Here is a 57,671-nt window from a genome sequence, read left to right on the forward strand (position 1 = left end):
AGTTGCTATTTGGATATAAAAAGGCTCTCGTACGATTAATAAAAATTTTAGCATCTGATACCGCACTTTTATCTATTAAAATTAAAAAGAGAGCATAAGCTCTCTTTTGTCGTGTTAGTGTAGTTTTAATGATGGGCGGATAAAGCGATTTAAACGACCAATAAGAATAATAAGACCCGTTTTAAAACAACCATGTAGTTTTTGTTGATGTAGGCGATAGAGAGATATATAGGCTAATCTAGCAAGTCGCCCCTCAATTGTTAAAGAACTTTTTTTACCCGTAGTAATATTACCTAGTGCGGTGAATTTTGATAAAGATACTAGTGATCCCTTATCAAAGTATTGAAAATCTTTAAGTGGTTTATTATTAAATATAGCTACAATATTTTGTCCACAGATAGTTGCCATTTGGTTGGCAGCTTGTCCTCTAGGCGGAACAGGTTTTCCATCCTTTTGTAGTAGATATGCACAGTCACCAATGGCAAAAATGCTTTCATCCACTGTAGTTTGTAGAGAATTTTTTACACATATTTGATTAATACGATTAATTTCTAATCCATCAAATTGTTGGGTAATTTTTGAAACACGAATTCCGGCAGCCCATACCATAAGATCTGCTGAAATTTCTTTTCCCTCTTTTGTCAGTAAGGTATTTTTAGTTGCTTCAGTGATCATTGTCGATGTTTGTACTTTTACGCCAAGGTTTTCTAGTTCTTGCTGTACTGATGAAGATATGCGTTCTGGTAAAGCTGGCAAAATTCGGTCTCCAGCTTCAATTAAAGTGACTTGTAAGTGACCACTTTTTATTTTTCCATATCCATAAGATGATAAATGTTGTGCTGCATTGAAGAGCTCGGCAGAGAGCTCAACGCCTGTGGCTCCGCCACCAACAATTGCAATATTTACTTTGCCATCTTGAACAAGTTTTTGTTTACTTTCATCTTCACCAATTTCTTCTAATGCATTGTTCTCTGCGAATTTTAAGAACAGCTCTAGCATCTTATGTTGGAATCGTATTGCTTGATCAGGGCTATCAAGAAAAATACAATGTTCAGCTACACCTTTGGTGTTGAAATCATTAGATTGACTGCCAATAGCAAGGACTAAATAGTCATAAGGAATGCGGCGAGCAACGACTAATATATCACCTTCTTGACCTGTTATAGGTGCTAATTCAACATATTTATTAGTGCGATCAATACGGGTAATAGAGCCTTGTTCAAAATTAAAGTGATGATTATGTGCATGAGCACGATAACTTACTGCATCGGTTTCAGAATCTAATACACCAGTAGCTACTTCGTGTAATAAAGGTTTCCAAAGATGAGTTTGATTACGATCGACCAGAGTCACATTAGCTCTCTGTTTTTTACCTAGTTTATTGCCTAAATAAGTTGCTAATTCTAATCCGCCAGCGCCTCCACCAACGATTAAAATATTTTTCATAAATGCTCCTAAAATCAAAATATTAAATTTACAAAACTTTAACAATTATAATAAAAATTTAAAATTTTATCTATAAAGGTGATGGTTATAAGGAATAAAGCAGTTAAGAAAATGAGCAAGTTCGTTTATAATATTTTAAATTATATATATGTTCTCTATTCACAATATATGAGGTCCTCATATGAAAACGATTCAGCCGTCAGATAATGGTTTTTGGATGTTAACTCAAGATTCTACAGTCTACTTTCCGAATGACCAGCTTCTGTATGGAAATGCCAAGGATTTAGGTTTCACTGGATTAAAAGGTATGAGAATTGGCGATTGGGAACAACGGCCTTTATATTTATTAGAAGAGCAGCATGATGAATATAGATATATTAATTTGCGTGACTTATTAGTTTTACCTGAAGTTAAATTCAACTTACTTAGTCGTGGTGTTGAACTTAATCATTTTATTAAAACACACCAGTTTTGCGGTACATGTGGCTACCATAACCATATGGCAGAAGATGAATGGGTAATGCAATGTTCAAATGAGCACTGTAATTACCGCACTTATCCTGTGATTTGTCCTTCTATTATTGTAGCAGTACGACGTGGTGATGAAATTTTGTTGGCTAATCATAAACGTCACTCGTCACCTATAGATAAAAAAGATCGTATGTACACTACTTTAGCTGGCTTCGTAGAAGTGGGCGAAAGTTTTGAACAAACTGTACAACGTGAAGTATTTGAGGAAACAGGCATTAAGATTAAAAATATTCGCTATTTTGGTAGTCAACCTTGGGCATTTCCTAATTCACAAATGGTTGGTTTCTTAGCAGATTATGAGAGTGGTGATATAAAACTACAAGAAGCGGAAATTGTTGATGCAAAATGGTTCAAGTTTAATGAACAATTACCCAATTTGCCACCAGAAGGAACAATTGCATTAAAATTGATTAAAGCAACTTTAGATCTGTGTGCAAAAGAATAAGTGTTTATTATTTCTACTTTACTTAAATATACATTCTAAAAATATCTAGAATAACTTAGGAAATATCAATGACAATATTAAAGAACGATCGTTATTTGAAAGCATTATTACGTGAACCTGTAGATATGACTCCAGTATGGATGATGCGTCAAGCAGGTCGTTATTTGCCAGAATATAAAGCTACAAGAGCTGAAGCAGGTGATTTTATGTCATTATGCCGTAATGCAGATTTAGCCTGTGAAGTCACACTTCAGCCTTTGCGTCGTTATGATTTAGATGCTGCGATCTTATTCTCTGATATTTTAACTATTCCAGATGCAATGGGATTAGGTTTAAGCTTTGGACCAGGTGAAGGACCTAAATTTACACATTCTGTAGAAACTAAAAGTGCGGTAGAAAATTTACCAATTCCAGATCCTGAACAAGAATTACAATATGTGATGAATGCTGTGAGAACTATTCGCCGTGAACTTAAAGGTGAAGTACCTTTGATTGGTTTTTCAGGTAGCCCTTGGACGCTTTCAACTTATATGGTTGAAGGGGGAAGTAGTAAAGCATTTACTAAAATAAAAAAAATGATGTATAGAGAACCGCAGTTATTACATCAGTTATTAGATAAAGTGGCTGATTCTGTCATTTTATATTTGAATGCTCAAATTAAAGCAGGAGCTCAAGCGGTAATGATTTTTGATACTTGGGGAGGTGCTTTAGCACATCGTGAATATTTAGATTTTTCATTGCAATATATGCATAAAATTGTTGATGGATTAATTCGTGAAAATGATGGGCGAAAAGTACCCGTCACCTTATTTACCAAAGGAGGCGGGTTATGGTTAGAAGCTATGGCTAATACAGGTTGTGATGCAGTTGGTTTAGATTGGACTGTCAATCTTGCTCAAGCTAAGCAATTAATTGGGCATAAAGTTGCATTACAAGGTAATATGGATCCATCTGTACTTTATGCTTCACCAGAATATATTCAACAAGAAGTGAAATCTATTTTAGCTGACTTTGGTCATGGAACAGGGCATGTATTTAATTTAGGGCATGGTATTCATCAAGATGTGCCAGTTGAGAACCCGAGAGTATTTGTTGATGCGATTCACAATTTTTCAAAACCTTATCATAAATAATATTAAAGGAATAATTTATGCGTAATCCCATTCATAAACGTTTAGAACATTTTGAAACTTGGCAACACTTAACTTTTATGGTTTGTCTATGTGAACGTATGTATCCAAATTATCAGTTATTTTGCCAAGTTACAGAACAACCTGATAACGCTAAGATTTATCAAAATATCTTAAATTTAATATGGGAAAGTTTAACGATTAAAGGCGTAAAAATTAATTTTGAGAATCAGCTTGAAAAATTTGAGAATATTATTCCTGATGTTAATAATTATGATTTTTTTGGTGTGATTCCTGCGATAGATGCCTGTGAAGCACTTTCTGAGCTATTACATGCAATTATCGCTGGTTCTACATTAGAACAGTCTATTAAAATTAGTAGACTTTCTTTACAAACGGTTGCAACCCTATTAGAAACACAATTAGATTGTAATTTAAATGAAAAAGACTTAAAAGAAAGCGAAGAAATACAACAAGAGCTAGATGTTCAATGGGAATTGTATAGAGCTTTGAATAGTACCGAAGAACGTGACGTAGATCTCATTTTACAACTTAAAAGTGAGCTTAGAGCGTCTGGAATCTCAAATATTGGCATTGAATGTTCATAAAAGTGTAAATTTTTCACAAATTTTGCAGATAATACTTTGCTTTATGTTCAACTTAGATTAAGCTTTATCGTACTGTTTTAAACAGTTATCTAAAATATCGGTAAAACAATATTTAGCTTTATCCGAAGACATAACAAAGTGTAATAAAACAAACAAAGAAGGTACTAATTTATGAACAAAACGGATTTAATTGATGTGATTGCTGGTGCAGCGGATTTAAACAAAAAACAAGCTAAAGCAGCATTAGAAGCAACTTTAGATGCAATCACAAAAAGCTTAAAAGCGGGTGATCCAGTGCAATTAATCGGCTTTGGTACATTCAAAGTGAGCGCACGTAAAGCTCGTACTGGTCGTAATCCACAAACTGGTGCTGAAATTAAAATTGCTGCATCAAAAGTTCCAGCATTTGTATCTGGTAAAGCCTTAAAAGATGCTGTAAACAGTTAATTAAACCTTTCTAATTTTAAAACCCTGCTATTTTAGCAGGGTTTTTTATTTTTAGGATTAAATAAAACCTATTTACATTCCTTATAACATTTCATAAAATTACGAACCGAAACTTATAATGATTATTATGTTATGAAACGAAAACCTCAACAACGTAATACACAACAACGCCGCTATTCCATTATGCAGTTATTACAGCAGCATGGTGAAGTGAGTGTAGAACAATTAGTAAAACTATTTGATACATCTGAAGTGACTATTCGTAAAGATTTAGCTGCATTAGAATCAAATGGTTTTTTATTGCGTCGGTATGGTGGGGCAATTTTAATGCCTCAGGATTTAATAGATGACTCTCAAGAAGAGGCGTTGTCAAAGCAAAAATTGCAGATTGCTAAAGTAGCCTCTGAAAGAATTCGAGAGCATAACCGTATTATTGTAGATAGTGGGCGTACAACAACCGCACTTATTAAGCAGCTAAATGGTAAGCCTGGATTAGTGGTCATGACTAACTCGCTTTCAGTAGCAACAGAATTACGGGCATTAGAACAAGAACCAACCTTATTGATGACGGGAGGAATTTGGGATCCTATTTCAGAATCTTTTCAAGGAAAAATTGCTGAACAGGTTTTACGTTCCTATGATTTTGATCAGCTGTTTATTGGTGCAGATGGTATTGATTTAGAACGAGGAACAACGACTTTTAATGAATTAGTTGGGCTAAGTAGAGTGATGTCTGAAGTTTCTCGTGAAGTCATTGTGATGGTGGAGTCTCATAAGATTGGCAGAAAAATGCCTAATATAGAGCTGACTTGGGAACAGATTGATGTTTTAGTTACTGATGATTTGTTACCAAAGGATATTAAAAACATGATTGAAGCACATAATGTAGAAGTTATTTGCGTAAGTGCTTGATCATAGATTGTATAAATAACATAAATAAAGGAAAAATATTATGTGTGGTATTGTAGGTGCGGTAGCACAACGCGATGTGGCTGAGATTTTAATAGATGGGTTACATCGTCTAGAATATCGCGGTTACGATTCAGCAGGTATTGCGGTAATTAGTCCCGTTGATAAACAAATGCACATTTTGCGTAGAGTGGGAAAAGTAAAGGCCTTAGATGATGCTTTAGTTTCTGAACCATTATTAGGAGGTACTGGTATTGCTCATACTCGTTGGGCAACGCATGGTGAACCTTCAGAAAAGAATGCTCATCCTCACCGTTCAGGTAAAATTGCGGTGGTACATAATGGCATTATTGAAAATTATGCTGAATTAAAAGTAATTCTACAAGAACGAGGATTTGTTTTTCAATCGCAAACTGATACTGAGGTAATAGCTCATTTAGTTGCTTGGGAATTACGTACAGCCTCTTCATTATTGGAAGCTGTACAGAAAACAGTAGTGCAATTACGTGGTGCTTATGGCACAGTGGTAATGAATGAAGAAGAACCTGAACATTTAATTGTTGCACGTTCTGGTAGCCCACTGGTGATTGGTTATGGTATGGGAGAAAACTTCTTAGCCTCAGATCCTTTGGCATTATTAAGTGTGACACGCCGATTCTCATACTTAGAAGAAGGCGATGTTGCTGAAATTTCGCGTCGTGAAGTTCACATTTATAATCGTATGGGGGAGCTAGTTGAACGTGAAATTAAAGAGGGGCATTTTGAAGCAGATGCTGCAGATAAAGGGCAATATCGTCATTATATGCAGAAAGAAATTTTTGAACAGCCAGTTGCTATTATGAATACCCTAGATGGTCGCATTGTTAATGGCAAAGTTAATCTAGCTGCATTAGGTGAAAACGCACAAGATGTTCTAAAAAATGTTCAACATATTCAAATTGTTGCTTGTGGAACCTCTTATAATGCAGGTGTGGTAGCTCGTTATTGGTTTGAGTCTATTGCAGGAATCGCTTGTGATGTAGAAATTGCTTCTGAGTTCCGTTACCGTAAATTTGTTGCCCGACCAAATAGTTTATTAGTGACTATTTCTCAATCTGGAGAAACTGCGGATACATTAGCTGCATTACGTTTAGCTAAAGAATCTGGCTTTATGTCAGCGATGACAATTTGTAATGTAATTACTTCGTCCCTTGTAAGAGAATCCGATTTTGCTTTTATGACGAGAGCAGGCGTTGAAGTTGGTGTGGCTTCTACCAAAGCCTTTACTACCCAACTAACATGTTTATTGTTATTAACTGTAGCAATGGGACGTATCAAGGGGACAGTTAGTGAAGCAGTGGAATCGCAAATTGTTCATTCATTACAGCGTTTACCCGCTCAAATTGAAAGCGCATTAGTAATGGATAAAACGATTGAAAGTTTATCTGAAGATTTTGCAGATAAAAGCCACGCGTTATTTTTAGGTCGTGGAGAATTCTATCCTATCGCTATGGAATCTGCATTAAAACTAAAAGAGATCTCATATATTCATGCAGAGGCGTATGCTGCCGGCGAATTAAAACATGGTCCTCTCGCTTTAATTGATGGCGATATGCCTGTTATTGTGGTGGCACCAGAAAATGATTTATTAGAAAAAGTAAAATCTAATATTGAAGAAGTGCGTGCACGAGGTGGTCAATTATATGTATTTGCTGACCAAGATGCTGGTTTTGCAGATACAGATGGGTTTAAAACATTAATTTTCCCTAAAGTTGATGAAGTGACTGCACCAATTTTTTATGCTGTACCATTACAGTTGTTAGCTTATTATGTTGCCTTAATTAAAGGTACTGATGTTGACCAACCACGTAATTTAGCAAAATCAGTTACCGTAGAATAATTTTCTAAAAATTTTTTATAATTACACCGCACTTTGAATTAATCTCATTTAAAGTGCGGTTATTTTTTGATAAATTTCCTGAATAGCTTGCTAAAGAAAAATAGATAGCCTAAACTAGCCCACGATTTCCCTATGGGGAAATAATCTACATCTCCTTTCACTTTTAAAGGTTGCCTGTGAGCAACAAAAGGACTTTTCAATGAAAAATAAAGTAAACAGTTACGGCTGGAAAGCGTTAATTGGTTCTGCGGTCGGCTATGCAATGGATGGCTTCGATCTTCTGATTCTTGGTTTTATGTTATCGGCTATTTCAGCTGATCTCGCTCTTTCACCTGCACAGGCAGGTTCATTAGTCACTTGGACATTAATTGGTGCGGTTGCGGGTGGTATTATTTTTGGTGCATTAAGTGATAAATATGGGCGTGTACGAGTTTTAACTTGGACCATAGTGCTTTTTGCAGTCTTTACTGGCTTATGTGCTTTTGCACAAGGATATTGGGATTTGCTGATTTATCGAACTATTGCAGGAATTGGGCTTGGTGGTGAGTTTGGTATAGGTATGGCACTTGCGGCAGAAGCTTGGCCAGCCCATCACCGAGCTAAAGCCTCTTCTTACGTGGCATTAGGTTGGCAAGTTGGTGTGTTAGCCGCAGCATTATTAACCCCCTTATTATTACCTATCATTGGCTGGCGAGGTATGTTTTTAGTGGGAATTTTCCCAGCATTAGTGGCTTGGTATTTACGTGCAAAATTACATGAGCCAGAATTATTTGTAAAAAAACAAGAATCAACAATCCCTACTAAATCTCCATTTAAATTATTAGTAAAAGATGTACAAACTACGAAAGTTAGTATTGGCGTTGTGGTGTTAACCTCAGTACAAAATTTTGGTTACTATGGGATTATGATTTGGTTACCTAATTTTTTATCAAAACAATTAGGTTTCAGTTTAACAAAATCTGGTATTTGGACCGCAGTTACAGTATGTGGAATGATGATTGGAATTTGGGTATTCGGTCGTTTAGCCGATCGGATTGGTCGTAAACCAAGCTTCTTGTTATTCCAACTAGGCGCTGTCATCAGTATTTTTGCTTATTCACAATTAACCGATCCAACCGCCATGTTATTTGCAGGTGCAGCATTAGGTATGTTCGTGAATGGTATGATGGGGGGGTATGGTGCATTAATGTCGGAAGCTTATCCAACGGAAGCTCGAGCAACAGCTCAAAATCTATTGTTTAATTTAGGTAGAGCTGTAGGTGGGTTTGGTCCTGTGGTGGTTGGTGCGATTGTTTCGCTGTATTCCTTTAAAATTGCTATCGCCTTATTAGCCCTAATTTACATTATTGATATGTTAGCGACAATATTTTTAATCCCTGAATTAAAAGGTAAGGAACTTGAATAGACATAGCTTTTTATTCAAGTTATTTAAAAGCTTTTCTAGATAATTTATAGATAAACCGCACTTATTAAAGTGCGGTTTATTTTTTTTAAATTTACATTGTTTGATGTTTTTTCACCAATTTAGTCCAATTGTAATACCCATAAATTGAATTACATAGGTACATAATATACATCACTAATAAAGGTAAACTGGTTTCTCCGTTTTGGAGATACATACCTGTCCAAAGTGAAATAGTCAGAGCATTGACAATAATCCATAATGACCATTGTTCACGATAACGTAAAATCATGAGGATTTGTGCCACGATTGAAACGCCAACGGTGACTCCATCTAATGCAGGTAATGCACTACCTAAATGGCGTAACCACTCAATATATGCATAAGTTACCGCGGCAGCTGCAATGCCAACAATAATCCATTGGGTTAAGGTAAGTGATTTAGCAATTACTTCTTCTACGCCAGCATCATTAACTGTATTTTGGCTTGTCATATGTTTACGCCACATATAAAAACCAATAAATTGTACTGGAACATATACGAGGAGATTTAACATCATTTCACCATACAGTTCGAAAGTATAGGAAGTATATGCATAAAGTGAAACACTAATAAGGCCAAATAAATAGTTACTAATTTTTCCTTTACCGACAAAGACAACACAAAGTATACCTGTAATGGCGGCAATGGTAGCTATCCAACTATCAGGTTGATAAATAAAAATAGCAATTTGAATAACGAGAAAAAGAGTCAGCCAAAATGCTTCAAATTTTGTCCAGCCTCCGAAAAACTCATTTTTTAAATTTGTTGATAAACTCATAATGATTTCCTTTGAGTATAATAATGGTGTTGGGATTCTTGCATTGCCCTTGTTAATTGTCAATAAAGCTAATCTGAAATTAGAATGGTTTATTTTATACTTGATTAATAATAAGGCTAATAAGCGGTTATCTTCAAGAGAGGATTCCTTTTTTTGTTGAAGCCCGTTAGAATACGCCCCTTTACATATTTTATTGTTTTTGTGTAGGTTAAAGCATGATGTCCTTTGCAGTTGGTCAACGTTGGGTAAGTGAAAGTGAGAGTGATCTCGGTTTAGGAATAATAACTGCGGTAGATAATCGTACGATTTCGATTATGTTTCCCGCAGTTGATGAGCAACGTATTTACTCCGTGGCTAATGCCCCTCTTATAAGAGTGATATTTCAGAAAAATGATATTGTTAGCCATCACCAAGGCTGGCAAGGAAAAGTGTTAGAGGTGTTAGAAGAGGATGGACTATTAAGCTATTTAGTTATGCCAGAAGATAGTCAACAAGAAAGATTATTTAAAGAGATCGCCCTTGCTCATCAGATTACTTTTAGTAAACCTCAAGATCGTTTATTTACTGCACAAATTGATCGCAGTGATCGTTTTGCATTGCGTTATCAGGCATTGTTACAACAACAGGCTCAATTTCTATCTCCTTTACGTGGATTACGAGGGATTCGTGCGGGATTAATTCCTCATCAATTACATATTGCTAAAGAAGTGGGACAGCGTATTCATCCTCGCGTATTACTTGCTGATGAGGTTGGTTTAGGAAAAACTATTGAAGCAGGTATGATTCTGCAACAGCAACTTTTTTCAGGTAAAGTTGAACGTGTTTTAATTATTGTGCCTGAAAGCTTACAGCATCAATGGCTGGTAGAGATGTTACGTCGTTTTAACTTGCATTTCTCGTTATTTGATGAAGAACGAGCGAGTGATTTTAGCGCAAATGAATATGATGAAGAATCTAACCCTTTTGAAAGCGAAAATTTTATTATTTGTTCTTTAGATTGGCTTATTTCTCAACCTAAACGTGTTTCACAAATTTTAGCAAGCCATTTTGATATGCTGATTGTGGATGAAGCACACCATTTAGCATGTTCTGAACAACAAACCAGTTTACCTTATCAGTTGGTTGCACAACTGACCCATAAGATTCCCGCAGTGCTTTTATTAACTGCAACTCCTGAACAATTGGGTCCAGAAAGCCATTTTGCCCGTTTAGCATTGTTAGATCCAGCTCGCTTTCATGATTATCAGGCTTTTTTAGTTGAACAACAGCAATATCAACCTGTGGCAGATATTGTGCAAGCTTTATTGGCCAATGCAGAATTAACCGCCCCACAACAGAAGTATATTATCGATGTATTAGATAAGTCATGTGAATTATTAATGACTCGTATTCACTCGCAAAATAATCCACAACAATGTTTTACTGCGAGACAAGAGTTAATCAATCAGCTTATTGATCGCCATGGTACTAGTAGAGTGTTATTCCGTAATACTCGTCAAAGTATAAAAGGTTTTCCGCATCGTCAATATCATCAAGTCGCATTAGAGATGCCAGCGCAATATAGCAACGCTATTAAGGTTCTCAAAATGTTAGGTGAGAAAATGGATGATGGCTTGTTTTACCCAGAACAGTTATTCCAAAAAATGAATTCAGAGGCTAAATGGTGGGAATTTGATCCCTGCTTATCATGGTTAATTCATTTTTTGAAAAATCATCGTGAAGAAAAGGTATTAGTGATTTGTCAGCATGCACATACTGCTATGCAATTAGAACAAGCTTTACGTGAGAAAGAAGGCATTTATAGTGCGGTCTTCCACGAAAAAATGTCTATTGTTGAACGAGATCGTGCAGCAGCTTATTTTGCACAAGTTGACGGTGCTCAAGTATTATTAAGCTCGAGTATTGGATCTGAAGGGCGGAATTTTCAGTTCGCTTGTCATTTGGTGTTATTTAATTTGCCTGCTGATCCTGATTTGTTAGAACAATGCATCGGGCGCTTAGATCGAATTGGACAGCCTCGAGATATTCAAATTCATGTGCCATGTTTTATAGATTCTCCACAAATGGTCTTAGCTCGTTGGTATCATCAAGGTTTAAATGCTTTTGAAGAAACTTGCCCAATGGGAATGGCAATTTTTGAAAAGTGCGGTAAGAAATTATCAAATTTTTTAAATCATCCTACTGATTTGACTGGTTTTGATGAATTTCTTATGGAAACACGCCAGCAACAGCAAATCTTAAAACAAGCCTTAGAAAAAGGTCGGGATCGTTTATTAGAATTACATTCTCGAGGTGGAGAGCAAGCACAGCAATTGGCAGAAGAGATTGAGAAGGAAGATTATTCTACTGAACTGGTCAATTTTACCTTAAATTTATTTGATGTAATTGGTGTAGAACAAGAGGATCTAGGGGAAAAATCTATTGTGATTACGCCAACTAGCACAATGTTAGTTCCCGATTTTCCTGGCTTGAAAGAAGAAGGGGTAACGGTCACCTTTGATCGCCAGTTAGCTTTGGTTAGAGAAGAATTTGAATTTCTAACTTGGGATCACCCTATGATACAACATGGTATTGATTTGATTACTTCAGGTAATATTGGTAAAACCGCCGTATCATTATTGCCACATAAATCCCTTCCTGAAGGAACATTATTAGTAGAACTTATTTATGTAGTGGAAGCCCAAGCGCCTAAAGCACTACAGCTGAACCGTTTTTTACCACCAACACCAGTGCGTTTATTATTAGATCGTCAAGGTAATAATCTTGCACCACAGGTTGCCTGGTCAGCGCTAGAAAAACAATTACGTCAAATTAAGAAAACTATGGCTAACAATGTGGTAAAAATGGCTCGTACGAATATTGAATTGATGATTAAGATGGGGGATAAACATATTGCTGAACAGGCACAACATTTTATTCATCAAGCACAACAAACTGCACAGCATCAATTAACAAGCGAACTTGATCGCCTTCGTGCTTTAAAACGAGTTAATAAGAATATTCGCCAAGATGAAATTGATACACTTGAGTACATTCGTCAACAATCACTCATACAAATTCAACAAGCCACTTGGCGTTTGGATAGTTTGCGTGTAATAGTCAGTCATCGAATATAACTTAAAGTTTATCTTCAGATTTAATTAAAGCTATCTCTTGAAATTCAAGAGGTAGCTTTTTTGTATAAAACGATAGTTTAAATTCTTGATGATTTTCTAATTACTGTGGAAAAATATTTGTTGATTATATATTTTTTAAAAATAATAAGTTTTATTATATTTTATTTACTCATTTATAAAAAATGATAATTTTTTGATAAATTAATTGTGTTTCTATTAATTTTTATTGCATATTATTTATAACTTCATTTATTTATATAAAAAAAAGCAAACACAACAAGGAGTTTATCATGTCTCAAGTCGTATCATCATTAGAGGTATTTTTGGCTAATGTTGCTCAAAAAGATCCTAATCAACCTGAATTTTTACAAGCTGTACGGGAAGTATTTACATCCATTTGGCCGTTTTTGGAAGAGAACCCTAAATATCGTTCAGAAGCATTATTAGAACGATTAGTTGAGCCAGAACGTGCATTTCAATTCCGTGTAGCATGGACGGATGATAAAGGAAATGTCCAAGTTAATCGTGCATTTCGAGTGCAATATAACAGTGCTATTGGTCCTTATAAAGGTGGAATGCGTTTTCATCCTTCTGTTAATCTTTCAATTTTAAAATTTTTGGGTTTTGAACAAACCTTTAAAAACGCACTCACTACATTGCCTATTGGTGGTGGAAAAGGTGGTTCAGATTTCGATCCAAAAGGTAAATCAGATGCGGAAGTAATGCGTTTCTGCCAAGCATTAATTGCAGAATTATACCGTCATATTGGCGCTGATACTGATGTCCCCGCAGGTGATATTGGCGTAGGTGCTCGAGAAGTCGGTTATCTTGCAGGCTATATGAAAAAATTATCTAATCAAGCCGCCTGTGTGTTTACTGGTCGTGGTTTATCATTTGGTGGTAGCTTAATTCGTCCCGAAGCTACAGGTTATGGTTTAGTCTACTTTGCTCAAGCGATGTTGGCGGAAAAATCAGATAGCTTTAAAGATAAACTTGTTGCAATTTCAGGTTCAGGTAATGTCGCACAATATGCTATAGAGAAAGCCATGCAATTAGGTGCCAAAGTAGTAACTTGTTCCGATTCGCTCGGCTATGTATATGATGAAGCAGGTTTCACGCCTGAAAAATTGGCAACATTAATGGAAATCAAAAATGTAAAACGTGGTCGCGTTAAAGAATACGCAGAACAATTTGGTTTAAAATATGTTGAAGGTAAACGCCCTTGGGAAGTAAAAGTAGATATTGCACTTCCATGCGCTACTCAAAATGAATTAGAGATTGCTGATGCTAAATTATTAATTAGCAATGGTGTGAAATTGGTTGCAGAAGGGGCTAATATGCCGACTTCAATTGAAGCAACAGAGGCTTTGCAAGCAGCTGGAGTATTATTTGGACCAGGTAAAGCGGCAAATGCTGGTGGTGTGGCAACCTCTGGTTTAGAAATGGCGCAAAGTTCACAACGTTTATATTGGACAGCAGAAGAAGTTGATCAAAAACTTCATCGTATTATGTTAGATATTCATGAAAATTGTAAAAAATATGGCTCAGATGGTCAGGGTAATATTAACTATGTGGCAGGCGCTAATATTGCAGGGTTCGTGAAAGTGGCAGATGCGATGTTAGCACAAGGTGTATTTTAATGCCTAAACTTTAAATTTTTTTAAATTCAACCGCACTTTGAAAAGCATAAATCTGTCGAGAAGCCTTGAAAAAGTTAAACTTTTTACAGTTTTTAAAGTCAAAGTGCGGTATATTTAATAAATGATAAAAAGTTAAAAGGATTATTTATGAAAAAATGGCTCTTATCTGTTGCAATTATCACCGCTTTAACAGCATGCTCAAGTGATGAAACTCGTCAATATGCGAATGATAGCTATGAAAAACATGCAGAATCTCAGATTCATTTTTCCCCATTAGAAACAGGCGGTGTCACTATCGTTGGTCAAAATAATCAATATCAATTACCCACTACAAATATTAGCAAGGGTTCTGCAGTAGATATTCGCCCACCTTCAATGCCAATGTCAATTATTGGAAATTCTGTTGCACAATTTAATGGAGAACAAGCTTCCATTGTTTATCCTGCTAATAAAAATGCGGTATATAACTTAAAACAAATAGAGCGTTTGTTATCAGAAGAAAATATTACTTTTACCTCAAAAGAGAATCAAATTGTCACAGATTGGACGCCTTCTCAAGATAAGGATGTACAATTACGTTATCAAATTGAACAATTAGGAAATAAAGAGGCTAATGCATTAACGGTCGCAATTTTGGCGGCAAAACGTAAAGAGATTATTTTTACGCCATCAGTGCCTGAGAAACAACGTTATACATCTGATCGTTTAAATGCTTTTATTGGTAAATTGAATCAAGCCTATACTACGCAGATGGAACAAACTGCACCGCCTGTTACAGCTCTTTCTACAGGGCCTATTTCTGCGGATATCATAACCGATGTTAATAGACATACCGCATTAGGTTTAACTTCTAATTTTCAACAATCTTGGGATAAATTAGGTTCGGTTTTACCTGAATTAGGTTTTGAAATAAAACAAGAAATTGTTGGACGCGGTTATAGAGAACTAAAATATAAAGAAGTAGATGACCAAATTTGGGCACGTTTAGGCCTCTCTAAACCTTCACTTGAAAGTGGTAAATATTATATGCAATTGAGTGCATATGGTCATCAAAGTGCGGTTGTGTTATCTGATGAAGATAAGCAAGCTTTATCAGGTGATAAAGCCCAAGCAGTATATCAAGCTTTAAAACTACTAGTCACAAAATAATATTTTCATAAAATGCACATTCTTTGCCATTAAGCAAGGAATGTGCTTTATTAACTTGTTTTTGAAAAGTTAATCTATTTCCTTTCTAATTTTTATCCCTGTCTATCAAAGTCAATTATTAAATGAATTTTCATTTATGTTAGCTTGAAAAGCTTAAATTCAGCCCCATTTTAAAAGAAATCATCAAATAATAAAGGAAAGAATATGACTACAATTGTGTGCGTTCGTAAGAATGGTAAAGTCGCTATTGGTGGTGACGGTCAAGCAACCTTAGGTAATTGTGTCGAAAAAGGTACGGTTCGTAAAGTTCGCCGTTTATATAAAGATAAAGTCGTTACGGGTTTTGCTGGCTCAACTGCTGATGCTTTTATTTTACGTGACTTATTTGAAAAAAAATTAGAATTACACCAGGGGCATCTAGTTAAAGCAGCAGTAGAATTGGCAAAAGAATGGCGTACAGAACGTGCTTTACGTCGTTTAGAAGCAATGATGATTGTTGCTAATGAAAGTGAATTTTTATTAGTTTCAGGCAGTGGCGATGTTATTGAGCCTGAATTTGATGTCTTGGCGATTGGCTCTGGTGGCAACTATGCAAAATCTGCGGCACTTGCATTACTTCGCACTGATAATACGTTAACCGCAGCTGAAATTGTTAAACAAGCGTTAGTCATCGCTGGTGATATTGATATTTATACCAATCATAACCATGTTATTGAAGAACTTTAAAATAACATTTCCGTGCCGAAAGTGCGGTTAGATTTTAAAAAATTTTTGAATTAGGAAGATAAATTATGTCTATGACTCCACGAGAGATTGTCTCTGAATTAGATGCTCATATTATTGGTCAGAATGAAGCAAAACGAGCGGTAGCTATTGCATTACGTAATCGTTGGCGTCGTATGCAGTTACCTGAAGAGCTACGCCAAGAAGTTACGCCTAAAAATATTCTTATGATTGGTCCAACAGGTGTGGGAAAAACTGAAATTGCTCGTCGTTTAGCAAAATTAGCTAATGCGCCATTTATTAAAGTTGAAGCAACTAAATTTACTGAAGTGGGCTATGTTGGAAAGGAAGTCGATTCCATTATCCGTGATCTTGCGGATATATCCATGAAATTAGTCCGTCAACATGAAGTTGAAAAAAATCGTATGAAAGCTCGAGATGCCGCTGAAGAGCGGATTTTAGATGTGTTACTTCCACCTGCTAAAGATCAATGGGGTAATACAGAAGAGCATAATAATGAAAGCACTCGCCAAGTTTTTCGTAAAAAACTGCGTGAAGGGCAATTAGATGATCGTGAAATTGAAATCGACGTTGCTACACCTGTGAGTGTTGAAATTATGACACCTCCAGGCATGGAAGAAATGACCTCTCAACTTCAATCTTTATTTGAAGGAATGTCACCAAATAAAAGTAAAAAACGCAAAATGAAAATCAAAGATGCGTTAAAAGTGATGATTGATGAAGAAGCCGCAAAATTAGTCAATACTGAAGAACTTAAACAAAAAGCTATTGAAGCAGTTGAACAACATGGCATAGTGTTTATTGATGAAATTGATAAGATTTGTAAAAAAGGTGAGCATGGTGGTGCCGATGTTTCTCGTGAAGGAGTACAACGTGATTTACTGCCAATTATCGAAGGCTCTACAGTGAATACCAAACATGGCATGGTAAAAACGGATCATATTTTGTTTATCTGTTCAGGCGCATTCCAAGTAGCGCGTCCATCAGATCTATTACCTGAATTACAAGGTCGTTTACCCATTCGTGTAGAATTAAAATCTCTCACTAAAGAAGATTTTGAACAAATTCTTACCGAGCCAAATGCTTCATTAACTTTACAATATCGTGAATTAATGAAAACTGAAGGGGTAGATATTGAATTTACACAAGATGGTATTAGTAAAATTGCAGAATCAGCCTTCCGTGTTAATGAGAAAACTGAAAACATTGGTGCACGTCGTTTACATACAGTGTTAGAACGCTTAATGGATGGTATTTCATTTGATGCGAGTGAACGCTCTGGTGAGAAAGTCGTTATTGATGAAAAATATGTTTCTGATGCATTAAATGATGTCGTAGAAAATGAAGACTTAAGCCGTTTTATTCTATAAACGGTTATTACCTCAATGTAAAAGTGCGGTCAGATAATCAAAAATTTTTCTAAAATGAACCGCACTTTGATATAAAAAATGCCAGTGTGAAGCTGGCATTTTGTTTATATGTTAATTTACTTACTTACCCACTGAGCGGTTTTCACGGTTTCTTGAGGTTTATTTTCCACCGATTCAGGTAAGAATGCAGGAGGCTCTACAACAATTTCTTCCGTTTTTAGGTTATCCACCGCCATAGCCGTTTTTAAGCTTGTTTCACGCACTGATTTAGCTGCATCAAAATCCTGGACCTGTTCAAATACGTAAGCTGCCATAGTCGCATCATTCGGATCCAGTTTTTCTGAACAAGTGATCACCTTTTTAAAGGCTTCAGTGGCTTTTAAGAAGTTATCATTACGTACATATAAATAACCTAAAGCTCGATTTAATGCACATAGATTTTCTGATGAGGTTGAAGATGCACGTTTTTCAAGAAGTTTCATGAGTTTACTGCTATCAGTTGCTTGTAAGCGAGTAATCACATTAAATAACTCTCCACTTAAATCACGATTATCATCTATTTTTTTCACCGCATCTAAGGTCAATTCATAAGCTGAATCATGATCATTACAATCAATTAAACGTTTAATCAGACCCAATTTCGCATAGAAATTATTACGGCGTTTACGAGACTGATCATTCCACCATGCTAATAGGCCATCAGCTCCATCTTCATTCATAATTTCATCAAGTAAGCCATCTTCAACTTGATGTTGTAATTTAATAAATTCCTGTTGTGAATATAAACCACTGTTTTCTAAATTATTTAGAATGTTATCTAATGCAGCAAATGCTTTTGAACGTGAGTAAATTTCAGTGGCTAATTTTAAGACTTCTGGATTGCGTGGCGCCATTTCTAACACACTATCTACCGCACTTCGAGCCGCAGGTAATTTATTTTGTTGTAATAAAATCCGAGTTCTTGCTAATTCAACGAGTAAATTATCTGAACCTGCCAATTCTGTGGCTTCAATGAGGTAACGGTTAGCACTGAATTCATCACCTCGTTGTTGAGCTGCTTCTGCCGCTTTAATAAAATTAAGGATAGGTTCTGCAGAATGTTTTGCATTTTTACCAATGAGTTTTTCTGCTTTAGAATAGTCACCTTCATTCATTCGCATTAGACCTTCGAGGGTCTGTTGTTGTGCTTTTATACGTTTTCTTTTGGAAAAAAAGTTATAGCTGTTATTGCTCCATTTAAAGAAAAGACTTACGAGCCATTCTAAAAGATATACAATAGCCATTGCCATCACAAAGAAAATGATCAATGTGGTAATTGACATTTCAATATTGTGTGAATTGGTTGCAATTAATACATAGCCTTGTTTGCCTGAAAGATATGGACCTGCAATCAAACCAGCTAATAAGGCAAGCATTAAAAATAATACTTTAAACATAATTTTGTTCCTTATTGTTTAGGCTCTTCACTGCTTTTCTCAGCAGGAGTTCCATTTTCTGTTTGTGGCATATTTGGTGTTGCTTCTGTTTTTTCAGTGAGATCTTTATCTACCGATAACTCCACCTTTTTTACCTCATGTACTTGTTTATTTAATAATTTATCTAATGCAGTTAGACTGTTTAAATGATCTGGTACATCCACATAAATAGATTGTTCAGCTAATTCATCTAAGCTTTTTAAAAAGTTTTTCGCTATTTCTGTATTGGTATCAAAATAACTTCTTACCCAAGAGCTTACCGCTTCAATAGATTGTTTATATAAGTCATTTTGTTGACGAGGAACCGCCGAAATTGCCATTTGTAAGCGTAAACGGATATTTTCACGTAGATAAATATCTTGGTTTGGTGCTAATAGTTCTTTTTTACTAGAATTGATTGGCGTTACCCGAACAAAATGATTTAAAAAAGAAGAAGCACTTTTCTTTAAGTTGTTTTCCCAGTCATTAACGGAATCTGATACATTGGTATCATTTTGTTGGTTATCGAAATCAACATTTAACACCGTTAATTCATCAATGCTATTGGCTAATTGTGACAAATGTTGCATGATTGCATTTTGGTCAATATTATTTACTGCGAGTAACTGTTTTAAGTCATTATTCAGAGCAGTTCTTACCGCTGAAACCTGTGCAGTACCCACTTTCTCTAATGCTTCATCAGCTAATTTTAATAGTGAGATACTGGTATCAACATCACTATCAAGAACCAGTTTACGTAATGCATTTCCTAATAGAAAATCTGCTTCAGATAATAGCCAATCATTTGGTTGCTGAGCATTTACAGTATTTTTTATATGATTAATTTGAGTTTGTAGATCCAAAAGGGCTTGGTTTTTTTCTGTTAGCGCTTGTTGTAGGGCGGTAATTTTATCTGCATTATTTTGATAGCCTTGACGAATTAAGTTGGTCATTTCAGATTTCGCTTGATCTAAGTTAGGTAATTCAGCTACAGCGACTGATTTTTGACTTTCGAGTGCATTGAGTTTTTGTTGAATCTGCTCAACTTGTTGTTGACCAAAGTAATAACCAGCACCGCCTACGCCTAAAGCGACTAATAATGCAAGGAAGCCTAAACCAGCCCCACCTTTTTTGACAACGACAGGCTCTGGAGTGCGGTTGTTTTTCGCTATTTTTTCGGAACTTTCAGCTTTGATTTGTTCCTTTTCATCCTGAACGGTTACGCTTTCCACGTCTTCCACAGTTTCAGTTTGCTTATCTGTCATAGTTATAACCTTTTATTTCAAGAAATTAACGTTAGTAGGGTTTGTAATAAAGTATGATTATCAGCCTTTGGTGACACCACAACATCTGTCCAACCAAAGTGACGAGCCATTTTCTCAATTCTTGCACTAACTACAATTAATTGACAACTTTTTAACCAATTTTGCTCTGAGGCTGGCACAAATTCAATTAGTGATTTTAAAAGTTCTCCACTGCTTACAACAATAGTTTGAATTCCAGAACGTTTACAAATACTCGTTTGTTCTAAATTATCATAGATAATTGCTTGGCGTTGATAACATTCAATAATTTCAACCTGACCACCACGAGCTTGTACTTGTTCAGGAAATAATTCACGTCCACTATTACCTCGTAGTAATAATACTGTCTTACCTTTCAAAATATGCATTTCAGGTAAAGCGAGTAAACCTTCACTATTTTCTTGCTGAAAAGGATAATGAACGGCTTGTCCGCTTAGACTTGAAAAATGCATAGCTGTTTGTTGGCCAATTGCAAAGTATTGTAAATCTGCACGCCAGTGAAATCCTGTATTGTGCAAGGTTTCTGTTGCATATTCTACCGCATTTTGAGAAACCGCCATGACATAATCATTTGCTTTTAGTTGGATAAGTTTATTTGGCAGTTCATTTAATTCTCGACCTGCGGTGATGGTAAAAAAAGGCAGATGTAATGCGGCAACACCTGATTTATTTAACATTTCAACTAATTGTGTTCCTTTTTCACCAGGACGAGTCACGAGTACTGCCATAATTTACCCTTGGTAAACTTCTTCTAAAATTTTATCTGCACCTTGTGCCAAAAGTTGTTCAGCAATTTGCACACCTAAATTTTCTGCATTTTCTACCGCACTTTTGCCTTCAGCTCTGATGATTTGAGAACCATCTAATGCGCCAACTAAAGCACGTAGATAAACTTGATTATTTTGTATTTGAGCAAAACCACCAATAGGTACTTGGCAACCGCCCTGTAAATGATTATTCATGGCTCGTTCAGCAAGTACACAAATTGTTGTTTCTTGGTCTGCTAATGGTGCCAATAATTTTTTCACTCGGCTGTCATCTGCTCGACTTTCAATGCCTACTGCACCTTGACCTGCCGCCGGTAGCGACTGCTCTATTTCAATAAATGAGGCAATACGTTCTGACAAGCCTAAACGAATTAATCCTGCAGAAGCTAAAATAATTGCATCATATTCACCATTGTCTAATTTATTTAAACGTGTTCCAACATTACCTCGTAATGAACGAATTTCTAAATCAGGGCGTAATTTTTTTAGCTGACATTGTCGGCGTAAACTTGAGGTACCTACAATTGAACCTTTAGGTAATTCATCTAGATGATGATATTTATTAGAGACTAACGCATCACGAGGATCTTCACGCTTACAAATCACAGATAATTCTAATCCTGCGGGGAATTGCATTGGCACGTCTTTCATTGAATGTACTGCGATATCAGCTTGATGATTTAATAAAGCATGTTCAAGTTCTTTGACAAATAATCCTTTTCCACCAATTTTAGCTAAGGGGGTATCTAAAATTACATCGCCTTTAGTCACCATGGTAACTAATTCCACTTGCAAATCTGGATATAAGTTTGTTAAACGATCTTTAACATAATTTGCTTGCCATAAGGCTAAAGGGCTTTGGCGTGTTGCTATTTTTAAACTCTGTTTTTCATTCATAAAATAAGATTATTATTGTCGATATTTTAAATGAGTATATCCTATCACTGTTGTTTTAAAATGTCAGTCTATTTGATAGATTTACAGGATCCAGTTTGATTTAAATTATAAGCAGTGATAGAGTAGCAAGTCATCTATTCCCTTTAGGATATATTTTGAAATACGATCTTGAGTTTGCCAAAAAACAAGTATTAAGTTTGCATGAGTTACGCATTGAACGAGCACTTGCGGGCTCAACGACAGACTTCCAACATGTTTTCCAATTAATTAGCTTATTGTTGCATCTTAACCATCCTGATTTACCAGGTTATGTCGTAGATGCACCTGCGGGTGTGGCTAACTTTGAAATTTCCGATTATCAAAAAAACTTTCTTACAGATTATTCATTTTATCCAGAATTTTTTACTCAACTAGAACAGCTTTCACAACTCCATCAAAGTGAAAAGACGCCTATTTATGGTATTTATGTGATGGGGAGTATTGCTTCTATTTCACAGACTACTAAATCAGACTTAGATACGTGGATATGTCATAGTCCAATGTTATCGCCTTATGCTCTCAGTAAGTTGCGTCAAAAAGCAACATTATTAAAATTGTGGGCAAAACAATTGAACACCGATATTAACTTTTTTCTGATGGATGAATCTCGTTTTCATAGTTATCGTTATGCAAATGAATTATCCGCTGAAAATAGTGGTTCAGCACAATATATGTTGCTGTTGGATGAATTCTATCGTTCCGCTATTCGTTTAGCGGGGAAACCATTATTGTGGTTGCATTTAAATGTAGAAAATGAAAAAGAATATGAGCAGGAAGTAAGAAATTTAGTCGCAACAAAACAAATTAATCGTTCCGAATGGGTTGATTTCGGTGGGCTAGGTTCTTTTTCGGCTAATGAATATTTTGGTGCAAGTTTATGGCAATTATATAAAGGAATTGACTCTCCGTATAAATCTGTCCTAAAAATTCTATTACTTGAAGCATATTCCTGGGAATACCCAAATACACAATTAATTTCCCGAGAATTTAAACAAAAACTTTTTACTTCAGACAATATTAAAGAACAATGTTTTGATGCTTATATGGCAATGCTTCATCGAGTAACAGATTATTTGACTAATCTGAAAGATGAGAAACGACTAGATTTTGTACGTCGTTGTTTTTATATTAAAGTGACAGAAACCATTCGTATTCGACCTCTTGCACCTTGGCGTGCCCAATTATTAAAAAAATTGACAGAACAATGGCATTGGAATGAAGAGACGATTAAGTACTTAAATGCGGTACCTGATTGGAAAATTCGTCAAGCTAAAGAAACTCATAATAAATTAATTCGTGTGTTGATGTTAAGCTACCGTAATTTAGTTAATTTTGCACGTAAACATAATGTAGATGCAAGTATTGCTCCTCAAGATATTAGTATTTTGACACGTAAATTATATAGTGCTTTTGAAGTCTTGCCAGGTAAGGTAACATTAATGAATCCTAAATTAGCCTGGAATTTATCAGAAGAGCATTTAACTTTTATTGAGGTGAATGAAGATAATGGGGTAAAACCAGGTTGGTATGTGGTTAATCAAATGCCATCTGTAGTGTTAACATCACAGCAACGTTATAGTGAATATAATGTTATGTTGATTAAACTGGTTGCATGGGCTTATTTTAATCGGTTGCTTACGAAGACTTCTACTATTCATATTTCTAGTGAATCAGTAAGCCTTAATAAGTTGAAGCAGTGTATTGAAGATCTTCATGAGTCTTTTCCTGTTTGTGTTCCTCCCGCTACTAACGAAGAATTAAACCACCCTTGTGAGATCCGCAGTTTAGCTGTTATGGTTAATTTGACTGATGACCCCACCAAACGAATCGGTTTACAGAAATCAGAAATTCAACAAAGTGATTTGTTTAGTTTAGATGGTGAAAATGACAGTTTAATTGGCAGTGTTGACCTGATTTATCGAAATAAATGGAATGAAATTAAAACCCTACACTTTGAGGGAAATAAAGCCATTTTATCCACATTAAAATTACTTTCTAGTAAAATCCATCGAGCTTCCACTACGCCTGAACTCATTAATGTCTTTTGTTATAGCCAATACTATCAAAATGAGTTAACAGAACTCGTTTCTAATTTAATCAATAAATGTATTAGTATTCAGTTAGGAACAACCAATATTACGAAAACAAATAATCATGTGTTACGTGTTGCAGGTAAAAATTGGCAATTTTTCTTTCAAGAGCGCTCATTATTAGCTGATCATTTACAAGAGGCAAATATAATTATTGATCAGGCTCTAGAAGATAAAACACAATCATCGGTTAAAAAAATCGAACAACCTCCATATTACCCACACCAAATAGAAGCATTTGCCAGTGAAGGTTTCTTACAATTTTTCTTTGAAGATAATGAAGATAATTCATTTAATGTTTATATTTTAGATGAAAATAATCGTATTGAAGTATACTTTGAGTGTGAGGGCGATAAAGCACAAAAAATCAGAGAAATTAGCCAAATTTACAACGCTTCAGGCTTTGATAATAAAGGTAACTATTACAAAATAATAAAACGAGATTTTAATTATCCTCAATTTTATCAATTAAAAATGCAACATAATAAACTCCTTATTCTGCCGTTTAGTCATTCACATACAGTATAGAATCTTAATTAATATTGTTTTATAATCAAATGAAATGGCTTGAATAATATTTGGATATTAATATGAGTGAAAAAACAAAAGTTATTGTGATTGATGACCATCCGCTTATTCGTCGTGGTATCAAACAACTTATTGAACTTGATGATCAATTTGAAGTTGTCGGTGATGCAGGAAGTGGTAATGATGGTGTCGAGCTTGCGATGAAAACATTACCTGATCTCATTATTCTTGATTTAAATATGAAAGGTCTGTCAGGTTTATATACATTAAAAGTCTTACGTCAAGAAGGGGTTGATGCTCGTATCGTTATTTTAACTGTATCTGATTCTAAAGCGGATATTTATGCTTTAATTGATGCGGGTGCAGATGGCTATTTATTAAAAGATACTGAGCCTGAAGTTTTATTAACGCAAATTAAAAAAATTGCTCAGGGTGAGATTATCCTGAGTGATTCAATTAAGAGTTTATTGGTTGAGCGTCATCCAGCCCATGAGCCTATTCATTCTTTAACAGATCGTGAAATGGATGTTCTACAATTAATTGCAACGGGTCTTTCAAACAAGCAAATTGCAGCCCAATTATTTATTTCAGAAGAAACAGTGAAAGTACATATTCGTAATTTATTACGTAAATTAAACGTACATTCACGTGTGGCCGCCACGGTTCTTTACCTGGAATATAAAGGTTCATAATGTCGTATTTATAAAAAAGCTAATTGAAATTGCAATTAGCTTTTTTATTTCCCTATTTTTTACCGCACTTTTTAATTGAACGATTGTCTGTAATTGAGTAAGTTAATTATTAATTCGTAATTTTAATAAGAATTCCCAAAATAAATTAACAAAAAATATGAGAATTTGTCGAAAAATCATATATTTTCGCATTGCTAAACTTTTAGTTTACCGAGTAAACTAGAGAAGTTTTATTATCGAGGGAAGTGTGACACATTTTGGCTATATTATGAACCGTTTAACTCAACATTTATCTCTAGTTATTAGGATTATTTTTTTTGCATTTATTTGCAATTCTAGCTTTGCTGAGCAGACAGTAGAACTGAGTGTTCAAGGTATTAAGAATAAAGAATTAAAAGAAAATGTTCGTCTTTATTTAGACACTTTAGATAAAGACACGGCTAATGGTTCTGAACGCTATCAAAATAATGTAAAGGAATATATTGATAAAGCTTTACGTGTTTATGGTTACTATGATAGTTCCGTAGTATTTGATCTGCAACCTCGTAAAAATGTAAGAGATCTATTAGTTGCACATGTGGATATTGGTGAGCCCACACTTCTTGTGGGAACAGATATTCGGATCACTGGAGACGCTGTAGATGATGATTATTTTAAAAAATTAAATAGTAAAATTCCTGAAAATGGTACCGCACTTAATCATGAAGCCTATGAAAATTATAAATCGTCATTAGAAAAATTAGCTATCCAACGAGGCTATTTTGATGCCCAATTCCCTGTTCATCAACTACAAGTTATGCCATCAAAACGACAAGCTTGGTGGGTAATGGATTTTAATAGTGGCGTTCGATACCGCTATGGCAACATTACTTTTGAACATTCTCAAATTCGTGAAGATTATCTGCGTAATATGTTAGAAATTCAATCAGGTGATAAATACTTGATTAATGATGTTTCTGAAATGACTAACAATTACACTTCTAGCGGTTGGTTCCAATCTGTGATGGTCAGTCCTGAATTACATGAAGATAGCAAAACTGTGGATTTGCATGTGTTAATGTACCCTAAACGTAAAAATGCAATGGAAGTCGGGTTAGGTTATTCCTCAGATGTCGGGCCTCGTGCAAAAATTGGTTGGACTCGTCCTTGGATCAATAGCCGAGGTCATAGTTTACATTCTAATCTTTATGTTTCATCTCCAAAGCAAACCTTTGAAATTACATATAAAATGCCATTATTGAAAAACCCAAGATTATATTATTATGAATATTCTGCGGGTGTTGAAAACGAAAATGATAATGATACGGATACCAAATCATTAGCGGCGACTTTTGCGGGATTACGTTATTGGAATAATCCGACAGGATGGCAATATTCACTAGGGTTAAGAATGCGTTATGATAAATTTACCCAAGCTGCGGAGAAAGAAGAAAAAACCTTATTAGTTTATCCCACAGCATCTGTCAGCCGTGCAAGAACTTCCGGCGGATTATTTGCAACCCGAGCCGATACGATTAGCTTAACCGCTGATTTTGGGCATAAAATCTGGATGTCTGATGTAGACTTTTTTAGTATTAGAGCTAAAGCAGGATGGATAAAAACCTTTGCCGTTAATCATCGTTTTTTAACTCGAGGTGAAATTGGTTATCTCCATACTAATCATTTAGAACGAATTCCTCCTGCATTACGTTTTTTTGCTGGTGGCGATCGTAGTATTCGTGGATATGGCTATAAAAAAGTGTCACCTAAAAATAGTAAAGGTAAACTGGTTGGTGCTTCTCGTTTAGCTTCAGGAACTTTAGAATATCAATATCAAGTGGTTTCTGATTGGTGGTTAGCAACTTTTGCTGATGCTGGTTTAGCCGCTAATTCTTATAATGTAGGTGAGTTGCATTATGGTGCTGGTATGGGTGTTCGTTGGGCATCTCCAGTAGGTGCAATTAAATTTGATATTGCGACTCCCATTAGAGATAAAAATAACAGTAAAAATATTCAATTCTATATTGGTTTAGGTACAGAACTATAATGCTTTTTTTCAATTTATGTTAGATTGAATGACTATGGATTTTATATGACAGAGAATATTGAGAATACAACCACAGTAGAACCGCCTCCACCAGAAAAAACACCAACTAATAAGAAAAAATGGTGTTATCGTATTTTCTGTATTGTAAGTTTAATAATTTTAGTTCCTATTATTGGTGTAATAGGTGCATTATCCAATCAATCTGGTCAACAAGAGTTATTAAAACTCACTGATAAAATGATGGATAATCTATCTTTTGAACAGATTACAGGTAACTTGCAAGAGGGATTAGAATTACATAATGTTCGTTTTCAATCTCCAGGTATTGATACTCTTGTAGAAAAAGCCCATATAAAACTAGACTTTAGTTGTCTTTGGCATCGTGAAGTCTGCGTAGAAGACATTAGTATTCAAAAACCAATCATCAATATTGATACCTCACTCTTACCCCCTTCAGAAGATGAGCCTGAAAAAGAATCAGAGCCAATGAAGCGTATTCATTTACCCATCTCCATTTCAGTAAAAAATGTTGCAGTAGATGAGCTTGCTTTAGGAATCGATGCTAATCAGCTTATTCTAGAACATTTTAAAACCGCAGCTAGTCTCGATAATGAAAAAGGCCTAATCCTTTTTCCAACAGAAATTAATGATTTTAGTTTTGTTGCTAAAACGACTAAGACTGAATTAGAAAAAGCAGAAAAACAAATGGCAGAGGAGGCTAAACAGGTTCAGCCTGTGGATTGGGCGAAAATTGAAGAAATGTTAACTCCACCTTTATTAGGTGATGTAATGCAAGTGATATTACCTTTTGATATGCACATTGAAGATATCCAAGGTAACAATTGGAAATATGAAAGCTTTATTGAGGATAAGTCGCAACAAGTTATTACTGTTCCTCATATGCAATTACAAGCGGATGCTACAGATTATCATGTTCAATTAAAAACCTTGAATCTCAACAGTAATCTTGGCAACCTTACAGGTAGCGGTGAATTACAACTAAATGAAAATTTCCCATTAGATATAACCATTCATACTGATATTAATCAGATGAAGCAAGGAAAAGTCATCCTTTTGCCAGACAGTCAACTTGAGCTCAAGTTGTCTGGAAATTTGAAAAAACAGACCGCACTTTCTCTCACTACGAGTGGGGCAATTGAGGCAATCTTAACTGGGAAGGTTGAGCTTAATGAGGAGAAAACACCTTTCAATTTACAATTGATTGGTAAGAAAGCACAGTATCCATTTAGTCTCGCTGATGGTTCGATGCCTTTACAACTGCAAGATATTAATTTAAATGTGAGTGGGAATTTACTTGATTATAAGGGCCAATTAAGTGCTCAAGTAGAAGGAATGGGGATACCTAAAACTCAAGTTGATTTTGATGGACAAGGTAAATTATATGAAGCGACTATAGAAAGATTACAGTTTCTTACTCTTGATGGAAGCCTTAATTTAGTTGGGCATATAAATTGGAAACAGGGCGTAGAATGGAAAACGGATGCAGTCTTGAATAAGATTAATATGGGCGGTTATATTAAAGATTTCCCTGCAATTCTTTCAGGAAATATTTCTAGCTCAGGATTGGCAAATAATCAAACTTGGAAAGTGGAAATTCCTACGTTAGATGTCAAAGGAACTGTCAGCCAGCGCCCACTTAGCTTAAAAGGTAACCTTACAGCAAGCCAAGAAACACTATTAAATATACCTGATTTATTGCTGACTTATGGCGATAATAAAATTTCAGCAAAAGGGATATTAAGTGATAAATCAGATTTCAACCTTGATATTAATGCACCTAATTTAAAAGGGTTAGTTCCCGATTTATCTGCTTCAGTAAACGGCAGAATGGTGTTAACTGGCAACATTGCTGAACCTCATTTGGATCTTGATCTAAAAGGAAATCAAATTCAATATCAGAATTTCCATCTTGGTAAGTTTTATGCACAAGGTAAAGTCAATTCAGAATCGCAAATAGAAGGTAATTTAAATATTGCCCTTGAGGGATTTAACTATGGCGATATTAAGCTAAATGATGCAACCTTAACCGCTCAAGGTGATGAGAAAAACCATCAACTACATTTACGTAGTCATGGCGAACCTGTTGCTGCACAATTAAATTTAACGGGGTCTTTTGATCGTAGTACACAAGTGTGGAAGGGGGCGATTAGTCAAACAGATATCAAATCTCCTATTGGTAATATTACCAATAATCAATTTACCGTAAATTATGATAATAAAGAAAGTAAAACAACAATTTCATCTCACTGCTGGCATAATCCGAGCATTGAACTTTGTTTTCCTGAAAATTTAGTTGTCGGCTCCACAGGAGAAATCCCATTTGAGATTAAGAAAGTTGATTTAGCTTTAGTGAATAAATTAACTGAAAAAGAAAATTTACTTTCAGGTCAATTAAATAGTAAAGGAAAAGTTGCTTGGTTTACTGATAAGCCCATGAAGCTTGATGCTGAAATTAAAAGTGATGGGATTAAATTTGCACAAAAAATAGAAGGAAGAGAATTTAAATTAGGGGTTTCAAAACTCAATCTTACTGCCAATATGGAAAATAATAATTTAGCAGTAAAATCAGTGATTAGCTTACAAAATCAAGGTAATCTTAATGCAGATTTGAAGTTACAAGACTTATCTAAATCCCGAAAACTAAGTGGTTCATTAAAAATAGCTGGGTTAAATTTAAATCTTGCTAATCAGCTATTGGCTAATACAGAACATATTTCTGGTGATGTTGGGGCTAACTTAACTTTTGCCGGTGATCTGAATAGTCCGTTGATTAATGGTAATTTTGATGTAAAAAACATGAAAGCTGCAATGAGAGCTTTACCTTTTGATTTAACGGGTGGCGATCTAACATTAAGATTTAACGGTAATCATTCTGTTCTACGTGGAAATTTACAAACATCTGAAAGTCGATTAGAAGTGGATGGTGATGCAAGTTGGAAAGATCTTGATCACTGGACGGCTCGAGTGCATGCTAAAGGAAATGAATTTAAACTAGATATTCCTACCATGGCAAAACTTAAAGTTAGTCCAAATGTAGAAATGAAAGCTTCACCTAAGTTATTAGAGTTAACTGGAAATGTTGATATTCCTTGGGGACGTATTATTGTTGAAAGTCTGCCTGAACATGCCGTATCTGTTAGTAAAGATGAAATTATTTTAGATGATACTAAACCTCGTACACGAGTCGTGCAATTCCCTGCTGAAGCAGAAGGCATGGCGATTAAATCTGATTTAAAAATTAATGTTGGCGATGATGTTTTTCTTGATGCTTATGGTTTGAAAACTGAACTTGTTGGAAACTTGATGGTAAAACAAGAGAAAGGAAAACTTGGTTTATATGGACAAATTGATTTGAAAAAAGGTCGTTACGCCTCTTTCGGACAAGACTTATTGATTCGTAAAGGATACATTAGTTTCAACGGATTACCTTCACAACCGATGCTAAACATTGAAGCTATTCGTAATCCTGAAGCTATGGAAGATAGCAATATTACCGCGGGTGTAAATGTGACAGGTTTAGCAGATACTCCAACGGTACAAGTCTTTTCTGAACCGGGTTTACCACAGGATCAAGCATTATCTTACTTACTTACAGGTCGTTCTCTTGAAAATAGTGGCGAAGCGGGGTCTAGTGGTTCTGTTGGTGCGGCATTATTAGGGATAGGATTAGCTAAGTCAGGCAAGTTAGTTGGTGGCATAGGCGAGGCTTTTGGTATTCAAGATCTAAATTTAGGTACTTCGGGTGTCGGTGATAGCTCTAAAGTGGTGGTTAGTGGTAATATAACGCCAAGATTACAATTGAAATATGGGGTTGGCTTATTTGATGGGTTAGCTGAGTTTACGTTACGTTATAGATTATGCCCACAACTTTATTTGCAATCCGTTTCTGGTGTTAACCAAGCGGTTGACATTCTCTATCAATTTGAGTTTTAACTTTGGGGTTTTATGAAGAACGATACTTTACGAGTAAAAGCCACCGCACTAAGCCGTAGCTCTTTTCATGGAATATCAGAAGCAAAAGAAATTGCAGCTATTGATCTCGGCTCAAATAGCTTTCATATGATAGTTGCTCGTATTGTTAATGGTTCTATCCAAGTGCTTTCACGTTTAAAACGGAAAGTACAATTAGCCGCAGGATTAGATGAAAATAATTTGCTTGATCAAGCCGCAATTACACGTGGTGTAAATTGTCTTTCCTTATTTGCTGAACGTTTACAAGGATTTTCTCCTGAAAATGTGAATGTAGTCGGGACTTACACTCTTCGAAGTGCGGTCAATAATCAGGAATTTTTACGTCAAGCCCAAGCCGTATTCCCTTATCCTATTAGAATTATATCAGGTGAAACTGAAGCTGAAATGATCTATGCAGGCGTCTCACATACCCAGCCAGAACAAGGTCGTAAACTGGTGATTGATATTGGCGGGGGATCTACAGAAATGATCATTGGTGATAATTTTACTCCTCTTTTAGTAAATAGCCGTAGTATGGGTTGTGTTAGTTTTGCTCAACAATTTTTTTCCCATGGAGAGATTTCTGAGGAAAATTTTTATCAAGCGAGAGAGACTGCCTTAAGTCGCATTCAAGATCTGGCTGTTGAATATAAACAGCACGGTTGGAAACATGTTTTAGGTTCCTCAGGTACAATTAAAACAGTACACCAAGTAATTATGGGGAATATTGATAGTGATGGCATTATTACCGCTGGTCGTCTTGATCTCCTAATAGAAAGAACCTTAAAGTCTCAGCATTTTAATCAGTTAAAACTCATAGGTTTAAATGAAGAGCGCGTAGATGTTTTTGTCCCTGGACTGGCTATTTTAAGTGCGGTTTTTGATACCTTTGATATTGAGCAAATGCGTTATTCTGATGGCGCTTTACGTGAAGGTGTCATGTATAGTTTGGAATCAAATTTTCAGGTCAGTAATATTCGTGAACGTACTGCTGAAGGATTGGCAGAACAGTTTGATATTGATCGAGAACAAGCACAACGAGTAACAGAAAGTGCAATTTTATTGGTGAAACAATTTACCAACTGGCAAGTTCCAGAACAAGCAGAAGAGCTTAAAGAAATCTTATTATGGGCAGCATTATTGCACGAAGTTGGATTGGTCATTAATCATAAAAATTTACAACGTCATTCAGCGTATATTCTTGCAAATATTGAATTACCTGGTTTTGATAAAGAGCAACAAAATTTATTAGCGACTTTAGTACGATATCAAATAAATTATTTTAAATTAGAGGAAATTGGACATTTCTCACGTTATCATTTTCAAGACATATTTAATCTCATTAGATTATTGCGTATTGCAATCGCTTTAAATAAATCTCGACAAGCGACTGAATGTGCAGAAAGTATAACTCTTACTATTGAGCCTCATTCAAACGCTTGGTTCTTAAGTTTTGATGAAAATTACTTACGAGATAATCCCTTAGTGGAAAATGATTTAGCCTATGAGAGATTGCAAATGAAAGAGCAAGGGGCTGAATTCGATTTTAAATAATACATAAATTTTTGTAAAAAACACCGCACTTTAAACCCTAAAGGCGGTTTATGTTGCTATGGTGTAACGCCGATAAACAAAAAGTGCGGTCTGAATTAGAAAAATTCTACCGCACTTTTTAAAGCCTAGTAACTGCTAACAATTAAGCATAATACATTTCAAATTCCACTGGGTGTGGAATCATATTTACACGTTCCACTTCTTTACGTTTGATATTGATAAAGGCTTCAATAAAATCCTTAGTAAATACATTACCTTGAACTAAGAATTCATGATCTGAAGCTAATGCATCTAATGCTTCACTTAATGAAGAGGCTACCGCAGGAATATCTTTTAATTCTTCTGGTGGTAAATCATATAAGTTTTTATCCATTGCATCACCAGGGTGGATTTTATTAGTAATACCATCAAGTCCAGCCATTAATAATGAAGCAAATGCTAAGTATGGATTTGCTAATGGATCAGGAAAGCGAGCTTCAATACGAATCGCTTTTGGATTTGTTACCGCTGGAATACGAATTGATGCACTACGGTTACTTGCTGAGTAAGCTAATAACACAGGCGCTTCAAATCCAGGGACTAAACGTTTATATGAGTTAGTTGTTGGATTTGTAAAGGCATTTAATGCTTTTGCATGTTTAATGATACCACCGATAAAATAAAGAGCAGTATCAGATAAGCCCGCGTATTTATCGCCTTGGAATACATTTTTTCCATCTTTACTTAATGAAATATTACAATGCATTCCCGAACCGTTATCTCCAGCAAATGGTTTTGGCATGAAGCAAGCTGTTTTACCATGTTCTAATGCGACATTTTGAACCACATATTTATAGATTTGTGTTTCATCGGCTTTTAAGGTTAAGGTATTAAATCTAGAGGCAATTTCATTTTGTCCCGCGGTTGCAACTTCATGATGATGAGCTTCAATGACTAATCCCATTTCTTCTAAAATTAAGCACATTTCAGAACGAATATCATGAGAGCTATCTATTGGCGATACTGCACAATAGCCACCTTTTTTAAGTGGTCGATAACCATTATTACCATCTTCATAACGTCGATTAGTATTCCATACCGCTTCCGCATCATCAATTTTATAAGATACATTGTTTATATCTGTACTAAAACGAACATCATCAAATAAGAAGAATTCTGGTTCAGGCCCTAATAACGCAGCATCAGCAATACCTGTTGATTTTAGATAGTTTTCTGCTCGAGTAGCAATAGAGCGAGGATCACGATCATAACTTTGCATCGTATTTGGATCATATACACTGCAACGAATAGAAAGCGTAGTAATTTGAGCAAAAGGATCTATGACCGCTGTCTCTGGCATTGGCATTAAAAGCATATCCGCTTTGTTAATTGCTTTCCAACCTTCAACTGATGAGCCATCAAACATTTTGCCTTCTTCGAATAAATCTTCTAAATCATCAATAACTAAATTAACTGGCAAAGACACACCATGTTCTTTTCCTTTGATATCAGTAAAACGAAGAAGAACGAATTTTACATCGTTATCTTTGATGAGTTTTGCAACGTTTGAGATTGCACTCGTATTTGCCATAGAATAGCTCCTATCTTGCTTATCTTGAGTAATGAAATACAATTAAATTTTATTGGCTAAAATAGCATATTTTACACAAAATACAATCGTTTGCAAAAAATAAATTTAATGAAGTTATTAATTATTTAAAAAATATTTATTATTATTTTATTTTTTTATATCAATTAATGTTGATTGGCTGTTTTTATTAAAATAAATATTGTTTTTATGTTGATTTATATGGAAAACTATCAATCACTAGCTAGTCGCTTAAAATATGCTTATTTTAGGTAACTACATTATTTAATAGCTCATTTAGGGAAAAAGTTGTATAATCTGCGACCTTTCGTAATTTATATCCTTTTTATATATAAGCAAGATACGAAATTCTTCGGATAAATTTCTTTATATTTTATACAGATTAAGAACTCTCAAATGGCAGAATTAGATATTAATAAATTGCGTAATATCGCAATTATTGCTCACGTTGACCATGGTAAAACTACTCTCGTTGACAAGCTTTTACAACAATCAGGCACTTTAGACTCTACTCGTGGTGATTCAGATGAACGAGTGATGGACTCCAACGATCTTGAAAAAGAACGTGGTATCACCATTTTAGCAAAAAATACAGCAATCAATTGGAATGACTATCGTATCAACATCGTAGATACTCCAGGACATGCAGACTTCGGTGGTGAAGTAGAACGAGTATTATCAATGGTTGACTCAGTGTTATTAGTTGTAGATGCGTTTGATGGTCCAATGCCACAAACTCGTTTCGTCACCCAAAAAGCATTTGCTCATGGTTTAAAACCAATCGTTGTGATCAATAAAGTCGATCGTCCAGGTACTCGTCCAGACTGGGTGGTTGATCAAGTTTTTGATTTATTTGTAAATTTAGGCGCAACGGATGAGCAATTAGACTTTCCTATCGTGTACGCTTCAGCATTAATGGGCGTTGCAGGTCCAGATCACGATCAACTTGCAGAAGATATGACACCGTTGTTCGAAGCTATTGTAGAACATGTTGCACCGCCAGCGGTTGAATTAAATGCACCATTCCAAATGCAAATATCACAATTAGACTATAACAACTATGTTGGTGTTATCGGTATCGGTCGAATTAAACGTGGTACAGTAAAACCTAACCAATCAGTGACTATAATTGATAGTTTTGGTAAGACTCGTAACGGTAAAATTGGTCAAGTCCTAGGTCATTTAGGTTTACAACGTTATGAAGAAGATCTCGCCCAAGCAGGTGATATCGTAGCAATTACAGGTTTAGGTGAATTAAATATTTCAGATACTATTTGTGATATTAATGCCGTTGAAGCATTACCTGCATTAAGTGTTGATGAGCCAACAGTAACGATGTTCTTCTGCGTAAACACCTCGCCATTCTGTGGTCAGGAAGGAAAATTTGTGACTTCTCGTCAAATTCTTGAACGTTTAAATAAAGAATTAGTACATAACGTAGCATTACGTGTTGAAGAAACGCCTAACCCAGATGAATTCCGTGTGTCTGGCCGTGGTGAATTGCACTTATCGGTATTAATCGAAAATATGCGTCGTGAAGGTTATGAATTAGCGGTATCACGCCCGAAAGTAATTTTCAAAGAAGAAAATGGCCATAAGCAAGAGCCGTTTGAACAAGTTACTATTGATATTGAAGAACAGCACCAAGGTGCCGTAATGGAAGCATTAGGTATTCGTAAAGGTGAAGTGAAAGATATGAGTCCTGATGGTAAAGGCCGTACTCGTTTAGAATATATTATTCCAGCACGTGGTTTAATTGGCTTCCGTAATGAATTTATGACAATGACTTCAGGTACTGGCTTACTTTATTCAAGTTTCAGCCATTATGATGATGTAAAACCTGGTGAAATTGGTCAACGTAAAAATGGTGTATTAATTTCTAATGCAACAGGTAAAGCGCTTGCTTATGCATTATGGGGTTTACAAGAACGTGGTAAATTAATGGCTGAACATGGTCAAGAAGTGTATGAGGGTCAAATTATTGGTATTCATGCACGTTCAAATGACTTAACGGTTAACTGTTTACAAGGCAAAAAATTAACTAATATGCGCGCATCTGGTAAAGATGATGCTATCCAGTTAACTACACCAATTAAGTTAACTCTTGAGCAAGCGATTGAATTTATCGATGACGATGAATTAGTTGAGGTTACTCCACAATCTATCCGTATTCGTAAAAAATTATTAACGGAATTAGATCGCCGACGCTCAGTACGTACGACAACCAGTACAAGTACACACTAAGTTAAAATTTTAAGAAAAAATACCGCAGTTTAAAGTGCGGTATTTTTTTAGCTATTTTTGTTCTAAATAATTCAGAACTACTTCATGATGATCTTTGGTTTTGAATTTATCAAATACTTGTTCGATTCGACCTTGTTCATCAATTAAAAAACTAATACGGTGAATACCATCATAGACTTTTCCCATAAAGTTTTTTTCACCCCATATACCAAACTGCTCAGCTACTTGGTGATCTACATCAGATAATAACGTGAAATTTAATGCTTTTTTCTCAATAAAACGCATTAATTGGCTTGGTGTATCAGGGCTGATTCCTAAAATTACTATGCCTAATTGATCTAACTTGACTTTCGCATCACGTAGCCCACAAGCTTGTGTTGTACAGCCTGGTGTTAAAGCTTTTGGATAAAAATATACTAATACTTTTTTACCTTTAAGGGGTGATAAAGAAACTAGCTCATTATCTTGATTAGGTAGCGTAAACTGCGGTGCAAAATCCCCTATTTTTAAATGATTCATAATATTTACCCTAGAAATTTGATATGTGATATAAAATTACAAAAAATTACTTGCAAATTGTAACGATTTTGGAGAATCTAAACAAATACTAAAAAGCCTAAAACACAGTTGGAGAGATATTATGTCAGCAACACGTCCTTTATTCCATGGTAGTATCGTCGCATTAATTACACCAATGAATAGCCATGGCGCTATTAATTATGATGAACTAAAAAATTTAGTTGAATACCACATCGCAAATGGTACACATGCGATTGTTTCTGTGGGAACAACGGGAGAATCAGCTACATTAAGTGTTGATGAAAATATCAAAACTATCTTGAAAACAGTTGAGTTTGCTGCAGGCCGTATTCCAGTGATTGCTGGTGCAGGTGCAAATGCTACAAGTGAAGCAATCACGATGACTAAATTATTAAACGGTAGCGGAGTTGCTGGTTGCTTATCTGTGGTGCCTTATTACAATAAACCTACTCAAGAAGGTATGTATCAACATTTTAAAGCTATTGCTGAATCTACTGATCTTCCACAAATTTTGTATAACGTCCCAGGTCGTACAGGGAGCGATATGAAACCAGAGACGATAGCCCGTTTAGCAAAAATTAAAAATATTGTTGCTGTCAAAGAAGCTACAGGTGATGTTAGCCGTGTTAAGCAAATTAAAGAATTAGCTGGTGAAGATTTTATTTTCTTAAGTGGCGATGATGCAACAGGATTAGAAAGTATGAAATTAGGTGGACAGGGTGTAATTTCTGTGACAAATAATATTGCTGCTCGAGACATGTCCAAAATGTGTGAACTAGCAATGGCAGGCAATTTTACTGAAGCAGAAATGATCAATCAACGTTTAACTCCATTACATAAAGATCTATTTATTGAGGGTAACCCAATTCCTGTCAAATGGGCTGCTTATAAATTAGGTCTAATCAAAACCCCAACACTACGTTTACCATTGACTACATTAAGTGAATCAGCACAACCTACGGTATTATCCGCATTAAAATCTGCTGGCTTACTTTAGTCATTAATGATCGTAATTTAATGATTATTTACATAGTTTAAATGGGCTGATTTTTTGTACTAAATAACAGCCCTTTTTATTTTAATACGATACCAAGATTGCATTGTTGTAATATTCTTTTCCATTCCATTAGAAATAGAATTACCATTTTCAGCTCGCTTTCAGCTGTGTTCAGTTATTATCTTATTGAGATTGATAGGAAAAAATGAATATCAGAAAATTAACAACAAAATTTCCATTGTTAAAAAAATTAATTAATCTAGAAGAAGTAACTTGGTTTAATCCTAATATTACTTCATATGCAGAAGGTTTGCCTTTTGTCACTTTAACACAAGAGGATAGTAATGATGCAGCCGAACGTTTAAAACGTTTTGCTCCATATATTTGCGAGGCTTTTCCTGAAACAAAAATAACCAATGGGATTATTGAATCAGGAATAGTTGAAATTCCACAAATGAAGCTAGCACTTGAACAACGCTATAACACGTCTATTACAGGGCGATTAATGTTGAAGAAGGATAGCCATTTACCTATTTCTGGCTCTATAAAAGCAAGAGGGGGAATTTATGAAGTGCTAGCTCATGCTGAAAAATTAGCGATAGAGCATGGATTACTTTCTCAATCAGATGATTATGCTATTTTATTCTCAGAGAAGTTTAAAACTTTCTTTAGCCAATTTAGTATTGCTGTGGGTTCAACAGGAAACTTAGGTTTATCTATTGGCATTATGAGTGCAAAACTGGGTTTTAAGGTGAGTGTTCATATGTCAGCCGATGCTCGAGAATGGAAAAAACAACGACTACGTGAAAATGGTGTCAATGTTGTTGAATATGCACAAGATTATAGTGTAGCAGTTGCACAAGGGCGTGAGGCAGCAAAAAATGATCCCACTTGTTTCTTCATTGATGATGAAAACTCTAAAACTTTATTTCTCGGTTATTCTGTAGCGGGTCAGAGATTAAAGCAACAATTTGCAGAAAAAGCGATTGTTGTTGATAAAGAGCATCCATTATTTGTGTATTTACCTTGTGGTGTAGGTGGTGGACCTGGAGGCGTCGCTTTTGGTTTGAAGCTTGCTTTTGGTGATAATGTACATTGTATTTTTGCTGAACCAACTCATTCCCCTTGCATGCTATTAGGGGTTTATACTGGATTACATGATCAAATTTCTGTACAAGATATTGGTATTGATAATATTACAGCCGCTGATGGCTTAGCCGTTGGACGAGCTTCAGGTAAACCTGCGCAACATAACTGCAATAAAAAAGCGAGATAAATTATTTCTCTCGCTTTTTTCACATTATGTAATGATGTTACATTTTTTAAAATTTATAAACTAAATTATCCTCATATTTTCCTGAATAGCTCGCTGATCCATTCACTACAATTCTTTTAGCTCCTTCAAATGACTGCCAATTATCTACTTTATCTTTCTGCATATACTCAATAAATCGAATAAATTCAGATTTCGTTGAACTGAAGAAAATATAAGGTGGTCTTGTAATATTGACTAATCGTAAGAAGTCTATTAAATCGAAATAAGTAGCTTGTTTATAGCTTTCTTGTTTGGTGCAAAGATAAGGTGGATCTAATACAAACAATGCTTTACGATTGTCGGAAAATTTCGGTAGTAGAGTGTGGAATGATTCACGAATAATTTCAATATCGTCCAAATAGCAATCTGCCTTAGGGTAATCGGACTGACGGATACAATTCCAAAAATCATTTTGGAATAACTCATCGGTTGTAGCTACTTGTTGACCGCTAAATAATAACCAGCTTGCTAAACAATTCAAATCTTTGTAGCCGTCAAACTCTTGAATAATTTTGACACATTTTGCCTTTACTTCCTTTGGCATTCGTTTGTTTTTAGGTACAGCACTGCCGACTGCGGTAAAAAGTTGTGAACGTAAGGTATTGATATCACCTATATGGGCTAACCTTTCGGAGTAACCATCAAAATCATTGTAGATGACACGAGCTTTTGGCTTAATTGCTTTGGCTACATGACTCAATAATCCTGAACCACCGAAGGCGTCAATAATTATCCAGTCCTCTCCATCATCTTTGATGTGTTCATTAAGAATATTCTGAAAATGTTTCAAAAACATTCTTTTTTGCCCGATAAACGGTAGCGGGGCTTGTTTAAAAGTTTTTTTGTTTGCCATAGTTTTTCTTTCTATGGTGTTCTGATACTCAAGGTATTCTGACACTCAATAAAGTTATTTAGTAAAGTTAATTACTTTGCAACGTGGGCATTTGATTTCTAAATAAACAACTGTACCCACTTTCGCCAATAATTTGTTACAAAATGTGCAACGGATTGTTTTAATTGACTGCATATATTTTCCCTAATCAAAAGATTTGTTACAATCCGCCCGCCTTGCGCAAGGTAGGCGGCGTATGGCTATATGCAGGTGTGTTCTGCGTAGCTGGTAATAACGCGCATTGCCGCGCCGTTATTATCGCCGTCTTTTCTTTTTAAACTTTGTGCGAGGTAAACCCTCCTTTTATCAACTCAGCTAGTTTATTTGGACTTAACGCCTTTTTCGGTTGTGTGCCAAAAATCGCTTCGTAACACCACTCACTGCAATAATCTCGGCTTGGCTTTTGGCGTAACGGTAACACACAACCTATCGCACCGATAAAATCGTATTTTTTGCCACCGGTACGCTGAAAAAAGTCCACAATGTCTGAATCTGTGTGCACTGGGATTAAATCCCACTTATCCGCAGGCATACGCATAGTTTTTACACGTACACCACCATCACGAGGGCTTGATGAATAGCATTGGTAAACGCGCACTCCTGTTTTGATTGCCACCTCGCAATGACTGTAAGGTTTACCGGTAAACAAGCGAATAATTTTATCCACCCAATTACCACGGGCTTTGTACATCGCTAAATAGACCACTGCGCAATCTCCTTGGTAAGCTGTTCGACCTGTTCAATCGTAGTGGCAGCCATTAGTGCATCCTCAAATTTCTGGCGTTGCCCAATAATCACTCCTATCGCTACGGCAAATTGGTTGGATTTTTCCAGCACTTTTCCCACTAACACCCCAAATTCAATGCCGCGCACGCTGGCGATTTGGGTCAGCATTGGTGTTTCCACGCTGTTATCTGCACGCCACGCTAAGGCTTCTTTTTCTTGACGATAAAAACTCTCAATTTCTACCTGTGGATAGCCAACTAGCAGACGAGATTTCAGCTCATCGGCTTTATTTGCCAACATCGTCAACACCGCTGACTTACGCCCAACTAAATAATCCGCTTGTTTGGCTTTATCTAATACCCACGTTTTACCCGCCCACTTGTGCGCTAGGCTTGGTTTTGGTGTGGTAAGTGATAGCTGGTTATCTTTGCTGACGATAATTTCGCAGCCGTTGGCACGCCCATCAACCAACATTAGGTAATTCTCATCGCTGACGGCAATAGCATCAGCAGGGATTGGGTGGATGCCCTTAACTAAAAATGTTTGTTGGGTTTTATCAAAAAAATACTGCATTTATTATCTCCTGATTGCAAACATTGAGAACGCTCCAATTGCACCCTGAACAATCACATCGAATTTAGTGTTTGTCAGCCCCGTAGTTGTAAGCGCATTAACTTGACTACCATTATCGTTGTAGTCAGTGCATTGCACAACATAAGGCGTGCCGGTGAAAGCGATTGGGAAATTGAACGTTCTAGCGTTGGTTGCATCATAACGCCCCCATTGAAAAATCAATCCGTTTGGTAGTCTCTGCCATCCGTTTGTGGCGTGATGGCTTTCAAATTTCAACTTTTGATTAACCCACCGAGCAGTCGGGATTTCATCGCCGTTAGCATTGTTAGACGGTGAATTTTGAAGTTTTGCTACGCCGTCAAGGCTAGAATAAACAAGCCATTTGTTTTGTGTAATATCATAAAGCCCAAAATTACCCGATGATGAGACCTGCAACATACCTTTGTGCAGACTGTTCGCTACTCGAAATTGGGGTTGCGTATTATCTTCAAAGGCAAATTCGGCATAGGTGCGATTTAAGGCTAAACCCTTCCAAATTTCGCCATTAGATTGCAGTTCGCCAAATTTCAGCGGTTTACCTCGCGGAAACGCAAACGCTGTGCCGTCGGCATAGACATATTGAGCTGGTGTGTTAGTTGTACCGCGTAAAATACTTTGATATTGGCTAGCCATTGCGACAATATGTGTGTTTTTAATGGTTTTGCCTTTTTCAGCACCGCTAATCACACTCATACAAAGCATCAAGCCATCGTTATTACGTAGGAAGAATAATCCTTCAGGCTCATAATACATACCACCTCCTGCGTTTTTTACCGCTTGGCAAATATCAAAGCCTGTGAGATTTTTATCATCACGCAATACATGCACGCCATTGATGGTATACACATCAATGGTATTTTCATATTTTTGTTGCGAGCCACCATTTAACACATAGATAAATTCCCCATCACAGGCAATATCTTGCACCGCTTTGCCTGTGTTTGTGCCTGCGAGTACATCACGGAAAATATGAAATTTGCTAATCGGTGTCGGTGGTATGTCTAGAAAATCATCATGAAATAAATCGGCTAGATGAAAAACGGAACAACCCCATTTATATACTGTGCCATTTTCAGTCGGCTCATCAGCACCATTGGTAATCGCAATTACACTGCCATTCGGGTCAATCGCCATACAACGGGTGGCGTTACCTGTTACAGGTGCATTAAATACGCGCTGATATTTAAGGTTTTCCATCGTCCAGTTGGACTCGTTAATGGTAAAACGAGCGACATATAACGCACGCTCATTGCCTTTGACACTGCCGACCATCGTTACGAAATAACGGGTATCGCCTTCATAATAAATTCCTAAAGATTGGTGACCGATAGAGTTATTAAAAACATGTCCCACAGTTTCACTTTTTCCGAAAAGCGAGAACTTATGCTTAACCAATGCATTGTGATTATTATCGCCCGATTGAATTTGCCAGATGTCACCTGTGCGAGGGTCTTGTGCTACGCCTTGCGAATAATACGACGGGGCATTTTTATCAACATAAACTGGCACAAGTTCACTAAATTTAGTGCCATATTGACTATTTAAATCGTATAAATGCTTGTAGCTGCCAATAAACCCCTTGCCTTTCGCTCCACTGCCTGTGCTGTTGCTGGCGATATAGCCGTTGTAGTAACGATTTTTAACTTTGTCAGTATCACAAGTAAACACTAAACCACATAAATCCACTGCTTGCCCTTGCATGGCTTGCTCAAGGGCTATAAAGGCGGATTCAGAGTTATTCAACCAACCTGATTTTGCACCAAAATCAAAGGGAGTGATTTCGTAATAGATTCGCGTCCAACGTTTACCTGCACCAGTAACAATCACCGTGCCAGCATTATCCACACTCGCATTGTCCGCAAGATCAGCTATAAAATACCCACCGCCTTTGGTTGAGCCTGCGTGGTATCCTTTAACGAAAATAGTTTGTTTATCTGTGGTTGGCTCAATAGTGCGCAATTCAGCAATACTATCGCACTGTTGTAATTCAATTTGTTGTTTTAGCCACTCCGTCCGTTCTGCCAACTCCATTGGAGCTCGGTTACTAATACCGCCTTCACCGCCAACCACAGGGTCAGTGCGTTCGATTTGATAGATTTTGTCGTGCCATTTGGCGTTTTTGTCAAAATGTCCCATATTTCGTCCTATGCAGCACCGTGTCCCCAAGTGCCGTCGTAAGTGATTGTGTCGTTATATAAATGTGCGTGCGCGGTGTAATCTAAGCCTTCGATTTCGCTACGGGCAGGGGCGAAGGCTTGAATATATTTTCTTGCTTCCCTGCCTTGGGCTAAAGTCATCACGCCGTTTAGTAAAATTCGGTAGTATGCCTATTCATTTTCGCGGTCGTTTTTAATACGCAGGTTTTCTTCGATGCCAACCGCACCTAGCCCTAACTTGGCGCAAATTTGTTTCACCGCCCACGGTGTGCCTTTGTATTTGTGCAATTCCACGGCGGAGCTAATCAGCGTACGTTTTGATTTAATGTCTTCAGCCAATAAATAGCCGTCGTAACCTGTCACACTCCATTTTTCGGCGACCAGCTCAATATATTTTTCATCAAGCAAATCAATCAGCGAGGTCATAATTTGCGATTTGTCGAGTTGGTCGAGCCGATTAGCTAAATCTGCCAACGTGGTGAATTTCACATCTTGGCGAATAATGTCAGCGTAAATCAGCTTAGCCATGAGATTCTCCCACCACGTTTAAGATAATGCTTTCACACACCGCCCATTCGTTTTCCAATACTTCGGTTAAGTGCGGTTCAACAATTTCTACGTTGTACACGCCTGATACTTTCAAGGTTGCAGCAATCGTGAGTGGCACAATATCCACGCCCAAGGTAAAAGGATCTTTTGCCAGCAACTCTTGAATCGCCTTCAAAGCACGACTTTTGGTTTCGGTCGCATTGGCTGAGGTATAAAGCTCAAGATTTGCCACGATGTTGTAACTGACTTTTTTCGCCGGTGAAACAATTACGGTATCATTGAGTGGTCGGCGTTTATCACCACTTAAATAGGCTTTGATTTTGTCAATTAAGATTGGCTGCGGCACACCACGTTTGGTCAGCACCGTCATTTCTACTGTGCCGGCTTTGGGGCGTTGTACGGTAACGTCATTGATAAATGGCGTCACGCTACGTGTGTGGTAGTTGTAGGCTTCAAAGGTGCCACAAACGGTAAACGCTTCAGGCGCAAGTAAAATCCGCTTACGGTAATCTTCATCACTTTCTTCTGCCACCCCACCATCGGTTTCATCAATGTTGCTGACCGTGAGTGTGCCTTGATAAGCTATCTGACTTTCAAGCGTTTTCACCCGTCCAGCCTCCCAACCATTGCCTGCTTCCCCTGTAAGATTGGCCACTGCCACCACATCAACAAAGCTGGCGAATTTTGAAATCACCGTTTCCGTTTGGGATGAGAAGTAAAGCGTTTCTGTGGCACGCACCATCGTGCCTGCCGGAATAACAATCTCTTCGTGTTCTGTTTCTTCTACTCTAAAACGCAAAGTAGTTTCGGCTGGTTGCGCGGCAAGGCGAATACAGCCCATTTGCTCACCGCATAAATCCAAGGCTTGCCCTGTAGCGGTTTGCGGAAAGGTTTGCCGAAAAGCCTCGTTAATCCCTTTGCGCATCAATAATTCACGGTAGGCATATAAGTTAATAATTAGCCGTTCAATATGAGCAGGTTGTAAGGTTTTGCCTGTGTGCTCTTCATATTGGGCAATGCAGTCAGCAAGGATTTTTGCCACATCTTCTTCAACAATTTGAATTTCTTCACGGTTTGCAATCATAGTTGATACTCCGTTGCATAAATTTGACGTGCCACATCTTCAGCCACGCACCATTTCACCATAAAGTGAAATTCAGGAGCTTCACCGGTAATAATGACTTCTTGCACCACGACACGCTTTTCCCATTTATCAATGGCAGCAAAAACTTCGCGCACGATATTCGGAATCGCAATATCTTCAGGTTGGTCGATATAATCGAAATGGTCGGAACCAAAATCAGGACGAAGCACGTCGCTGCCTTTTCGGGTGGACAGAATATTCAGAATGCACTGATGTAAATCATCTTCGCCTTGAATGGTAGCGACATCAGTGGGGGCTAATTGCCAGTGGGTATGTTGAATAGCAGTTTTCATAGCCGTGAGTGTAACGGCTATGAATGGAGAGGGATTTTAAACTAATTTAAAGAATTACTGGGGTTTACCGGAAGTGTCTCGACCACCTTGGACGCCACTATGAACATGAGAACCAAGTGAAACAGAACCTTGTTTAACACTTGGCGCAGACACCTCTTTGCTCGAGGTAATGTTGCCACTAGCATGTAATTTGCCATTGATGGTGGTGTCGCCATTGATTTCGGTTTCGGCATTCACCACCGCCTTGCCTGCAGTAACCGTTACCGTACCTGAGGTTTTTACCACGACATCACCTGTTTTACGGTTGTGGGCAATTTCAGTCCCATTACTGAATTTATGTAACCACATTTCACTATTTGTAACAGGCACAGGGTCTTGTGCATTGTAAATTGCCCCTAAAACACAACCGCTTTCACCGCGTGCATCGAGCAAAATTGCCACCAACTCACCGAGATCAGGCAGGCAGTAAAATTGATTGCCGCCTGCGTTGGGGACAAGGTAAGCCAGCCACGCCGTTTCAAAATCCTCAAGAGCAGGAATGGTTGCTTTGATACGGTGTGTTTTTGGATCAACTTGGCTGACAATACCTTCCTGATAAGTTGCACCAAAATTATGCGTGGGTTGCTGCTTTCTCATCTTTTGGTAATTCCTCACTAAATTCAATCATTTTGATTTCAAGGTCGGTGGTGTAGCCTTGCCGTTTGTCCACCGTGTGGCGTGCTTGCTTGATTAAGTATTTACCGCTAAACATACCGACATTCGTCAGCCAAATGGTATTGCCGGCCACCAGTTTTGGGTTGCCAATCACGGTAATGTTGCCCGCTTGTTGGTCATCATTTTCAGCTAACGCAGCATCAGCACGCGCATTGATTTGCACTTGGCTTTCGCCGCGGGTCACAATTTTCAACGTGTCCGCACTATTTGCAGCAGCTTGCTTTTTACTTGGGCGTTTTGCCTTGTGCTTTTTAGTGGATTTTAATGCCTTCTTCTCGTGCTGATTAAAGCCTGAAACCTCCACTTTTGAAACCGTGTCTTTAATGCGGTCGCGCAAGCGTAAATTTTTTACCTCACTATAATCAATCACAGCAACGGGTTGGCGTGCTTCAAGGCTTGCCATAGTCGTGAAAACCAGCGTTTGATTGACAATTTTAAAGCTGTGGTGGTATTCGTGCGCCAGCCGAGTTAAAAATTCCACGTCCCGTTCTTGATATTGAGTCGCGCGCTGAATGGGTATATCAGCCACTGTTCCCGTTACCTTCAGTTTTAACCGTTTTGCTACAGTTCTCACAATATTGGCAAGCGTGGTGTTTTCATAAGATTTCGGTTTAAGTGTTCGGTTAGACTTGGTTACGCCTGTGCTTAAGGCTTTAAGCGCAACGGCAGAACCACTATTAGGCGACCATTGCCATTCGATTTCGTCCAGCTCAAAACTACCTAAATTCACTAACGGCTCGCCTTTGTAACCTAGTTGCAAACTTAATTTATCGCCTTGAGTGGGAAACCAACTGCCGACCCATTTGCGTTCAATATCTTCAAATTCCACTTGTAATTCGTCCGACTGGTCAGAGAGATAGTCGGTATAAGTGAGTCGCAACAAATTCGGCTTCACATATTGGGTAATTTGTTTGGCTTCATACAGCAATTCAAAATCAGGGGATTGCACTTGCATTAGTTATCTCCTTGCAACCACGGCGGCAAATCACTGTTGTCGGTGGTTTTCACCTCTAGCACAGGCACTTTTAAAGTTTCGCCCATTGGCAACATTTCACAAAAGGGGATATGCGGATTGGCATCAATCAAGCGGTTGATTTCGTTGACCGTGCCATAATAATGATAAGCAAGGTTATCCCAACGTTCACCCTGTTTAACTGTGTGTAAAATAATGGCGTTACTCATCGTTATCCTCCCCGCTGTCAGCACGAATCGCAATCCACGCGGTCATTTTTGCCGAATTTTTTGCAAGGGATTCGGAAACTAAATCGGCAGATTCAATCGCTTTTACACCTAAGTCAAACCATTCGCCCAACTCATCGCCTTCGATGCCTGATTTAAATAGGCTATAAGCCGTGTTTAAATGCCCTGAAAGGGTGGTTAAATCTTGCATAAATCCCGCAGCACCTCGCACACCTTCGGTAAGACTTGCAAAAGCATTGCCCAAACCGACCATTTCCGCTAAGCCCCCAAAAGAACCGCCTAACGTATTCACAATGCCTGAAATTTCAGACAGGGCTGCCAGAGGGTTATCTTTTAAATGCTTCATAATTTCGACCGCACTTTTGACATCTGCCACCACTTGCTTAACCTGACGTGCCACGGCAATGCCTTTGCTCATTAGTTGATTGGCTTGACTAACAAAATTGCTTAAGCCCTTTGGTACAATCGAGGCGAGGGGTGAATTATCGGCTAACGATAATGCCGCACCTAAAATCCCTGCTTGTGGATTGCCCACAAATTCCCGTAAAGTTAAGCTAACATCACGGGCAAGCGCATTGCCTTTCCCATCGGTGAACAATACCGTGCTGGTAACGTCTGTAATGACAAAATGTCCTTTGAATTTAGAGAAACCAAAGACCAATGCCAAAGCCTCTTGGCTTTCTTGCGCTGTGAGTAAGGCTTGATAGCGATTTTCTACGGGCGCAAGTTGATGATGTAGTTGTAACTGTAATGTGACATCCGTTAATGCCATGCCCATGGCTTGCAATTTCGGTTTGCCCGAAAGCACCTCGTGTTCAGCAAATACTGCAGAACGGCTTTCGTCAAAACCCGTTGGGGCAGAGAGTAAATCAAAGGCAATATTGCCTAAAAGTGCATAATTTGACATTAGTAAGCCCCCGTTGTCGTTGGTCTAACACGCGATTGAGTAATTGCTCAAACTCATATGCCCCCATTTTTAATGCGCTTTGTAACTGGTCAGTCACACTTTGTGACGCATTACCGGTTACGGTAATTTGAGGGCTAAAATGCACCACAATGCCACCTTGATTGATTTCACTATTGGTAACAGCGTTTCTATTCAGTGGTTGATAGTTAGCAAGTAAGCTACCTTTGGTCGCACCATCAAAACTCACTGCATCAGATAAGTTATCACTGGCTTTTTGAGCTAACGGTTGGGCTTTATCCATACCGATTGCCAAGCCTTCCACCACGTTTACCCCGTAGCCCTTAAAAACACGGCTTGGCGAGTGAATACCGAGTTTTTCTGCAAACCAGCCCTTAATGCCGTCGCCTAAGTCTGAGACAATCTTTTTCGCTCCTTCCCAAGCGTTTTTAATCCCATTGACTAAACCGTCAATCATATTCTTGCCGAAGTCGGTAAACTTGCTTGGTACATCAATCCCAAACCAAGAAAGCACGGTAGAGAAAACTTGCTGGAATAAGCCAAGTGGCGACCAATTGAGAATAGTGGCAGTAATGTTGCCGATGCCTGAATCGAAAAAACTAGTAATACCGTCCCACAGTTGTCCGAAATAATCCGAAACACCCGACCACGCACTTGACACCCATTCAGTCGCACCATCCCAAATACCTTGCACCCACGTACAAAAACTTTGGAAATAAGCGGTTACATTTGTCCAAAGATTTGCAAACCACGCAGAAATAGGTTCCCAGTTGTCATAAATTAAGTAAGCCGCAACCGCGATGCCTGTGATAATTAAGCCGATGGGGTTGGCGAGCAAAGCTCGGCTCATCATCAAAAGACCTTTTCCAAAAGTGATTGCAATATCTAATACTTTTACACCTAGTACTGAAAATAATGTAATGAGTTGCCGCCCCCAACCTAAAACTGCCCGAATAACACCTATCGTTTTAAAGATAGGCTTACTCATTACTACCCAGCCCATACTTAAACCACCAATTATGGCAGTTAAAGCCGAAAAGCCAGTAAACAGCCCAGCTACCGCGCCACCTAAATAAATAATCGTGTCAGCAAGCCAACTATTTTGTGTGATTAAATCCGTTATCCAATGCACCATTTTGCCTAGCTTGCCTGCAACAGTGTTAATCACTGGGAGCAATTTCGCACCTAATGTCGTCCAAAATTCAGATACACTATTTTTCAACAACTGCAAACCATTTTCTGTGGTTTCTGCACGAGCAGCAAACTCTTTCCCCATTGAGCCAAGATAACTAGCTTTGCCATTTTCATCTGTGTTTTGCAACGTTTTTAGGCTTTTCTCTAATACTTCCACATTACCTGCAAGCACAGCAACATCATCAGCGTAGTCTAAGCCGAATAAATCTACCAATGCCCCCATTTGTTTCTCTTTGGGCAGTTTTTGGATCTGTTTTAAAAAGCTGGTTAATGCCCCTTGAGCATCTTGTCCAATCGCTTTTTTCAAATCTTTAGCATTTAAGCCCATTGACTTAAGAGCAGCTTGGAATTTTTTCCCTCCTTTATCTGCCGTCATCAATTTGGTGAGCATACCGTTAATAGCGGTACCAGCTACTTCAGGAGTTTTGCCTAATGAAACAAAGCTATTTGAAAGGGCTGCAGCAGCGTTTTCGGTAAGTCCAAATTGTTTTGCCACTCCACCAATTCGTCCAAGCGTGCTGACAATATCACTAGCTTTTGCTGGGCTGGAGTTGGATAGCTCATTGATAGCATCACCTAAATTGCCAATGTCTTTAATCGGGATTTTGTACACATTCGCTAATTTTGCCATTGCATCGCCACTATCTTGGGCTGACATATCAAATGCCACCGACATTTTAGCAATCGTGGTCGTGAATTCTTTGAGATCTTCTTCTGCTACACCAAGCTGGCCACCTGATGCGGTAATCGCAGCCAATTCTTCGGCTGTCATTGGCAAAGTGCGGGTAAGGTGGAGAATATCTTTGGAGAGATTTGCGAACCCTTCCGGCGATTTGAAGTCCACAACCTTTTTCACATCGGCCATAGCACTTTCAAATTTAATTGCAGGATCGGCAATATTCATTACCATACCACTTGTTGCTTTAATGCCAGAGATTGAGCCGGTTAATCCCAATGCCGTTGTGCCGGCCAAACTTTTTAATTTAGCTGTTGTACTGAGTGTACTATCTCTTAAAGTATGCAGCGTGTTTTGTAGGCGTTTAATGCCAGCCATTGCACCGCCTACACTTGCACCAATCATCAAGGCGATTGAAAGATTACTTGCCATCGTTTATAGTGTCCTTGTTTATTTTGAAAAGGGGTAGATATGGAAAAACAAAAAGAAGGTATGTTTGAATCCGCATTTTGGTTCTGTTACGGTCTATTTATGCTTGGGCTTTTTGGTGTTTTGACTTACGCCTTTTGGCAAAATGGCTTAATGACTTCTTGGCTAAGTGGATTAGGCTATATTGCATTGGCATTTTTCATTACCGTCATCATCAATACCTTGCTCATAATGGCTTACTTTGCTTTTGCCTTTTTCTCCCGATTATTCGATACTGCATTCGAGTTTACTTTTCCATCTAAAAACAAAGCCGCTTAAATAGCGGCTTTGGTGTAATTAGCTTTTATCTGCCGTTGGGCTTGTGTGAGCCACCGTTCAATATCATCAAGCGTCATTTCTTCCAGTTCTGAATGCGAAAATCCAAACCAAAATGCCAAGTCTGCTAAAGCCACATCGAGTACCGTTAGCTCAACTTTCCCTTTTGCATTTTTTCAACCACTTCTGCCGCACGTTTAAAGTCGGCAATATCTAACTCGTCTAAATCTTCAGGTACTAAACCTGTCACAATTGAAAGTAGGCTAATACTTTGCTCAATATCTGTGTTGCCTTTCATCTTGCGAATATCTTTCGCTTTTGGACGGCGGATTTTTAATTCAGTGATGGTTTTACCTTCCCCATCTTGAATTGGAAAATCAAGAGCGACAATAATTTCAGACATAAAAAAACTCCTTTGTGAGATTGTTTAACTTTCACAAAGGAGTTTACTTAAATTATGTTTAAAGGTCGTTTAAACTGCTTTAAAGAAATTACTGCCCGATATTTTTGCGGTAGGTTTCTAAAATATCTTGCCCTGCAACGCGCCATTTATTGCTGAAGGCATCAAAATATAACACTTCTTTACCATCAATCATCTGCTTAACCATACTGACTTGATAAGTCATTGCGTATTCTGAATTCTCTTTAGGCTTATATTCACCCAGTGGCGCTTTGTTGAAGTTGCAGTTTAACATCATTACCAATGGCACCTCAGTTGCACGTCCTGCAGCGTTATACACGCTGACATCGGCACGCACTTGTAATTGAGCGGTGCGGTAAGGATTGTTAGCAATGGCGGCAACCTCAGGGTAAAAACCGTCCCACACAATTTCCCCTTCAAGGGCATTCACGCCACTTGGTAGTTTTAATGTGCCTACCAAACCTAAATTTTTATGCTCGGTCATTTCCACTTCAAATTCTGGCAACTTGATGGATTTTGCCTTGCCTAAAAAACTGTTGCCGTTGATGTACACATTGGCATTATCAATTTTGTTAATTGCGACACCGCTCATTATTGACCTCCACGGCTAGTTAAATTCACGAGATATTTACGCGTTACCACACTCTTATTGCGGATACGTTCTGCAGGGATTTTCGGCGTAAAGTCATATTGTAATGGTACTAATCCTTGGCTAAAGGCATCTAACAAGTCCGCATCAGGGTCAAGAGATACACTATAACCCACAATGGATTTGAGTGTTCCCATATAGGTTTCAATCGTACCGAGTAGGCTATCTAGTAAAGCCTCATCAATTGGACGATCTACGTATTGTAATTCTGCCTGAGCAATGCCTTCATCAATCAAGTCTGCCGTGCGTTGTACCACTTCAAATTGGCTGATATGGGTGCTGGTTGGGTAAGCGGCTAAGCGGTTGCCCCATAAGCGATAGCCCGTTCCATAGCTATTAAATACGGTAGTAATACCGCGGGAGTTAAGCTGGTTGGTTTCACTTTGCACGTCGTTCACACGCGCAGTCAACTTAACCTCTACACCTTGCACACCTTTGAGTTCACGGTTCGAGGTAGAGTACCAATAGCCGTGCTCTACATCGATTTTCATACGCAAGCCAGCAGCGTGTGTGGCAAGGCTTTCTAACGTACCACGTTCACCAATAACGTGTGGGTAAAAGAGATGCACTCGGTCAGAACTGGTGTGAAAGTTAATGGTACCATTACTGCCACGCCCAGCCACTGCTTGTGAAAGTGTGGTACCTTTCGGTGCATTGATATAAGCAATCGCATTGAGCTTATCCGCAATGGTGGCAAGCGATGTCATTACGCCTGCTTGTTGGTCAAATTGAGGACAAATCACAATTTTGGCATCAGCCCCAAATTCGATAAAACCCATTTTGAGTAACTCAAAGCCTGTGCGCTTACCTGTGGTTGACTCAATTCCGCCTCGCACATCACCCTCTGTCACTTTCGTTGGATCAGCATAAACATAGGTTGCTTTAAGCTCTGTTTTTGCACGCATAAAGGTGATTTCACCAGTTAATAAATTAGCAGTGTAATCTTTACCGGCACTTAATACAGTTGTACCTGATTTAATGGTTAACTCAATTAAGCCTGCTTTCTGAGTTTGTGCAATAAGCGTATCAGCATTTTGTGTTAATACTTCATCTGTTACCGTAGTGCGATGTTTTTTGGGGTCTAATACGTTAATTACATATACTGTACCTGCTTCATATCGCTTAATAATATCTAGTGCATCACAAATGGTATAACCTTTATCTACTAGATCGCCGAATTGCGCAAAATGTTTTGAGGTTTGGCACAGGGTAATTTCATTGGTCGCGCCAATCGGTGCTGTGCCAACCAAACCAATAATCGCCCCGTCAATTTGACGGATAGCGACTGTACCACCGTTAATACGTTCGGTTTCCGAACCGTGGTGAAAGGCTACTGCCATATTATTCTCCTTGTTTGGTTTTCAACCGTGTATCTAACGGTTGCGTGGTTGAGCGTTTAATTAAATGTGCAAATTTCGGGGCAGAATTGACCGCTTCTCGTGCTTCCACCTGCCATGTTTCGGTTTGAATAATCAGTTGGTATTGCCACAGCCCACTGTCTTCGCCTGCAAATTCTTCGCTAATCAAATGACAAGCGGTGCAATTGGTCGGCTTAAATCCCACAATCGCCAGCCGTAACTGGTCGAGCATTTCCAACGCCCCTGTATCATCGTGTTGACTGCGGGCAATCACCGTGAGGGCAATCAGCACTTTGCGGCGTTGTTGGATAATGTCGGTGCTATCAAGACTTTCAAATTTTGACCCTGCATACTGCACCAACACCGCCCCGAAAGGATTAACCTTTTAAGGACAGAGAAAATAAAAAAACTTGGAAAGGAGGTAATTCTCGTGTCAAATATGAAAAGAACAGGACAAACAGCCCTTTACGAGCGTTTAAGTCGAGATGATGAAATGCAAGGAGAAAGCAATTCCATCACCAATCAAAAGCAGCTACTTGAAAGCTATGCGAAAAGAAACGGCTTTGTAAATATCTATCACTATACCGATGACGGAGTAAGCGGAACAACCTTTGATAGAGAGGGATTTCAAAAAATGATAAAAGCAGTAGAAGAAAACAAAGTATCTACTGTGATAGTAAAAGATATGAGTAGGTTTGGCAGAGATTACCTCAAAGTAGGTTTTTACACCGAAATACTGTTCAAAGAAAAGGGAGTAAGGTTTATCGCCATCAATAACGGAATAGACAGCGAAAAACAAGCAGAAAGCGACTTTACTCCATTTCTAAATATCATGAACGAATGGTATGCAAGAGATACATCAAGAAAAATACAATCCATCTTCAGAGCAAGAATGGAAGAGGGTAAAAGAGTATCACCAAGCGTACCATACGGCTATTATAGAAACCCTAAGAACAAACAGGAGCTACTTGTCGATAAAGAGAGTTCAAAGGTCGTAAAACGCATTTACAGACTTGTAATAGAGGGATATGGAGTAACACAGATAGCAGATATACTAACCAAAGATAAAGTCCTTATCCCATCAGCCTATGCAGAAATACATTATCCCGAAAATAATCATAGCTCCAAGAAAAGAGGAATAGAAGACCCGTATTTTTGGACACCGACCACAGTAGGCTATATCTTAGAAAAGCAAGAATATATGGGACACACCGTACTTGGTAAAACAATATGCCTTGATTACAAAACCAAAAAACGAAGAAAGGCGAAAGAAGATGAACTCATTATCTTCAAAAATACCCATGAAGCCATCATTGATGAAGAAACATGGAATAACGCCCAAAGGCTAAGAAAAACAGTGAGAAGAAGTCCAAAGTATGGAACAACATCACACCCCTTTACAGGGCTTTTAATCTGTTCAGATTGTGGAGGAAAGTTAAGTTACAGAGAGCCGGCAGAACACAAAGAAAAGAAATACGATAGTGATTACTCTTTTGTATGTCAACATTATAGACACAGAAAAGGCACTTGCAGTATGCACTACATCAAAGTAAAAACAGTAAATGAAATTCTTCTAAAATCAATCAAAGAAATCACAGACTTTGCCAAAGAAGAAAAGCAAGAATTTCTAAAAGTGATGAATAGATTATCCGATGAAAAAAAAGAAGAAAAGTATCAAGGAGATAAAGAGAAGTTAGAAAAACTGTCATCAAGAAATGCAGAACTAACAACCCTTATTACAAAGCTATATGAAGACCATGCACTTGGGAAAATTCCTGTAAAACACTTTGATAGATTGTTTAATACCTATGATATGGAGCAACAAGATTTAGAGAAACAAATACAGTATTTTGAACAAGAAATAGAAAGCTATCATCAGAGGAAAGTTGACACCGATAAATTTCTAAAAATGATAGAAAAGTATACAGATATTGAGGAACTGACAGTACCAATGATAAACGAGTATATTGAAAAAGTAGTAGTCCACGAAGCGACAGGGGGAAGAAAAGGCAAAAACAGAAAACAACAGGTTGATGTTTATTTTAACTTTATAGGCAACTGTCAAGTGCCACAGAAAGAGGAGATAGAAAAACTGGCTTAAAAATGGTATAATATTATTAATTATTCAGAGAGAAAAATAAGAAGTTGTGGAGGTGATTTTTTGCGAACATACGAAAATAAAGAAGAACTCAAGACTGAAATAAATAAAACATTTAAAAAATATATTTCAGAATTTGATAATATACCAGAAACCTTAAAAGATAAGAGAGTTGATGAAGTTGATAGAACTCCCGCAGAAAACCTTGCTTATCAAGTGGGATGGACAACCTTACTTCTTAAATGGGAGAAAGATGAAAGAAAGGGACTTAAAGTAAAGACACCATCGGACGAATTTAAATGGAATCAACTTGGTGAATTATATCAGTGGTTTACGGATACTTACGCTCATTTATCCTTACAAGAGTTGAAATCCAAATTAAATGAAAATATTAATTCTATCTATGCAATGATTGATTCGTTAAGTGAGGAAGAATTGTTTAAACCGCATATGAAAAAATGGGCTGATGAAGCGACTAAAATAGCAGTATGGGAGGTATATAAGTTTATTCATGTAAATACGGTTGCACCTTTTGGATCTTTTAGAACAAAAATCAGAAAATGGAAGAAGATAGTACTATAAATCTCAGTTTGTCGAAGTAAAATAATTAAATACAAGTAATAATATATCAACTTACGAAACAGTAAACAAAAAGAATGGTTTACTGTTTTTTCTTTGCTCAAAATTACGAAGAAAGGAAAACAGAAAATGAAAAATATAGATGAAAAAATTTTAATGGCAGAAGAAGAAATTAAGCAGTTACAAAACAAAAGAAAAAAGCTCATCAGTCAGCAGAAACAGGAAGAAAGAAAAAAGAGAGATAAAAGGCTTTATGAAAAAGGAGCAGTCTTTGAAAGTATCTTTACCGAAAGCAAGGATTTTACAAAAGATGAATTCTATCAACTAATCTCATTTTCAACTATCAAAGAAGCAATCAATCAAAAAATCTTAAAAATCATAGAGAAGCGAGAACAAAGCGAAAACAAAATTACAGAAATACAAGAGGAAGAAACAGAGATAGAGAAATAGTCCCTTGTTGACAAGGGCGCACTTATACACCCTAAAGGGTGTGTGCGTTCTCCGAAGGCTCTTGCAGAGAGCATATCAGCTAACGCTGATACAGGGGAGCTACACTCCCCTACGGAAATAAATTTCCTACCCCTTGTGTACTTCCCAAAAGAAATCGGATAAAAAGCAATCCGATTTTTTTTAGTAAGTCTTTATCATCGCCATCGTCCCCACATTAAAAAAGAGAGGAGGTTTTTTCTTATGGCGATATATCATCTTAGTATAAAGATTATTTCAAGAGGAAAAGGCAAAAGTGCAGTAGCAGCTTCCGCCTATCGTAGTGGCGAAAAGATAAAAAACGAATATGACGGAATAGTCCATGACTTTACAAGAAAAGGCGGAATAGCCTATACCGAAATTCTATTACCGCAAAATGCACCTGAAGAATTTTCAAACCGTTCTGTCTTATGGAACAGTGTCGAGAAAATAGAAAAAAGTAAAAACTCACAGCTTGCAAGAGAAATAGAAATTGCATTGCCTAAAGAATTAAATAGAGAAAAACAGATAGAGCTTGTAAGAGAGTATGTAAAAGAAAATTTTGTAAAAATAGGTATGTGTGCCGACATTGCTATACACGATAAAAATGACGGAAACCCACACGCACATATC

The 57,671-nt window shown here is 37.3% G+C and carries 51 protein-coding genes (1 of these 51 running past the window's edge); 25 read left to right on the forward strand and 26 right to left on the reverse strand.

Translation table 11 applies throughout. The features are described 5' to 3' along the window. Positions 1 to 114: 114 nt before the first annotated feature. Positions 115 to 1,446 (reverse strand): NAD(P)/FAD-dependent oxidoreductase, encoded by a 1,332-nt coding sequence (locus HMPREF1052_RS08245; RefSeq protein ID WP_005761270.1) that lies wholly within the window; start codon positions 1,444 to 1,446, stop codon positions 115 to 117. Between the two features lie 181 nt (positions 1,447 to 1,627). On the opposite strand from HMPREF1052_RS08245, the gene nudC reads away from it, so the two are divergent. The 7 genes from nudC to HMPREF1052_RS08280 all read left to right on the forward strand — a co-directional run bounded on the left by nudC (position 1,628) and on the right by HMPREF1052_RS08280 (position 8,800). After that, positions 1,628 to 2,422: an NAD(+) diphosphatase gene (nudC, locus tag HMPREF1052_RS08250; RefSeq protein ID WP_005761320.1), complete on the forward strand. Its 795-nt coding sequence runs from the start codon at positions 1,628 to 1,630 to the stop codon at positions 2,420 to 2,422. A 68-nt stretch (positions 2,423 to 2,490) separates the two neighbouring features. Next, complete coding sequence (hemE, locus tag HMPREF1052_RS08255; RefSeq protein ID WP_005761374.1) at positions 2,491 to 3,555, forward strand: uroporphyrinogen decarboxylase; 1,065 nt, start codon at positions 2,491 to 2,493, stop codon at positions 3,553 to 3,555. A gap of 17 nt (positions 3,556 to 3,572) precedes the next feature. Beyond that, positions 3,573 to 4,160: a YjaG family protein gene (locus tag HMPREF1052_RS08260; RefSeq protein WP_005761311.1), complete on the forward strand. Its 588-nt coding sequence runs from the start codon at positions 3,573 to 3,575 to the stop codon at positions 4,158 to 4,160. 171 nt (positions 4,161 to 4,331) lie between these two features. Beyond that, a complete protein-coding gene (locus HMPREF1052_RS08265; protein WP_005761362.1) occupies positions 4,332 to 4,607 on the forward strand; it encodes an HU family DNA-binding protein in 276 nt (91 codons plus the stop codon). A gap of 132 nt (positions 4,608 to 4,739) precedes the next feature. Continuing rightward, positions 4,740 to 5,519, forward strand: coding sequence for a DeoR/GlpR family DNA-binding transcription regulator (locus HMPREF1052_RS08270; protein WP_005761400.1), 780 nt, complete (start codon positions 4,740 to 4,742; stop codon positions 5,517 to 5,519). A gap of 40 nt (positions 5,520 to 5,559) precedes the next feature. Beyond that, positions 5,560 to 7,395 (forward strand): glutamine--fructose-6-phosphate transaminase (isomerizing), encoded by a 1,836-nt coding sequence (glmS, locus tag HMPREF1052_RS08275; RefSeq protein ID WP_005761293.1) that lies wholly within the window; start codon positions 5,560 to 5,562, stop codon positions 7,393 to 7,395. Positions 7,396 to 7,594: 199 nt separating this feature from the next. Next, complete coding sequence (locus HMPREF1052_RS08280) at positions 7,595 to 8,800, forward strand: MFS transporter (protein ID WP_005761279.1); 1,206 nt, start codon at positions 7,595 to 7,597, stop codon at positions 8,798 to 8,800. 91 nt (positions 8,801 to 8,891) lie between these two features. Here HMPREF1052_RS08280 and pnuC read toward each other — a convergent pair whose 3' ends face one another. Continuing rightward, a complete protein-coding gene (pnuC, locus tag HMPREF1052_RS08285; RefSeq protein WP_005761355.1) occupies positions 8,892 to 9,617 on the reverse strand; it encodes a nicotinamide riboside transporter PnuC in 726 nt (241 codons plus the stop codon). Positions 9,618 to 9,835: 218 nt separating this feature from the next. Here pnuC and rapA point away from each other — a divergent pair, with 218 nt between their 5' ends. From rapA to hslU, 5 genes are all read left to right on the forward strand, one after another. Next, positions 9,836 to 12,733: an RNA polymerase-associated protein RapA gene (gene rapA / locus HMPREF1052_RS08290; RefSeq protein ID WP_040596502.1), complete on the forward strand. Its 2,898-nt coding sequence runs from the start codon at positions 9,836 to 9,838 to the stop codon at positions 12,731 to 12,733. Between the two features lie 290 nt (positions 12,734 to 13,023). Then, positions 13,024 to 14,373 carry an NADP-specific glutamate dehydrogenase gene (gene gdhA, locus HMPREF1052_RS08295; protein WP_005761260.1) on the forward strand — a complete coding sequence of 450 codons (1,350 nt, stop codon included), beginning with the start codon at positions 13,024 to 13,026 and terminating at the stop codon, positions 14,371 to 14,373. A 147-nt stretch (positions 14,374 to 14,520) separates the two neighbouring features. After that, entirely contained in the window at positions 14,521 to 15,522 is a 1,002-nt protein-coding gene (gene bamC, locus HMPREF1052_RS08300) for an outer membrane protein assembly factor BamC (protein WP_005761371.1), read from the forward strand. 204 nt (positions 15,523 to 15,726) lie between these two features. Next, a complete protein-coding gene (gene hslV, locus HMPREF1052_RS08305) occupies positions 15,727 to 16,248 on the forward strand; it encodes an ATP-dependent protease subunit HslV (RefSeq protein ID WP_005761269.1) in 522 nt (173 codons plus the stop codon). A 62-nt stretch (positions 16,249 to 16,310) separates the two neighbouring features. Then, positions 16,311 to 17,636 (forward strand): HslU--HslV peptidase ATPase subunit, encoded by a 1,326-nt coding sequence (gene hslU, locus HMPREF1052_RS08310; protein WP_172606386.1) that lies wholly within the window; start codon positions 16,311 to 16,313, stop codon positions 17,634 to 17,636. 116 nt (positions 17,637 to 17,752) lie between these two features. Here hslU and HMPREF1052_RS08315 read toward each other — a convergent pair whose 3' ends face one another. The 4 genes from HMPREF1052_RS08315 to hemC are packed head-to-tail and all read right to left on the reverse strand — an operon-like array spanning position 17,753 to position 22,058. Then, positions 17,753 to 19,072: a heme biosynthesis protein HemY gene (locus tag HMPREF1052_RS08315; RefSeq protein ID WP_005761291.1), complete on the reverse strand. Its 1,320-nt coding sequence runs from the start codon at positions 19,070 to 19,072 to the stop codon at positions 17,753 to 17,755. Between the two features lie 11 nt (positions 19,073 to 19,083). Continuing rightward, the gene (locus tag HMPREF1052_RS08320) at positions 19,084 to 20,355 is read right to left on the reverse strand and encodes a uroporphyrinogen-III C-methyltransferase (RefSeq protein WP_005761401.1); all 1,272 of its coding nucleotides are present in this window, start codon (positions 20,353 to 20,355) and stop codon (positions 19,084 to 19,086) included. A gap of 17 nt (positions 20,356 to 20,372) precedes the next feature. Beyond that, complete coding sequence (locus tag HMPREF1052_RS08325; protein ID WP_005761310.1) at positions 20,373 to 21,122, reverse strand: uroporphyrinogen-III synthase; 750 nt, start codon at positions 21,120 to 21,122, stop codon at positions 20,373 to 20,375. Positions 21,123 to 21,125: 3 nt separating this feature from the next. Beyond that, entirely contained in the window at positions 21,126 to 22,058 is a 933-nt protein-coding gene (gene hemC / locus HMPREF1052_RS08330) for a hydroxymethylbilane synthase (RefSeq protein ID WP_005761404.1), read from the reverse strand. Positions 22,059 to 22,213: 155 nt separating this feature from the next. Between hemC and HMPREF1052_RS08335 the strand changes: the two genes are divergently transcribed. From HMPREF1052_RS08335 to ppx, 5 genes are all read left to right on the forward strand, one after another. Next, positions 22,214 to 24,715 carry a class I adenylate cyclase gene (locus HMPREF1052_RS08335; protein ID WP_005761289.1) on the forward strand — a complete coding sequence of 834 codons (2,502 nt, stop codon included), beginning with the start codon at positions 22,214 to 22,216 and terminating at the stop codon, positions 24,713 to 24,715. 62 nt (positions 24,716 to 24,777) lie between these two features. Then, positions 24,778 to 25,407, forward strand: a complete 630-nt coding sequence (locus tag HMPREF1052_RS08340; RefSeq protein WP_005761280.1) for a response regulator — start codon at positions 24,778 to 24,780, stop codon at positions 25,405 to 25,407. Between the two features lie 268 nt (positions 25,408 to 25,675). Next, positions 25,676 to 27,433: an autotransporter assembly complex protein TamA gene (gene tamA, locus HMPREF1052_RS08345; RefSeq protein WP_005761358.1), complete on the forward strand. Its 1,758-nt coding sequence runs from the start codon at positions 25,676 to 25,678 to the stop codon at positions 27,431 to 27,433. 45 nt (positions 27,434 to 27,478) lie between these two features. Further along, a complete protein-coding gene (gene tamB, locus HMPREF1052_RS08350) occupies positions 27,479 to 31,387 on the forward strand; it encodes an autotransporter assembly complex protein TamB (protein ID WP_005761348.1) in 3,909 nt (1,302 codons plus the stop codon). A gap of 12 nt (positions 31,388 to 31,399) precedes the next feature. Further along, on the forward strand, positions 31,400 to 32,959 hold the full coding sequence (gene ppx, locus HMPREF1052_RS08355; RefSeq protein WP_005761349.1) for an exopolyphosphatase: 1,560 nt from the start codon (positions 31,400 to 31,402) through the stop codon (positions 32,957 to 32,959). A 142-nt stretch (positions 32,960 to 33,101) separates the two neighbouring features. On the opposite strand, the gene glnA is transcribed toward ppx, so the two are convergent. Beyond that, positions 33,102 to 34,529 (reverse strand): type I glutamate--ammonia ligase, encoded by a 1,428-nt coding sequence (gene glnA, locus HMPREF1052_RS08360; RefSeq protein ID WP_005761274.1) that lies wholly within the window; start codon positions 34,527 to 34,529, stop codon positions 33,102 to 33,104. A gap of 414 nt (positions 34,530 to 34,943) precedes the next feature. On the opposite strand from glnA, the gene typA reads away from it, so the two are divergent. Then, entirely contained in the window at positions 34,944 to 36,791 is a 1,848-nt protein-coding gene (typA, locus tag HMPREF1052_RS08365; protein ID WP_005761338.1) for a translational GTPase TypA, read from the forward strand. A gap of 51 nt (positions 36,792 to 36,842) precedes the next feature. Here typA and bcp read toward each other — a convergent pair whose 3' ends face one another. Beyond that, positions 36,843 to 37,310, reverse strand: a complete 468-nt coding sequence (gene bcp / locus HMPREF1052_RS08370; RefSeq protein WP_005761263.1) for a thioredoxin-dependent thiol peroxidase — start codon at positions 37,308 to 37,310, stop codon at positions 36,843 to 36,845. A 121-nt stretch (positions 37,311 to 37,431) separates the two neighbouring features. On the opposite strand from bcp, the gene dapA reads away from it, so the two are divergent. Together dapA and dsdA are read left to right on the forward strand one after the other, a co-directional pair. After that, entirely contained in the window at positions 37,432 to 38,328 is an 897-nt protein-coding gene (gene dapA, locus HMPREF1052_RS08375) for a 4-hydroxy-tetrahydrodipicolinate synthase (protein WP_005761333.1), read from the forward strand. A gap of 205 nt (positions 38,329 to 38,533) precedes the next feature. After that, a complete protein-coding gene (gene dsdA, locus HMPREF1052_RS08380) occupies positions 38,534 to 39,604 on the forward strand; it encodes a D-serine ammonia-lyase (RefSeq protein ID WP_005761389.1) in 1,071 nt (356 codons plus the stop codon). A 46-nt stretch (positions 39,605 to 39,650) separates the two neighbouring features. Here the strand turns inward: dsdA and HMPREF1052_RS08385 are convergent, their stop codons facing one another. From HMPREF1052_RS08385 to HMPREF1052_RS08445, 13 genes are all read right to left on the reverse strand, one after another. Beyond that, a complete protein-coding gene (locus tag HMPREF1052_RS08385) occupies positions 39,651 to 40,496 on the reverse strand; it encodes a hypothetical protein (RefSeq protein ID WP_005761352.1) in 846 nt (281 codons plus the stop codon). Positions 40,497 to 40,550: 54 nt separating this feature from the next. Further along, complete coding sequence (locus HMPREF1052_RS11140; RefSeq protein ID WP_040596477.1) at positions 40,551 to 40,670, reverse strand: Com family DNA-binding transcriptional regulator; 120 nt, start codon at positions 40,668 to 40,670, stop codon at positions 40,551 to 40,553. Positions 40,671 to 40,809: 139 nt separating this feature from the next. Then, complete coding sequence (locus tag HMPREF1052_RS08395; protein WP_005761394.1) at positions 40,810 to 41,241, reverse strand: hypothetical protein; 432 nt, start codon at positions 41,239 to 41,241, stop codon at positions 40,810 to 40,812. Beyond that, positions 41,229 to 41,834, reverse strand: coding sequence for a hypothetical protein (locus HMPREF1052_RS08400; RefSeq protein WP_005761297.1), 606 nt, complete (start codon positions 41,832 to 41,834; stop codon positions 41,229 to 41,231). The genes HMPREF1052_RS08395 and HMPREF1052_RS08400 overlap by 13 nt, the downstream gene beginning before the upstream one ends. 3 nt (positions 41,835 to 41,837) lie before the next feature. After that, the gene (locus HMPREF1052_RS10970; protein WP_005761384.1) at positions 41,838 to 44,009 is read right to left on the reverse strand and encodes a phage baseplate protein; all 2,172 of its coding nucleotides are present in this window, start codon (positions 44,007 to 44,009) and stop codon (positions 41,838 to 41,840) included. Between the two features lie 191 nt (positions 44,010 to 44,200). Continuing rightward, complete coding sequence (locus HMPREF1052_RS08410; protein ID WP_005761398.1) at positions 44,201 to 44,557, reverse strand: phage tail protein; 357 nt, start codon at positions 44,555 to 44,557, stop codon at positions 44,201 to 44,203. Then, on the reverse strand, positions 44,550 to 45,662 hold the full coding sequence (locus tag HMPREF1052_RS08415; protein ID WP_005761330.1) for a baseplate assembly protein: 1,113 nt from the start codon (positions 45,660 to 45,662) through the stop codon (positions 44,550 to 44,552). Before HMPREF1052_RS08415 ends, HMPREF1052_RS08410 begins: the two co-directional genes overlap by 8 nt. Next, the gene (locus HMPREF1052_RS08420; RefSeq protein WP_005761387.1) at positions 45,659 to 46,015 is read right to left on the reverse strand and encodes a GPW/gp25 family protein; all 357 of its coding nucleotides are present in this window, start codon (positions 46,013 to 46,015) and stop codon (positions 45,659 to 45,661) included. Before HMPREF1052_RS08420 ends, HMPREF1052_RS08415 begins: the two co-directional genes overlap by 4 nt. Positions 46,016 to 46,069: 54 nt before the next feature. Continuing rightward, on the reverse strand, positions 46,070 to 46,651 hold the full coding sequence (locus tag HMPREF1052_RS08425) for a phage baseplate assembly protein V (RefSeq protein WP_005761325.1): 582 nt from the start codon (positions 46,649 to 46,651) through the stop codon (positions 46,070 to 46,072). After that, on the reverse strand, positions 46,626 to 47,684 hold the full coding sequence (locus HMPREF1052_RS08430) for a phage late control D family protein (RefSeq protein WP_005761265.1): 1,059 nt from the start codon (positions 47,682 to 47,684) through the stop codon (positions 46,626 to 46,628). The genes HMPREF1052_RS08425 and HMPREF1052_RS08430 overlap by 26 nt, the downstream gene beginning before the upstream one ends. Continuing rightward, positions 47,684 to 47,911: a tail protein X gene (locus HMPREF1052_RS08435; protein ID WP_005625313.1), complete on the reverse strand. Its 228-nt coding sequence runs from the start codon at positions 47,909 to 47,911 to the stop codon at positions 47,684 to 47,686. The genes HMPREF1052_RS08430 and HMPREF1052_RS08435 overlap by 1 nt, the downstream gene beginning before the upstream one ends. Beyond that, positions 47,904 to 48,836 (reverse strand): phage tail protein, encoded by a 933-nt coding sequence (locus HMPREF1052_RS08440; protein WP_005761271.1) that lies wholly within the window; start codon positions 48,834 to 48,836, stop codon positions 47,904 to 47,906. The genes HMPREF1052_RS08435 and HMPREF1052_RS08440 overlap by 8 nt, the downstream gene beginning before the upstream one ends. Further along, positions 48,799 to 51,156, reverse strand: a complete 2,358-nt coding sequence (locus tag HMPREF1052_RS08445; RefSeq protein ID WP_005761353.1) for a phage tail tape measure protein — start codon at positions 51,154 to 51,156, stop codon at positions 48,799 to 48,801. Before HMPREF1052_RS08445 ends, HMPREF1052_RS08440 begins: the two co-directional genes overlap by 38 nt. A 39-nt stretch (positions 51,157 to 51,195) precedes the next feature. On the opposite strand from HMPREF1052_RS08445, the gene HMPREF1052_RS08450 reads away from it, so the two are divergent. Beyond that, entirely contained in the window at positions 51,196 to 51,471 is a 276-nt protein-coding gene (locus tag HMPREF1052_RS08450; RefSeq protein WP_005761344.1) for a hypothetical protein, read from the forward strand. Here HMPREF1052_RS08450 and HMPREF1052_RS08455 read toward each other — a convergent pair. The 5 genes from HMPREF1052_RS08455 to HMPREF1052_RS08475 all read right to left on the reverse strand — a co-directional run bounded on the left by HMPREF1052_RS08455 (position 51,468) and on the right by HMPREF1052_RS08475 (position 54,260). Further along, complete coding sequence (locus HMPREF1052_RS08455; RefSeq protein WP_005761392.1) at positions 51,468 to 51,605, reverse strand: GpE family phage tail protein; 138 nt, start codon at positions 51,603 to 51,605, stop codon at positions 51,468 to 51,470. The genes HMPREF1052_RS08450 and HMPREF1052_RS08455 overlap by 4 nt on opposite strands. Positions 51,606 to 51,616: 11 nt before the next feature. Further along, positions 51,617 to 51,871 (reverse strand): phage tail assembly protein, encoded by a 255-nt coding sequence (locus HMPREF1052_RS08460; protein ID WP_005761273.1) that lies wholly within the window; start codon positions 51,869 to 51,871, stop codon positions 51,617 to 51,619. Between the two features lie 88 nt (positions 51,872 to 51,959). Next, a complete protein-coding gene (locus tag HMPREF1052_RS08465) occupies positions 51,960 to 52,481 on the reverse strand; it encodes a phage major tail tube protein (RefSeq protein WP_005761327.1) in 522 nt (173 codons plus the stop codon). Further along, the gene (locus HMPREF1052_RS08470) at positions 52,481 to 53,878 is read right to left on the reverse strand and encodes a phage tail sheath family protein (RefSeq protein WP_005761378.1); all 1,398 of its coding nucleotides are present in this window, start codon (positions 53,876 to 53,878) and stop codon (positions 52,481 to 52,483) included. Before HMPREF1052_RS08470 ends, HMPREF1052_RS08465 begins: the two co-directional genes overlap by 1 nt. Position 53,879: 1 nt before the next feature. After that, positions 53,880 to 54,260, reverse strand: coding sequence for a Gp37 family protein (locus tag HMPREF1052_RS08475; RefSeq protein ID WP_005761307.1), 381 nt, complete (start codon positions 54,258 to 54,260; stop codon positions 53,880 to 53,882). 75 nt (positions 54,261 to 54,335) lie between these two features. Between HMPREF1052_RS08475 and HMPREF1052_RS08480 the strand changes: the two genes are divergently transcribed. From HMPREF1052_RS08480 to mobQ, 4 genes are all read left to right on the forward strand, one after another. After that, positions 54,336 to 55,997 (forward strand): recombinase family protein, encoded by a 1,662-nt coding sequence (locus HMPREF1052_RS08480; RefSeq protein ID WP_231284631.1) that lies wholly within the window; start codon positions 54,336 to 54,338, stop codon positions 55,995 to 55,997. A gap of 60 nt (positions 55,998 to 56,057) precedes the next feature. Next, positions 56,058 to 56,576 (forward strand): ClbS/DfsB family four-helix bundle protein, encoded by a 519-nt coding sequence (locus HMPREF1052_RS08485; protein WP_005761288.1) that lies wholly within the window; start codon positions 56,058 to 56,060, stop codon positions 56,574 to 56,576. 126 nt (positions 56,577 to 56,702) lie between these two features. Then, the gene (locus HMPREF1052_RS08490) at positions 56,703 to 57,023 is read left to right on the forward strand and encodes a DUF3847 domain-containing protein (RefSeq protein ID WP_005761264.1); all 321 of its coding nucleotides are present in this window, start codon (positions 56,703 to 56,705) and stop codon (positions 57,021 to 57,023) included. Positions 57,024 to 57,263: 240 nt separating this feature from the next. After that, a protein-coding gene (gene mobQ, locus HMPREF1052_RS08495; RefSeq protein WP_005761334.1) for a MobQ family relaxase crosses the window boundary here: on the forward strand, positions 57,264 to 57,671 show its 5' portion. 1,053 nt of this gene lie beyond the right edge of the window; 408 of the gene's 1,461 nt are visible here — the first part of the coding sequence; the start codon lies at positions 57,264 to 57,266; the stop codon falls past the right edge of the window.

The sequence above is a fragment of the Pasteurella bettyae CCUG 2042 genome (genome assembly GCF_000262245.1).
In the GTDB taxonomy this organism is placed as follows: Bacteria; Pseudomonadota; Gammaproteobacteria; order Enterobacterales; family Pasteurellaceae; genus Basfia; species Basfia bettyae.

Excerpts from the sequence above, each read along its gene's own strand:
- HMPREF1052_RS08245 (WP_005761270.1), bottom strand. The coding sequence starts at position 1,446 with ATGAAAAATATTTTAATCGTTGGTGGAGGCGCTGGCGGATTAGAATTA.
- nudC (WP_005761320.1), top strand. The coding sequence starts at position 1,628 with ATGAAAACGATTCAGCCGTCAGATAATGGTTTTTGGATGTTAACTCAA.
- hemE (WP_005761374.1), top strand. The coding sequence starts at position 2,491 with ATGACAATATTAAAGAACGATCGTTATTTGAAAGCATTATTACGTGAA.
- HMPREF1052_RS08260 (WP_005761311.1), top strand. The coding sequence starts at position 3,573 with ATGCGTAATCCCATTCATAAACGTTTAGAACATTTTGAAACTTGGCAA.
- HMPREF1052_RS08265 (WP_005761362.1), top strand. The coding sequence starts at position 4,332 with ATGAACAAAACGGATTTAATTGATGTGATTGCTGGTGCAGCGGATTTA.
- HMPREF1052_RS08270 (WP_005761400.1), top strand. The coding sequence starts at position 4,740 with ATGAAACGAAAACCTCAACAACGTAATACACAACAACGCCGCTATTCC.
- glmS (WP_005761293.1), top strand. The coding sequence starts at position 5,560 with ATGTGTGGTATTGTAGGTGCGGTAGCACAACGCGATGTGGCTGAGATT.
- HMPREF1052_RS08280 (WP_005761279.1), top strand. The coding sequence starts at position 7,595 with ATGAAAAATAAAGTAAACAGTTACGGCTGGAAAGCGTTAATTGGTTCT.
- pnuC (WP_005761355.1), bottom strand. The coding sequence starts at position 9,617 with ATGAGTTTATCAACAAATTTAAAAAATGAGTTTTTCGGAGGCTGGACA.
- rapA (WP_040596502.1), top strand. The coding sequence starts at position 9,836 with ATGTCCTTTGCAGTTGGTCAACGTTGGGTAAGTGAAAGTGAGAGTGAT.
- gdhA (WP_005761260.1), top strand. The coding sequence starts at position 13,024 with ATGTCTCAAGTCGTATCATCATTAGAGGTATTTTTGGCTAATGTTGCT.
- bamC (WP_005761371.1), top strand. The coding sequence starts at position 14,521 with ATGAAAAAATGGCTCTTATCTGTTGCAATTATCACCGCTTTAACAGCA.
- hslV (WP_005761269.1), top strand. The coding sequence starts at position 15,727 with ATGACTACAATTGTGTGCGTTCGTAAGAATGGTAAAGTCGCTATTGGT.
- HMPREF1052_RS08315 (WP_005761291.1), bottom strand. The coding sequence starts at position 19,072 with ATGTTTAAAGTATTATTTTTAATGCTTGCCTTATTAGCTGGTTTGATT.
- HMPREF1052_RS08320 (WP_005761401.1), bottom strand. The coding sequence starts at position 20,355 with ATGACAGATAAGCAAACTGAAACTGTGGAAGACGTGGAAAGCGTAACC.
- HMPREF1052_RS08325 (WP_005761310.1), bottom strand. The coding sequence starts at position 21,122 with ATGGCAGTACTCGTGACTCGTCCTGGTGAAAAAGGAACACAATTAGTT.
- hemC (WP_005761404.1), bottom strand. The coding sequence starts at position 22,058 with ATGAATGAAAAACAGAGTTTAAAAATAGCAACACGCCAAAGCCCTTTA.
- HMPREF1052_RS08340 (WP_005761280.1), top strand. The coding sequence starts at position 24,778 with ATGAGTGAAAAAACAAAAGTTATTGTGATTGATGACCATCCGCTTATT.
- tamA (WP_005761358.1), top strand. The coding sequence starts at position 25,676 with ATGAACCGTTTAACTCAACATTTATCTCTAGTTATTAGGATTATTTTT.
- tamB (WP_005761348.1), top strand. The coding sequence starts at position 27,479 with ATGACAGAGAATATTGAGAATACAACCACAGTAGAACCGCCTCCACCA.
- ppx (WP_005761349.1), top strand. The coding sequence starts at position 31,400 with ATGAAGAACGATACTTTACGAGTAAAAGCCACCGCACTAAGCCGTAGC.
- glnA (WP_005761274.1), bottom strand. The coding sequence starts at position 34,529 with ATGGCAAATACGAGTGCAATCTCAAACGTTGCAAAACTCATCAAAGAT.
- typA (WP_005761338.1), top strand. The coding sequence starts at position 34,944 with ATGGCAGAATTAGATATTAATAAATTGCGTAATATCGCAATTATTGCT.
- bcp (WP_005761263.1), bottom strand. The coding sequence starts at position 37,310 with ATGAATCATTTAAAAATAGGGGATTTTGCACCGCAGTTTACGCTACCT.
- dapA (WP_005761333.1), top strand. The coding sequence starts at position 37,432 with ATGTCAGCAACACGTCCTTTATTCCATGGTAGTATCGTCGCATTAATT.
- dsdA (WP_005761389.1), top strand. The coding sequence starts at position 38,534 with ATGAATATCAGAAAATTAACAACAAAATTTCCATTGTTAAAAAAATTA.
- HMPREF1052_RS08385 (WP_005761352.1), bottom strand. The coding sequence starts at position 40,496 with ATGGCAAACAAAAAAACTTTTAAACAAGCCCCGCTACCGTTTATCGGG.
- HMPREF1052_RS11140 (WP_040596477.1), bottom strand. The coding sequence starts at position 40,670 with ATGCAGTCAATTAAAACAATCCGTTGCACATTTTGTAACAAATTATTG.
- HMPREF1052_RS08400 (WP_005761297.1), bottom strand. The coding sequence starts at position 41,834 with ATGCAGTATTTTTTTGATAAAACCCAACAAACATTTTTAGTTAAGGGC.
- HMPREF1052_RS10970 (WP_005761384.1), bottom strand. The coding sequence starts at position 44,009 with ATGGGACATTTTGACAAAAACGCCAAATGGCACGACAAAATCTATCAA.
- HMPREF1052_RS08410 (WP_005761398.1), bottom strand. The coding sequence starts at position 44,557 with ATGGCTAAGCTGATTTACGCTGACATTATTCGCCAAGATGTGAAATTC.
- HMPREF1052_RS08415 (WP_005761330.1), bottom strand. The coding sequence starts at position 45,662 with ATGATTGCAAACCGTGAAGAAATTCAAATTGTTGAAGAAGATGTGGCA.
- HMPREF1052_RS08420 (WP_005761387.1), bottom strand. The coding sequence starts at position 46,015 with ATGAAAACTGCTATTCAACATACCCACTGGCAATTAGCCCCCACTGAT.
- HMPREF1052_RS08425 (WP_005761325.1), bottom strand. The coding sequence starts at position 46,651 with ATGAGAAAGCAGCAACCCACGCATAATTTTGGTGCAACTTATCAGGAA.
- HMPREF1052_RS08430 (WP_005761265.1), bottom strand. The coding sequence starts at position 47,684 with ATGCAAGTGCAATCCCCTGATTTTGAATTGCTGTATGAAGCCAAACAA.
- HMPREF1052_RS08435 (WP_005625313.1), bottom strand. The coding sequence starts at position 47,911 with ATGAGTAACGCCATTATTTTACACACAGTTAAACAGGGTGAACGTTGG.
- HMPREF1052_RS08440 (WP_005761271.1), bottom strand. The coding sequence starts at position 48,836 with ATGTCAAATTATGCACTTTTAGGCAATATTGCCTTTGATTTACTCTCT.
- HMPREF1052_RS08445 (WP_005761353.1), bottom strand. The coding sequence starts at position 51,156 with ATGGCAAGTAATCTTTCAATCGCCTTGATGATTGGTGCAAGTGTAGGC.
- HMPREF1052_RS08450 (WP_005761344.1), top strand. The coding sequence starts at position 51,196 with ATGGAAAAACAAAAAGAAGGTATGTTTGAATCCGCATTTTGGTTCTGT.
- HMPREF1052_RS08460 (WP_005761273.1), bottom strand. The coding sequence starts at position 51,871 with ATGTCTGAAATTATTGTCGCTCTTGATTTTCCAATTCAAGATGGGGAA.
- HMPREF1052_RS08465 (WP_005761327.1), bottom strand. The coding sequence starts at position 52,481 with ATGAGCGGTGTCGCAATTAACAAAATTGATAATGCCAATGTGTACATC.
- HMPREF1052_RS08470 (WP_005761378.1), bottom strand. The coding sequence starts at position 53,878 with ATGGCAGTAGCCTTTCACCACGGTTCGGAAACCGAACGTATTAACGGT.
- HMPREF1052_RS08480 (WP_231284631.1), top strand. The coding sequence starts at position 54,336 with ATGAAAAGAACAGGACAAACAGCCCTTTACGAGCGTTTAAGTCGAGAT.
- HMPREF1052_RS08490 (WP_005761264.1), top strand. The coding sequence starts at position 56,703 with ATGAAAAATATAGATGAAAAAATTTTAATGGCAGAAGAAGAAATTAAG.